This window comes from Actinokineospora spheciospongiae (genome assembly GCF_000564855.1).
In the GTDB taxonomy this organism is placed as follows: domain Bacteria; phylum Actinomycetota; class Actinomycetes; order Mycobacteriales; family Pseudonocardiaceae; genus Actinokineospora; species Actinokineospora spheciospongiae.
Window position 1 is genome coordinate 1 of sequence record NZ_AYXG01000231.1, and the last position, 57,671, is coordinate 57,671.

Genomic DNA, 57,671 nt, shown 5'->3' on the forward strand with positions numbered 1-57,671 from the left:
ACCCACCCGGGCGGTTGGCTCGCCGGGCCGGCGGTTCTCGGGGTGGCCAGCTAGGCAAGCGCATCCATCCACCCGGGCATTCGGTCGCCGGGCCGGGGGTTCTCGGGGTGGCTGATTGGGCCGCTGCGCCGGCGGGGTTCGCGGTGGCTGGTGGCTGGGCCAGCGGTTTCGAGGTGGTCGCCCAAGCAGCACCTCCACCCACTCGGGCATTCGCTCACCGGGCAGGCGGTTCTCGGGGGTGGCCGATTGGCCAAACACCTCCACCCACCCCGGCATTCGCTCGCCGGGCCGCCGGTTGCAGTGGTGGCTGGCGGCTGCGCCGGTGGGGGTCGGTGTGGCTGGCAGCCGGGCCGGTGGGGCGGTGTGGGGTGGCCTCGGGCGCGGTGGGCGTCGGCGGGGTGGGGCTCAGTGGCCGCCCGCGCGGAACTGGTCGAGGATGCGGCGTTCGCGCTTGGTCGGTCTGCCCGCGCCTCGGTCGCGGCGGGCCACCGGCACGGTGGTGTCCGGGGGTGGGGCGGGGGTGTGGTCGAGGAAGCAGGTCGCCGCGTCCGGGGGGCCCACTCGCTTCTGGATCACCCGCACGACCTCGATCACCCTGGTCCGGCCGTTGAGGTGGGCGCGGATCTCGTCGCCGGGGGCGACCGCCGTTGCGGGTTTGGCCGGGCGGTCGTTGACGCGCACGTGACCGCCTCGGCAGGCCGCGGCGGCGTCCGGGCGGGTCTTGGTCAGCCGGACCGCCCACAGCCAGCGGTCGACACGGGTGGACTCCACACCGACCGACCCTACTCGGCCGGGTACTCGTCGTGCCTGCGATTTCGGGTGTGCGGGTCGCCGGTCGGCCAGCCCGTGGGTGAGTCCTCCCAGCTCTCCTGCCTGCCGAACACCGTTCGGTCGAGGTAGCCCGCGAAACCGCTCAGCGGCTCCACCCCGCGCCCCTCGGTCACGTAGGTGAGGAACACGTCGTCGCCGGTGCGGACGTAGAAGCTCACCCCCGGGTACTCGCCGTCTTCGCGGGTCCAGCCCCAGTCGCGGTTGTAGGCGCTGTCGGCTGAGGAGACCCAGGGGGCCGACCAGCCCATGCGCCGGCGTCGTCGGGGGCACCCACTTTGCCCGCCGCGGCCCCACCCCGCACGACCGCGCCGGAGACCGGACCACCGATCCCGATGCCGCCACCGGGCCTCGTAGAGTCGGGCCCGCCAAGGGCTGCCGGGCAGCGGCGCGCCCGGTGAGCACCGAGGTCCACAGCTTTCTGGAGTCCATCATGCAGGTCCGCACCGCACTCCTGCTCTGCGCCGCGGTGGCGGCGCTCACGGCGTGCGCCCCGCCGCAGCCGTCGAGTCCCCCTCCGGGGACGAGCACCCCCCAGCCGCGGCCGGTCGCCCCGCCACCGGCCGGGGGCGGGGTCGACTACCAGTTGGCGCAGGGCTACCCGCCCGATCCCGGGGTGGAGATCGTCATCCGCGACCACGCCGCCTCGCCCGAATCGGGCCTCTACAACATCTGTTATGTCAACGCCTTCCAGGCCCAGCCCGGCGCTGAGACCGAGTGGGGGGACCTGGTGCTGCGCGATGCCACCGGGTCCGCGGTGATGGACGAGGACTGGGACGAGGCCCTGCTGGACTTGCGCACACCGGACAAGCGCGACCGGGTCGCGGCGAAGGTGAACGCCTGGATCGACGAGTGCGCCGCCAAGGGCTTCCAGGCGGTCGAGCCGGACAACTTCGACAGCTTCACCCGATCACGCGGACTGCTGTCCGCCGCCGACGCCCAGGACTTCATCCGCCTGCTCTCCGCGCACGCCCACGGCAGGGGGCTGGCCATCGGCCAGAAGAACACCTCCGAGCTCGCCCCCGACCGCGAACGCAACGGCCTGGACTTCGCCGTGGCCGAGGAGTGCGGCGAGCAGGGCAACTGCGACGAGTACACCGCCGCGTTCGACAACGGGGTGATCGTCATCGAGTACACCGACAGCGGCCTGACCGCCGCGTGCTCCCGCTGGGGGGACGCGCTGAGCATCGTCCGCCGCGACCGCGACGTGCTGCCCGTGGACGAGCCCGGTCACGTCCGCGAGACCTGCTGACGCCTCGCGGGTCAGACGATCATCGACGGCCAGGGCCAGCGGCGGACCCGGTAGGGCAGCCACCAGGCGAGGTCGTCCGCGGTGCCGACCAAGCCCTCCTCGACGAGGTGGGCGAGGACGTCCGGTGGCACCGAGTCGGACGGGGCACCGGGGATCAGGGTCTCCACGGCGGCGAGGTAGTGCGGGTCGTCGATGACGAAGCGGGACAGGTCGCCCGCCCTGCGGTCCCTGACCTCCAGGAACCCCGGGCCGTGGCGGTGGATGCACTTGCACAGGTAGTGGGTGTCGCGCCACCGGGTGAGGACGTCCTCGGCCTCGGGGTGGTCCGGCATGGCGCGCGGCGGGTGCAGGTGGTTCAGGCGCTGCCACACGTCCCGGTGCTTGCCCCACAGCACGGTCCAGTCGTAGGCGACGCTCCAGCTCGTCAGCTCGCGCAGGAAAACCATCAGCCACACCAGGGTCCCGGCGTCCATCCCGCCGGTGAGGTCCAGCGGGCTGCCCACGGAGACCTTGCGGACGCCCCTGGCGTACAGGTCGGCGGCCGTGGTCTGCGGGTCGCCCGCGGCGGGCTGTTCGCCCATCGCCATGTCCGGCAGGCCCAGGACGGCGTCGTCGTGGTCGCGCCAGAGCAGCAGCGGGACCGGGGCGGGGCGGAGGTCGAGGGTCGGGGTGCTCACGCGGGCACCTCCTCCAGGTCGGGGTGGGCGTGCTCCGGGTCGGCGTCGGGGCGGGGGAGCTTCATCAGGTCCTGGTTGCGGGAGATCGGTGCCACGTGGACGTAGGTGTCGCACTCGGTGAACAGCACGCCGAGCCGCAGCCACCGCGCCAGGGTGTCCGCGACCCGGCCGGGGTCCGCGTCGAGCCCGGCCGCGGCGAGCTTGCGGGACAGCGCGGCGGGGGCGTGCGGTTGGTCGAGCAGGCGGAACAGGGCGACCTCCCACGGGTCGTCCAGCAGCAGGCTCGTCCAGTCGAAACCCGTGCGGCGGCTGACGAGCAGGATGCGGTCGCCGAGGTCGGTGTGGGTGAGCCTGCTGGTGGGGAACTCGGCCTGCCAGCGGCGGGCGGCGGCGCGCAGCCGGTCCCCGGTGCGCTCGCCGACGCCGAGCGCGGCGGAGGTGAACAGGTAGGCCAGGTCCATCAGCTCGGTGCGCGGCAGGTCGTAGTTCATCGCGTACTGGGTGCCGGGGGCGAGTTCGGCGAACCCGAGTTCCGGGCGGTTGAAGTACGGGCTGAACCGCTCGATGACGATCCGGGCGACGCCCTCCACCGGGGGCAGGTGGTGCAGGGCGGGCATCTGCTCGATCACCGACCCGTAGTCGTCCTCCGCCTCGCCGGGGAACCCGTAGAGGTAGTTCCACGCGATGGACAGGCCCTCCGACGCGGCGTCGCGCAGCATCCGCACGTTGTGGCAGCCGGTCACGCCCTTGTCCATGATCTTGAGGACCCGGCTGTTGAGGTTCTCGATGCCCGGCTGCACGTTGACCAGCCCGGCCGCGGCGAGGGTGGTGAGCTGGGCGCGGTTCATGTTGGACTTGATCTCGTACTGCATCCGCAGGTCGTAGCCGGACTCGATGATCGCGGGCAGCAGGGTGCGCACGTAGCCCATGTCCAGGATGTTGTCCACGACGAACATGTCCAGCACCTGGTGCTCGCGCACCAGGTGCGCGATCTCGTCCCAGAAGACCTCCGGGCTCTTGCTGCGGAACTGCATGAACGAACCGTTGAGCCCGCAGAACGTGCAGTGGTGCTTCTCCCCCCACCAGCAGCCGCGGGCGCCCTCCACGACCAGCTTCGGGTCCACCCAGTCGCGCACCACCGACTCGTCGAGGCGCTCGAAGTAGCCGTCGTAGTTCGGCGCCACGATCTGCGCGGGCGCCAGCGGGGTGGTCGCCATCGGGTTGACCACCACCGTCCCGTCCCCGTCCCGCCAGCACAGGCCGGGCACCGCGCCCAGGCCGCCGCCGTCGCGCAGGGCCCGCACCAGGGCGGGGAAGGCGACCTCGCCCTCGCCGCGCAGCACGTGGTCGACGAACGGGAAGTTGCGGTGGATCGCCTCGCCCTGCACGCCGTCGCAGTTCGCCCCGCCCATCGCCACCCGGATGTGCGGGGCGATGCGCTTGAGCGCCCTGGCCACCGCCAGGGCGGGCACGTTCTGCTGGAAGGTGGAGGTGAACCCGACGAGGTCGGGGTTGCTCTCGGCGATGCGCCTGGCGGTCTCCTCGACGAACTCGGCCGCGGTCTCGTGCAGCTCCAGGGTCATCGCGCGCTGCTCGTCCGGCATCGGCACCAGCTCGGCCAGCTCGTCGACGCGCCAGTGCGGGTCGTCGTAGAGCGCGGAGGTGAAGACCCAGTCGCCGACGCCCTGGAAGTAGGTGTCGAGGGAGTAGAAGTGGTAGTCGCGGACGGTGAACGACCTGCGCTCGGCGATCCAGTCCACGTAGTCCAGGTTGGCCTGCACGACCTCGACCTCGGCGTCGGGCACCGCGCGGCGCACCGCCGTGCTCAGGATGCCCAGCGCCAGCGAGGGAACGTCTATCAGCGCCCACGGCATGTTGATCAGAACGATTCGCACTGCGGCCCGCTTTCGTCGTGCTCGGGTGTGTGGTTCCCGGGTCTGCCGTGGTGGGGAGGCGGGCGCCCGCCTCCCCACTGCCATCGGGTGCGGTGCCGTCAGAAACCCACGCTGACGGACACGCTCACCTCGACACTGCGGCTCTGGTCGCGGTTGCCGCTGATCGGGTCGTTCTTGATGACGCGCTTGCGCATGCGTTCACCTCCTTCCCGGGGTCTCGGCGGGGTGCCGGGTGCACCCGTTCACCCCGCCTTCGTCGGGGCGGACAGCGCCCGCCCTCCCAGCGCCGTGGCCACGAAGCGCACCACGGAGCTGATGACCTGGTGGTGGACCGCGCCGGTGTGGCCCTCGTGGCCGGACCGGGTCCACTGGAGTTCGTGCTCGACGCCGCGCGCGGACAGCGCCGCGACGTAGGCGGCCACCTGCTCCGGTGGGCAGCGGTCGTCGTCGGTGGCGGCCAGGACGAGCACCGGCGCGCGCACGGCGGCGACGTGGGTCATCGGGGAGGCGGCGGCGTAGGCGGCGGGTCGCCGGTCCGGGTCCCCGCCGAAGATGCGCCGGTCGAGGGCGCGCACCGCGGGGGTGGCGCCGCGGTACGCGGCGGCGTAGTCGGCGATCGGGTTGACGGCCGCGACCGACTGCCACAGCTCGGGCTGCACGCCCGCGGCGAGCAGGGCGAGGTAGCCGCCCCAGGACGTGCCCACCACCGCCGTCCGGTGCTCGTCGGCGACCCCGGCCCGGACCAGGTGCTCGCGCACGGCGGCGAGGTCGAGGAGCTGCGTGTGCCCGGGGCCGTCGGAGAAGTCGTTGCGCCAGGCCGCGCCGTAGCCGGTGGAGCCGCGGTAGTTCGGCCTGGCCACGGCGCAGCCGATGCCCGTGAACACCGAGACCAGGGCGTCGTAGGCGTCGTGGGCCGCCGCGTGCGGGCCGCCGTGCAGCAGGAACACGGTGGGGTGCGGTGGGGGTGAGCCCGGCACGGTGAGCAGCGTGTGCACGGGTCCGGCCGGGGTGTCGACCCACACCTCGCGCGGGGTGCCCGCCACGGCCGTGGTCCGGGGGCCGCCGAGCGGTCGCCGCCCGGAGGCGGTGCGCAGGTGCGGCGGGTGCGCGGTGTCGGTCCACACGTGGTGCAGGTCGCCGTCCGGCTGCACCTGGGCGGCCAGGATGGTCCCCCGCTGCGTCGGCAGGAGCGTGTCGGTCCGCCGGTCCAGGTCGAGTTCGCGCAGTTCGGAGCGGGCGTGCCGGTCCCGGCGCAGCAGGACCCGGCGGCCGTCGGGGTACCAGGACGGCGCGATCTCGGTTTCGGACTCGAACCAGGGCAGCTCGCGAACCCCGCCGCCCGGGGTCCACTCGGCCAGGCGGTAGGCGGTGTCGCTCGCGGTGGTCAGCAGTAGCCGTTCGTCGCCGGGCACGGGCGCGAACCCGGCCACCCACAGGCTCCGGCCCGGCAGGTGCAGGGGCAGGTGCCCACCCGTGGCCACGTCCAGCACCACCGCCGGGACCGGGTCCTCGGGGTCGCGGGCGAGCACGGCCAGGCGGCCGGAGTGCGACAGGTCGACGAGCGTGGCGTAGCCGTCGAACTCGCCGATGAGGTCGACCCGGCCGTCCGGGTGCCTGCGGTGGACCGAGAGCCCGTCGTGGCCGACGCCGACGGCGGCGGTGCCGTCCGCGGACATGGCGAGCCCGGCCGCGCGGCCGGGCGGCAACCCGGCGTCGACCGCGGCGCCGCCGCCGAACGGGGTGATCCGCCAGCGGCCCACCCCGGTGAGGTCGTCGTCGAACCACCACACCCAGGCGCCGGTCGGGTCGATGGCGCAGGTGACGGTGCCCTGCGGTCGGTCGGTGACCTGCCGGGCGCCCGCGCTGGTCCAGGCGAACACCTCGCAGCGGCCGTCCACGTCGCCGACGTACACCGCGCGGGTCGGCGCGAACTCGGCGAAGGCGGGCGGTTCCGGGAAGAACACCCGGACGTCGATCTCCACGGCGTTCACTCCCCTGCCTGTTCGGGAACGCGGTCCGGGTCGGGTGCCGCGGTCAGCGACGGCAGGACCGCGGTGGTGTGGAGGGCGATCGCGGTCAGGCCCAGCCCGAGCACCACCGCGACGAGAGCCGGGGCCAGCGCGGCGACGAGCGCGCCCGCCGCCAGCGGGGCCACCGCGCCCGTCCCCTCCCCCAGGGTGCGCAGGGCGGTCCCGACCCTGCCCTGCATCCCGTCCGGGGTGCGGGTGATCGCCTTGCTCTGGAACGCGATGCTCAGCGCGGGCGTGAGCGCCGACACCGCGGCCAGGAGGACCCCCATCACCGCCGGTGGCGGGGACGCCGTGAACGCGAACGCCACGAGGGCCATCGACCACGAGACGACCAGGACCAACCTGATCGGCGGGAAGCGGCGCAGCAGGGTGGGCGCGAACAGCGCCCCGCACAGGCCCGCGACGCCCGCGGCGGTGAGCATCAGGCCGATGGTGGCCGCGGAGGCGCCGTGCAGGCGAGCGACGAGGATGACGTGGAAGTACAGCGCGCCCAGCACCAGGTTGACGCCCGCGGCCCACACGGTCATGAACCGCAGGAACGGTTCGGCCCACAGGAACCGCACGCCGTCGGCGAAGTCCCTGGCGAAGGCGGGCCTGGTGGTCTCCACCCGCGCGGGCCGCAGGTCCGAGCCGAGGGCGCGGGCGCACAGGGCGGCGACGGCGTGGCAGGCCGCGTGGACGAGGAACGGTGCCCACGGGGCGAGTTGGTACAGGCCGCCGCCGACACCCGGTCCGGCGAGCTTGGCGGCCTTCTCCCTGGCCTGGAGGGCACCGAGGGCGCCTGCCGGGTCGTCCGGCGGGAGGATCGCCCGGATCGCGCCCGACGCGGCGGCGGCGTAGCAGGCGGTGGCCGCGCCCTCCACGACCGCGGCGGCGAACAGCACCGGCAGCGAGACCCGGCCCGTGAGCACCACCAGGGCGATCGCGCCCGCCGCGCAGGCGGCGACCAGGGCGGAGACCACCATCATCGGTCGGCGCGGCACCCGGTCGGCGCAGACGCCCGCCGCCGGGGAGATGAGCACCTCGGCCAACCCGACCGCGGTGCCCAGGACCCCCGCGGTCACCGGTGAGCCGCCGAGCAGGAGCACCAGCACCGGCAGCACCAGCGCCGAGGCGTGCGAACCGAGCAGGGTGGCCGCGCCACCGAGCCAGAACAGCCGGAAGTCCCGGTGTCCCCGCACGCCCGTCCCGACCGCCACCACCCGGTTCTCCCCCATTCTGCCGAAAGCAGTAATTGATTGCGAAGAATGAATGCAGCCGCATTCGACAACCCGCCGCCCGAATTGGCGCTTCAGCAGGATAGCGTCGCGATCCGACCGTTCACATCGGCCATTCAGACCATGTTAAAAATCTGTCCACAATGGACGAAAAGGGCAGGTCATTTCGGGTGCACAAGGCGTTCACAGCGTTCACAGTTGCCAGATTCCACAACCGCCACCGATGCCGAGGGGGATTCCATACAGGTTCCGCTGGGGCGCCGCCATGCGCCGGGTGGAGCAATTCGGAGGGACAGGCGAGCACGTCCGCGCACCGGCGTCCGCGCCTCTGGGAGACTCCGGTCATGAGTTCCCCCGGGACGGACGACCTCGATCCGCAAGACGTCATCAACCGCCACGTGAGCGTTGGCGGGGAGGACGGCCAGCGCTACATGAGGCTCATGGAAGCGAACCCCGCCGCGCTCGGCACACCGGAGGGAGCGGCTTTCCTGCGGTCGCTGGCCGAGGCGGCGGAGCGGATCACCGACCGCGAACTCGGTGTCCTGCTCGACGCCGACTGGCGGTGCAGGCTCGTCGCGGGCTGGTTGATCGGGGTGGACCGCCGCGAGCGGTTCCGCGCCCCCGTTGGCGCCCGACTGCTCGAAAGCCGGGTCGTCTTCGCCGGGCACGGTTACTGCTTCGCGCTCGCCAGGCTCGGCACCGCCGACGACGCCGACATCCTCACGGCCTACCTGGACAACTACCTCCGCGAGACGAAACTGCGGTACGACCAGGACTCCGCGTTCGGCGCCCTCCAGCACCTCGACGCGCGCCTGGGCACCCACCGCGCCGAGCGGTTCACCCAGCCGGGAGGGCTCTGGCAGCAGTGGGCCACCGCGAACCGGGCCGACACCACCGACCACAAGCAGCGGATCGACATCCTGTGCTTCCTCGTGCAGGAGGCCGTCGACGCCCACCGCGCGAGTCGCGGCACCGGAGACCCCGCCTGACGGGTGAGCCGTTCGGACGAACCAGCGGGAGTGGATCACTCGCCGGGCCGGGCGCGGCCGGTTCAGAAGGCGAACTGCTGCCCGTCGGCCGTGCGGGTCGGCGGCGCCGGGGAGGGGCCGATGGCGGAGAGGCGGTGGGTGAGCAGGGTGTTGCGGCGGCGGGGGCGGTTGTCGAGGGCGCGGAAGAGGGCGCCCCGGTGGCCGACGATCACCACGAGCTTCCTGGCGCGGGTGATCGCCGTGTAGAGCAGGTTCCGTTGCAGCAACAGGTGTGGGGTGTCGTTGGTCAGGGGGATGACGACGTACGGGTATTCGCTGCCCTGGGAGCGGTGGACGGTGATCGCGTAGGCGTGGGCCAGGGTTTCGAGTTCGTCGAAGTCGTAGGTGGCGGTCTGGCCGTCGTCGAGGGCTATTTCGATGTTCTGGTCGTCTTTGTTGATGGCGGTGATGGTGGCGGTGGCGCCGTTGAAGACGCCGTAGTCGCCCTTGGTGGGGTCGTTGCGGGTGGGCATGACCTTGTCGCCGACGCGGAAGGGGCGGTCGTCGGCCCAGTGTTCGGGGGTGGTGTCGCGGGCGGGGTTGCGGTGGTCCTGGGCGAGGCGGCTCAGGGAGGTGGCGCCGGTGGCCCTGGCCTTGCCGGGGCAGAGGATCTGGACGTCGGCGGGGGTGCAGCCCTGCTTGGCCGGGAGGCGGCGGGTGGCGATGTCGACCACCAGCTCCGCCACGTCGGCGGTCTTGTCCGCGTCGAGGTCGTGGAACCAGAACTGGGGGCCGTTGACCGGGGGCCTGCCGTGCACGACCCGGTTGGCGTTGCTGACGATCCCGCTGTCGGCGTCCTGCCGGTAGATCGTGTCCAGGCGGGTGGAGGGGATGTCGGCGACGCCCAGCAGGTCGTGCAGGACCGCGCCGGGGCCGACGCTGGGGAGCTGGTCGACGTCGCCGACCAGCAGCAGGTGGCTGCCCTCGGGGATGGCGCGCAGCAGGCGTTCGGCGATCAGGACGTCGAGCATGGACGCCTCGTCCACCACGACCAGGTCCGACGACAGCCCGTCGTTGGGGTCGAACAGGCCGCCGTCGTCGACCGGGTTGTCCCGGTGGTGCACCAGGCGGTGGACGGTGGTGGCGCGCAGGCCGGTCAGCTCCGAGAGCCGCTTGGCCGCGCGCCCGGTCGGGGCGGCGAGCGCGACGGTGGCACCGGCGGCCTTCGCCCGGCGCACCAGCGCGGCCACGGTGTGGCTCTTGCCGCTGCCGGGACCGCCGGTCAGGATCGACAGCGTCTCGGTGAGCGCCATCTCGACGGCCTCGGCCTGCCGCTCCCCCAGCGGCGGGTCCTCCTCGGCGACCGCCCCGGCCCGGCGCGGGAGCTGCGACGGCGCCGCCAGCAGCCGCCGCACGTTCTCGGCGAGCGTGCTCTCCCTGCGGTGCAGCCACGCGGGGAACACCAGCTCGTCGGCGAACAGCGCGGGCGTGCGCTCCACGACGACCGAGCCCATCTCCCGCAGCTCGTCCAGCCCGTCGCGGACCAGTTCCGGGTCCTGCCGGACCAGGGCCACCGCCGCCGCCAGCAGTTCCTCGCGCGGCAGGTAGCAGTGCCCGCCCTTGCCCCTGGCCTCGTCGAGGACGTGCAGCAGCGCCGCGCGCATCCTGGCGCCGCTGCGCTCCGGGATGCCCACCGCCACGGCGATCTTGTCGGCGATGCGGAAGCCGATCCCGTGCACCCGCTCGATGAGCTGGTACGGGTGCTGCTCCACGATCTGCCGGGCCTCGGCGCCCAGGTGCCGGTGGATGCGCACGGCCAGGCCCGGGGTGACGCCGACGCCTTGCAGGAAGACCATCACCTCGCGGATCTCGCGCTGCTCGGCCCAGCCCTCGACGATCGTCGCCAGCCGCTTGCGGCCGATCAGCGACACCCCGAGCAGCAGTTCCGGGGTGGTGTCGATGACGGTCAGCGTCTCGGCGCCGAAGCGGTCCACGATGGCCTGGGCGATGGTCGGGCCGATGCCCTTGATCATGCCGGAGCCCAGGTAGGCGCGGATGGCGTGCACGGTCGCGGGCAGCACCCGCTCGCAGGTCAGCACGCGCAGGGTGTCGGCGTGCCGGGCGGTGGACGGGCGGCGGCCGGTGACCCGCAGCGTCTCGCCGGGGCGTAGGCCCGCCAGCACGGTGCCCGCGACCTTCACCGGCTCGCCGGACTCCCCCGTGCTGAGCACGGCGACGGTGTGCCCGTCGGGTCCCACGTGGATGACCCGGTCGACCACGCCTTCCACGACCTCGTCGCTGCCCTCGGGCGCGCTGGACACGCCGGCCTCCCTCCGCACTCCTGCTGATCACGTAGGGTAGCGCCGTGCGGCGGACCAGGGTGACGGACAGCGCGGGGCGACCCCGGTGACCACCGTCTCCGCGATCGTCCAGCCGCCCCCGCCGTCCCGACGCGGCGGCCAAGGCCCCACCCGCGCGGTCCCCCTCGTCCGCGCCGCCGAGCGGCGGCTGCTGCACTGGTGCAAGACCACCGACCCGGCCCTGCGGCTCCCCGACCTGCCCGAGGGCACCGACGCGCGGGTCCTGCTACCCACCGGCGAGGCATTCGACGCCCTGCGCACCCGGCTCACCGACGCGGGGGTGGCGCACCGCTCGGTGCGGCACTGGATCGAGGACGAGGTGATCACCACGATCGGTGTGGACGCCCTCACCGTCACCACCGCCCTGACCGCCCGCGCCCGCCGCGACTGGGGCGGCCCGACCGCCGACGAGCGCGCCCACGACGCCCGCGACGCGTTCGAGGCCGTCTGGGACGCCCACGGCCCGGCCGACGTGCCCGAGGTCGAGCACGTCCCGGCCGCCGACCTGGTGCCCGCGCAGTGGCTGGAGTACCTGCCGTTCCCGACGCTGAACCCGGCGCAGGCGCACGCCGCCCCCGCCGTCCTGGGCTCCTCGGAACACCTGGTCATCACCGCGCCGACCGGGGCGGGCAAGACCGTGGTGGGGATGCTGGCCGCGCTGCGGGCGATCCTGGGCGAGCGGCGCAAGGCCGCCTGGCTGGTGCCGCAGCGGTCGCTGACCGACGAACTGGACCGCGAGCTGGCCACCTGGCGCGGCAAGGGGCTGCGGGTGGAGCGGCTGTCCGGGGAGTACCTGACCGACATCGAGCGGGTGCGCGCGGCGGACCTGTGGGTGGCGACCACGGAGAAGTTCGAGGCGATCTGCCGGGCCAGCTCGTTGCAGACCGCGCTGGCCGAGGTGGGCTGCCTGGTCGTCGACGAGATCCACCTGCTCGGCGCACCCGAGCGCGGCCCGCTGCTGGAGGCGCTGCTGGCCAGGGTGCGCGGCGCGGACTCCCCGGTGCGGATCGTCGGGCTGTCGGCGACGGTGTCCAACGCGGACGAGATCGCCTCCTGGTTGCAGGGTTCGCTGGTGTCGACCACCTGGCGGCCGACCCGGCTCACCTGGCAGCTCCCGCAGATCCCGGCCACCTCCGACCGCACCACCGACGGCCTGCTGCGGATGCGCACGGCCGTCGAGCTGACCCGGCGGGTCACCGGGGACGGCGGCAGCGTGCTGGTGTTCTGCGGCACCAAGCCCAACGTCCGCACCACCGCCCTGGCCATCGCGGGTTCGCGCGGGGCGGACACCTCCGGGGTGCACATCGACGACACCGACCGGCTGCACAAGGCGTGCGCGTCGGTCGGGGTGGGCCTGCACTACAAGGACTGGGACCACAAGCGCGAGGCCGAACAGCGCTTCCGCGACCGCGACTGGGACGTGCTGGTCGCCACCACCACGGTCGCCGCCGGGGTGAACCTGCCCGCGCGGGCGGTCGTCGTGCGCGACACCCGGGTCGGCCTGGACGACATCGACGTGGCCACGGTGCTCCAGATGTTCGGCCGGGCGGGCCGGGTCGGCGCGGGCGAGCGCGAGGGCTGGGCGTACCTGGTCACCTCGGAGCTGGAACGGGCCAACTGGCAGGCCGCCCTGGTCGACGGCTACACCGTGCACTCGCAGATCCACGACAGCCTGCCCGACCACGTGCTGGCCGAGGTCGTGCAGGGCCGGATCACCACGCTGCCCGAGGCGGAGCAGTGGTGGCTGCGCACCCTGAGCCACCACCAGGGCGACGAGGACACCGAACCGGTCACCGAGGCCGTCGACTTCCTGGTGCAGCACGGATACCTGGCGCTGGACGGCCCCAAGGTGGCCGTGACGGAACTGGGCCTGCTCACGGCGCGGCTCATGGTCGGCACCCGAGTCGGCGCGCAGCTACGGGCGGCGCTGAGCCGCGTCGAGGTCCCGACCGACCCGGACACCGCCGAGGACCTGTTGATCCACCTGGTGTCCCTGCTGGTCCCCGACCTCGCCCACGCCCCCGTCGCCGAACCGCAGCGCCCGGTCGTGGCCACCGTCCTCAAGGCGGGCGGCCACCGCGACCGCATCCGCCCCAGCACGGCGGTGTCCGGCCTCGGGTCGTCGGTCGCCTCCGCCCCCGGCGACCTGGCCCGGGCGGCGCTGCTGCTGGTCGCGCACTCCCCCGAGCTGTTCACCAGGCCGGGCCGGACGATCGTGGGCCTGCCCGCGAGCACCCTGTTCCCGGTCCTCGACCAAGCCCCGCGCCACCTGGCCTGGCTCGCGGCGCAGGGCTTCACCCGCACCGTGCACCCGTGGGTCGCCGTCATCGCCGCCGACCTGGCGCGGCGGGTCCGCTGGCGCAGGCTCGGCCCGACGCGCGGCGCCGGGCGGCTGCTGTGGATGTGCGAGCAGATGGCACCGCCCCCGCACACCGACGAGGACGTGCCCCGGCTGTGGCAGGCCGCCCGATCACGCGGGCTCACCGCACCGGACTGGCCGCAGGTCACTCCCCCGCGCGGCTGCCGCCTCGACCAGCCCGACTACGCCGCCCTGCTGCGCGACCGCACCACCGGCGCCGCCCTCACCCCCACGTCGGTCACCGGCCTGACCAGCGGTGTGCTCGTGGCCTGGTCGGACCACAAGACGATCGACACGACCGTGACCGAGCAGGTCACCGTCGACCACCCCACCGCCACCGACGCCGCTGTCTTCACCCGCCGTGGCGACTACCGGGCAACCGGCGTGCTGGCCGAGCACTACCACGTGCTGCGGGAGTGAGGTTCGCGCTAGGGCTGTGGTGGGTGAAGGCGGCCCAGAGGAGGTTGAGCGGGTGATCTGGGCTATGGCGGTGGCGTTCGCCGGGGCGGGCGAGGATGCCGGTGACGATCTCCATGGGTGGGGTGAGGTCGTCGGCGAGGGTGAGTTTGCGCAGGCCGGTGCCGGTGATGGCGGCGTCGGCGACGCGGTCGGTGGTGAGGATGGCACCGTGGAGGAGTTCGGCGGTGAGGAGGTTGAGGCCGTAGTTGAGTGAATCGATGGTGGCGATGACGTTGAGGGTGTGAGGGTAGTCGGGGCCGAACCACTGGCTGAGGAACTGGGCGAGGAGCCCGGCGCTGGGGGCGAGCAGCGGCAGGGTGGTGAGGCGGGTGGCGGTGACGGGGGTGTCGGGGAGTTCGCGTGGGGTGAGGTTGGTGAGCAGGGCGACGCCTTCGCGGTGCCATTCGAGGAAGTCGTAGTCGAGGTGGGGTTGTTGGCCGCGGTGGGTGGGGAGACTGCCGCAGACAATGTCGACCTGCTTGGCGTCCAGGCGTGCCCAGAGGTCGCGGGTACGAACGTGTTCGACCTTGAGGGTGACCTCGCGGCGTTGGAACTCCTCTACCGCGACCTGACCACCCGCCACGGCCTCACCGACCTCTACCGCCACCACCACCCCGACACCGTCGAACACTCCTGGGCACGACGCCCGGAACTGGGCTACCGCTACGACCACGCCCACTTCACCACCACACTCCTCCCCCACATCACCGACTGCCGCTACGACCACAGCACCCGCGAACACCACGCGGACGGGTCACGCCTGACCGACCACTCCGCCCTCACCGTCGCCACGACCCTCACCCCCACCCACCCGCTGCTACCGTCGGCCCCCGTCAACCCGGCCCAGCACAACGAGCCCACTCTCTTCTGACCCACCAACGGCTCGCCGGGCCCGCCCCACGACCGGCGAGGAACCACCGCACGTGCCCACCCCCACACCCCGGCACGGCGCCCGTGTCCTGCTCTTGGACCCCGGCGACCGCGTCCTGCTCATCCACGCCCGCGACCCCGACAACCCCACCCACCACTGGTGGGAACTCCCCGGCGGCGGCATCGACCCCGACGAAACCCCCGAACACGCCGCCCTGCGCGAACTCACCGAGGAAACAGGGCTCACCACCATCACCCTCGGCCGCCACCTCTACACCCGCGAGTCCCGATTCCACTACCGAGGCACCCACCACCACCGCATCGACCACGTCTACCTCGCCCACACCCGCACCACCACCCCCACACTCGCCCCCGAACACACCTCCAACGAAAAAGCCGGGCTCATCGAACAGCGCTGGTGGAACCCACACGACCTCATGGCCACCACCGACAAACTCCTGCCACCCACACTCCCCCAGCTCCTCGACGACCTCCTCCACGACCGCTTGGGCCCGCTCCCACTGAGCTTGACCAGTTGAAATCGGAAAGCCACCGCGCAGCAGTCACACCCTCCTGACCCGAGAGCCGATTGTGTCTACAGTGGATAGTCTGCTTCATGCGGTCCCAGCGGCCACCTAGACCCGATCGGGTGAAGCGTGGACTCAGTTGAGCCGTCGATGCGTTGCGGTGCAGTGGTTCCCCCTAGTCTGGCCGTGTTGCGTATGGTGTGCCCCCGGTGCTGAGTGTCTGCTGATGACCGCCCCGCCGGATGCGTCCCACACTGTAAAATCCCGGCATCGACACGCGCGTGCCTTTGCGGGGGTGGAAAGGAAGACGTGTCCGGACAGAGGAAGAACCCGCAGGCGCGCGACCGCACCATCGGCGCCCAGCTCAAGGCCCTCCGGCAGGAGCAGACGACCCTCAACCTGGAGGCCGCCGCCCGGGCGATCGGCTGGTCGACGGCGACGCTGAGCCGCATCGAGAACGGCAAGCGGCACATCACCAGCGAGGACGTGGCGATGGTCCTGACGACCTACGGCGTGCCCATGGCCCAGCGCGAGGAGTTGATCGAGAGCGCCCGAACGGGCGTACAAGCCGGGTGGTGGTCGCGCCCCCTGCCCGGGGTCCTGCCCGACGTGGGCACCCTGGCCAGCTACGAAGCCTCAGCCAGGGCGATCACCGACTGGTCGTTCAGCTTCATCCCCGGGCTGCTGCAAACAGAGCGCTACGCGGCAGGCTTGATGTCGGAGGACGGCGCCGAACCGCTGGAAGTCACAATGCGTTGGCGTGCCCGCTTGCAGCGGCAGCGGGTTTTGCCCACGATCGACTACACGGCATTCCTCCACGAGAGCGCGCTCCAACAGCCCTTCGGTGGTGTTGACGCACTCAGGGAACAACTGAGCCACCTCGTGCAGGCATCCACCCGGGGACTCGGCGTCCGCATCGTGCGCGGGCGAGTGCCACACCGGTTGCTGCTCCATCCGTGGCTGCTGCTGGACTTCCCCGACGCACCTCCGGTGCTCAACGTCGAGCTGAACGGAAGCAGTGTTTTCCTGCACGACGACGAGGTCCGCAGCTATGACAACATGCGCTCGATGCTCGATGGCATGGCTCTGTCAAGCGCGGAAAGCCGCAGTATGATCGGGCAACTACGAGAAAGGTTGTGATCATGGAGTGGCGCAAGTCATCCCGCTCGGGCAACACCGGTAACTGTGTCGAGCTGCGGCAGGACCTGGCAGCCGTGCGGGACAGCAAGCGACCCGGCGTCACCCTGCCGGCGAGCCGGACCGCCGTCCGCGAGCTGATCACCCGACTCAGCCGCTGAATCCTGGAGGGTGTGATCATGGAGTGGCGCAAGTCATCCCGTTCCGGCAACACCAGTGACTGTGTTGAGCTGCGGCAGGACCTCGCGGCCGTGCGGGACAGCAAGCGACCCGGCGTCACCCTGCCGGTGACCCGGACCGCCGTCCGCGAGCTGATCACCCGACTCAGCCGCTGAGCCACGCCGCGCGGGGTGGGTCACCACGGTGGCCCACCCCGCGCCGCGTTCAGCCGACCTGCCAGGTGGTGGCGCGCAGGTTGCTGATGCCCGCGCCCGGGAAGAACGAGACCGAGAACCAACTGGTGCCCACGGCAAGCCCGCCTGCGGAGATGGCCTTGACCTCCCCGCGCGGCAGCAGCATCAGCGTTCCGAGTTCGCTGAACGACGAGCCACGGGAAATGACGAACGGGCGCGGGTCGCCCGCCGCGTTCTGGGCGGAACCGACGACGTCGCCCCGGTCGTTCTGGTCGGTGATGCTCAGCGTGCGCCCGCCGGGCAGCGCCGTGGGCACCCCGGCCCGCCAGACGACGGCGGTGGCGTCGCTGTAGCCGACGATGTCCCCACGGGTGTTCACGGCGTGGCGGATGGTCGCGACGTTGGTCCAGGCATGGCCCGGGAGCGGGGGCAGGACGGTCACCTGACCGTTGGCGTCCCAGGCGACCGCCCGTGTGACACCCTCGACGATGATCGTGCCGACGACGGTGCCCGCGTCGTTGATCGCGTGGACGGCCACGAGTTCAGCGCCCGTGGGCATCGGGAGCGCGGTGCAGGTGCCCGCGAGGGTGCAGCGGAGGGCTTCGCGGGGTGCTTCGAAGTCGCCGCTGTCGGTCACGGCGATGACCTGGGCGCCGCCGTTCATCGCCACGGCCTGCACGGGGGTGTCGCCGTACCGCAGCGGGGTCAGCGCGCCCGCGTGCCAGATGGCGGCGCCGTTGCTGAACGGCCTGCCCTGGAAGGTGGTGACGAGCACGTCACCGCTGTCGTTGATGTCGACCGCCTCGGTGGTGGTGGCGTCCGGCAGGTTCGGGATAGTGGTGATGGCCCCGGTGGGCGACCAGGTCGCGGCGCGGTAGCTGACCCTGCCTGCGCTCGTGCCGGTGGCGTTGATGTCGTTGACCTGCACGTCGGCGGTGCTCCCCAGGCTCACCCGGCTCCCGCCCCGGAAGAGGGAGATGGTGCCCTGGTAGGTCCCGACCGCGATCCCCGAGTCGCTGACCAGGCGGAGGTGGGAGACATCGACCCAGAACGGGACCCCCGCGTCCCCCGGCCCGCTGACCGCGGCGGCGTCCTGCGCCCCGGCGACGACGAGCGCGGATGCCAGCACAACAGCGGCGGTGCGACGAACCACAGCGACCTCCAAACCAAGATAACACCCTTATTTGGGTAAGAGTGTCATCCAGAACCGTGGTTGTCACCTGTGATTTCCGGAGTGCCGGAGCCGGGCGCCCCACCCGACCGGGTGGGGCGCCCGGGGGTCACTTCAGGGCGGCCAGCGCCGAGTCGTAGTCGGGCTCGTCGGCGATCTCACCGACGAGCTGGGAGTGCACGACCACATTGGACTCGTCCAGCACGACCACCGCGCGGGCGGCGAGACCGGCCATCGGCCCATCCTGCAGCGCCACGCCGTAGTCGGTCAGGAACTCGGCGCCGCGCAGGGTGGACAGCGTGGTCACGTTCTCCAGGCCCTCCGCCGCGCAGAAGCGGGCCTGGGCGAACGGCAGGTCGGCGGACACGCACAGCACCACGGTGTTCTCCGCCTCGGCCGCGCGCTCGTTGAACGTGCGCACCGAGGTCGCGCAGGTCGGGGTGTCGACGCTGGGGAAGATGTTGAGCACCTTCCGCTTTCCGTCGAACGCGCTCAGGTCGACGTCGGCAAGGCCCTTGCCCACCAGGCTGAAGGGGGCCGCCGCCGCGCCGACCTCCGGGAAGGCGCCACCGACGGAAACCTGGTTCCCCTTGAGGGTCACAGTTGACACGTTGTCCTCCAAGATCTTCGATCCGACAACGGCGATGCTAGAGCCCGCGCCCACCGGGGCTGCCGCCCGTCCGCTGTGATCCCCGTCAGCCCCGCCCGATCGGCCGGGGCCGCCGACCCGAGCACCTCCCCCCGACAGCTCGACGGGGCACTAGAACACGTCGCGCAGGGTCTCCAGGAGGTGGGCGATGTTCGCCTCGTCGCGGCGGTAGTAGGTCCACTTGCCCCGCCGGGTGGCGACCACCAGCCCCGCTTGCCGCAGCATGGCGAGGTACTGCGAGGTGGTGGACTGCCCCAGGCCCGCCCGCCGCTGGATGTCGGTCACGCAGACACCGATCTCGACGTCGTCGGGCTCCTGGCCGGGGAACCCCATCGGCTCCTTGAGCCACACCAGCAGCTGACGGCGGGTCGGGTTGGACAGTGCCCGGAACACAGCCAGCAACTCCGCCTCAGAGAACACGCGGCGATCGTAACGCACAAACACATTGACAATTCGGGATATGACGTTCCAAGATCGTGGCATGTCGACTTCGATGCGCGTGGTGGAACTCGTCCGCTTCGGTGCCGCGGACACCGCGTTCGTCACCCGAGAGCTGCCAAGACCCGTTCCCGGCCCCGGCCAGGTGCTGGTGCGCGTGCTGGCCACGTCCGTGAACCCCCTCGACCTGCAAACCCGGCGCGGCGACTACCGCGACCAGGTGGCGCTGCCCGCGGTGATCGGCAACGACGTGTCCGGCGTGGTGGTCGAGACCGGCCCGGGGGCGGACGACTTCCGACCGGACGACGAGGTCTGGTACCTGGCGCCGGTGTTCACCGGGCAGGGGGCCTACGCCGAGTTCCACGTGGTCGACCAGGCCCTCGTAGCCCGCAAGCCCGCGGGGTTGTCGCACGTCGAGGCAGCCGGTCTCGTGGTCGTGGGCGTGACGGCGTGGGAGGCGCTGGTCGAACGCGCCGGGGTGCGGGCCGGGGAACGGGTCCTGGTGCACGGCGGGGCGGGCGGGGTCGGTTCGGCCGCCATCCAGGTCGCCCGCGCGCTGGGCGCCGAGGTGGTGACCACCGCGCGGGCGGGGGACCACGAGTTCGTCACCGGGCTGGGAGCCGACACCGCGATCGACTTCTCGGTCGGTGACCCCGTGCCGCAGGTCCGCGCACTGGGCGGGGTGGACGTCGTGCTGGACACGGTGGGCGGGGACACCCTCACCCGCAGCCCGGAGGTCCTCGCCGACCGAGGCCGCGTGGTGTCCATCGTGGACACCTCCGAACCCCAGAACCTGCTCGCCGCGTGGGGCGTGAACGCGACCTACCACTTCCTCTTCGCCAGCCCCGGCCGGGCGAAGCTCGACGCCCTCGGCCTGCTGGTCGAGCAGGGCAGGCTCCGGCCGGTGATCGGCGCCGTGCTCCCGCTGACCGACATCGCACAGGCGCACGCGCTGCTGGAAGGCGGCTCGGCCCGCGAGGGTCGCCGACGTCCACGCGGCAAGATCGCCATCGCCGTGCACCCCCTGGACGAGCATCCGCTGTGATCCCAGCCGAGGGCGACGACACCGAGCACCCGGTCGCAGGTCAGCCTGCCGCCGGGGTGCGGGACGACGACCTCGACCCAGGCGTGGGTGCCGTCCTGGCCGAGGAGGTGGCCGGAGACGCAGGGGGCGGGCAGGCCCCGCGCCCGGCATAGCGCGAGCACGAGGTGGGCCGAGTCCTGGCAGACGCCCCGGCCACCGGCCAGGGCGTCTGCGGCGGTGAGGGCCAGCAGCCGGGGGTCGCACAGGGCGGCGGCGGGGAGGCGGGTCGGACCATCGGACCTGGTGCGGTGGAGGACTGCGGTGAGGTGGAACTCCACCCGCCGTTCAACCCGGGGGCAAAACCTTCACGTTCGTGTTGCCTGCGGCGTCCGGGCCGGACCAACGGGGCACGATCCGGACTCCGAGCACCTCAGGGGCCCGCACCGACAGCCGGGCGGTTCCCGCCGGACTCCGCGCCTGCGCCGCCCAACCGGTGATCGGATACGCCGTTTGTCCGCTTGTCGGATTATCGCCGACAATCCAAGGTGGGGGGAGGACCTTCACGGGAGACGGGTGGCGGCGATGGGGAAACTCAGGCACGGCGTGGTGGCGGTGGTCGTCCTCGCTTCCGGGGTGGTCGCGGCGGGAGCGGCGCAGGCGGCGCCCGCCCGACCGGACGGCGTCGGGCGGATCACCGACCGGGTGGCGCACGCGTTGGCGGTGGAACTCGGCGAGTCCGGCGCCCGGCCCGCGCTGGGCACGGCGCCGGCCGACCCCCGGGTGCTGGACCGGCGCGGTCGGCTGGCCCCGACCCTGGCGGCGGCCAACGCCGACGTGCTGACCGCCAAGGGCCTGCCCGCCGGGTCTGCCGACCTGCTGCGGGTGCGCCTGGGTGACGCGGGCATGGCGGTCGCCCTGCGCGACGGGGTGGCCCCGCTGGTCGCGGCGGCGCCGAACGACGACGAAGCAACCCGGTTCACCGCCTACGAGCCCGGTGGGCGCGCGGTGACGCTGTCGACGGTGGAGGTCCCGTCCCGGCCGGTGTTCGTGGTCGACATCGACGTGCCCACCGCCACCCGCCTCGGCCTGGACGTCCTGCGCCGCGCGACCGGCACCCGATCCATCCAAAGTGGACCGATCAAGGCGGCGGGCGGCTACTGGGCCACCCAGGTCACCCGCGTCCGCGTCGGCGACAACCAGGAGCCGTGGCCCAAGGGTTCCTCGGAGATCTTCACCCTGGCGGGCGGCTTCGGCCCGGACGGCAAGGCCACCGTCGACCCGGTCCAGATGCCCTACCTCGACGACGAGAACCGCGACTACCACCCCAACCAGCTCCTGGTGCACTGGAACCACTACAGGTACAACGCCGCCGACGTCGTGATGATGGAGGACGACGGCGACACGAACTACTCCGCGCTGGCCACCGCCCTCGCGACCGCCCTCTTGACCATTGTGGACGGCGGCGCGTACACGCCGCTGGTGACGGCGATCCTCAACGCCATGCCCGCGAGCTGGTGGGTGGACGACCCGGACTACGTCGAGTCCTGGTACACCCTCACCACCCAGACCTCGGGCACCATCACCGGCGCGCGCGGCACCGGCGTCATGGACGTGCGGCCCTACTGGGTCGAAGAGCTCTGAGGCGGTCGGGCGGGTCGACGCGACCCCCGCCTGAACGATCGGTGGCCGACCGCGGTGGCGGTTATCCGCCTGCCGCGGAGTTGGGTGGGTGGCGGTCGTCGGAATTCGGTTAACTGTGTCCGTGTCGGGACGCAAGCAACTGGTGTTGTGGGCATTGATCGTCGCGGGCCTGCTGGTCGTCGGCTTCCGCGAAGACGCGGCGACGATCACCTGGGTGCTGGCGGTCGTGGTCAGCGCGGGGGGCGTGGTCAAGTTCCTGGTCCCGCTGCTGGAGGACCGGAACTCGAGCACCAGTACCGACGCCCAGGTCGACGACGCCGCGGCCGCACTGGCGAACAAGGTCAGGCAGCAGTGGGACAAGGAGCTGCGCGCACGGGCCCTGGTCGAGGACAAGCGGTTGCCGGTGCGGTACCGGCCGTTGCACGGCGGGCCGGAGACCGAGCGGACGTGCGACGAGTTGGTGACCGCGTACGTCGACAACCCCCGTCGGATGGTGGTCACCGGGGTGAGCGGCGCTGGCAAGACGGGCCTGCTGATCCTGCTTGCCGTGGCGGTGTTGCGGCGCCAGTCGGCGAAACCCGTTCCGGTCATCCTCTCCGTCGCGGGGTGGCACCCCCGGCAGAACTTCCAGGAGTGGTTGGTCAACGCGGTGCTCGGGGAGTACCCGTTCCTGGCGAACGAGAAGCGGTACGGACCGACCGCGGTGCTCGAACTGCTGCGCCGCGGTCGGCTGTTGCCGCTGCTGGACAACCTCGACCAGATGGGTGCCGAGCCGGACACGTCCGCGCTGCGGACCATCGAGCGCGACCTGGACAGCGGCAGGCCCCTCGTCCTGGCGTGCCAGAGCGGGTACTTCGCCGCGGCCAACGCGGCCGGGACGATCCCGGAGCCGGACGTGGTGGAGTTGCTGCCGTTCCGGCCCGACGAGGTGGTCGACCACCTGCGGTCGAGAATCCCGCAGGTCGCGGTGGACCGGTGGGAGCCGGTGCTGGAGGGGCTGCGGGAGAACGCCCAGCTCGGGGCGGCGCTGGAGACCCCGTTCATGCTGACCCTGGCGCAGGACGTCTACAGCGAGCGCGACTCCGAGCCCGCCGACCTGCTGGAGCTGGCCGACGCCGACGCCATGCGGGCGGCGCTGCTGCGGGACTTCCCACGCAGGGCGCTGGACGAGCGCCCCGGATCACCCACCGACCACGAGCCCGCCACCCGGGCGCCGGGCTGGGACCTGGACCGGCAGGTCGACTGGTTGACGTTCCTGGCCCGCGAGTACGGCGAGATCGCGTGGTGGGAGCTGTGCTCGAAGGTGCCGGGGTGGGTCGTCGTCGCCCGCGGAGTCCTGGTGGGCGGTGGGGTGTCGGCGGTGCTCGGGTTGCTGCTGCTGGGTCTGTTCGGGCGGCCCGTCCTCGGTCTCGTCGTGGGTTTCGCCCTCGGCGCCGCCGGTGGGGCGCTGCTCGCCCGCGTGCCCGCCGAGCCGCCTCGCCGCTTCGCGCCCAGGCGGCTGCGCGGCGTGGAGGTCGCGCGCGACCTGGTCTTCGCCGTGGTCGGCGCGGTCGCGGGCGCCGTGGCCGTCGGGCTCGTGTTCGGCGGGCTCCCCGGCGCGGTGACCGGGTTGCTGTTCGGCGTGCTGTTCGGGTTGGTGCGCAGGTTCACCGAGCCCACGGACCCCGCCGGGATCATCACCCCCACCTCCTCGCTGCACGACGACCGGAGGGCCGTGCTCATCGCGACGGGGTCCGGTGCCGCCCTGGGCGCCGTCGTCGGCGCGGTGCTGGGCGGCTTCGTCGGGGTCGCCGACCGGGGGCTGGTCGTGCCGGTCACCAACCCGTTCCTGGTCGGGGCGCTCGGTGCGGCGGTGGGCCTGGTCCTGGGCGCCGGGGGCATCGGCCTGGCGACCTACTCGACCAGTGCCTGCGGGCGCTACGACACGGCCCGGATCTGGCTGGCCCTCACCCGGCGCACGCCGCTGCGGCTCATGCGCTTCCTCGACCACGCCCACCAGCGGACCGTCCTGCGCCTGGTGGGTCCGACCTACCAGTTCCGGCACGAGCTGCTCCGGAAGCAGTTGGCGCGCCCAGGGTGACGACGGCGGAGCCACCGAGCTGCCAGAACGTGCGCAACGCCGAATCGTCCAACCGGTAGCGCGCCTCGGGGAAGCGGACACGCGGTTCCGCGCCCTCCACGGCGCGGAACTGGACCTCGCCGAGCGCGAACCCGACCCGTTCCAGGGCCGAGGGGGGATGGCTGAAATCGATCACGACCGGGGTCGCCGGGCGCTCGTCGGACAGGTGGAGCAGGCGCGCGGCGCGATCGGTGTCGGTCAGGTCGTAGAAGCGGTCGTCGGCGCTGAGGCGGACCACGGGGAACTCGCTGTCCCGCAGGTCCCGGCTGCACTCGCTCAACCACCGCTCCCCGAACCGGTCCTGGTTGCGCTCGAGGACCAGCAGGAAGACGAACCTGGCGAAGGCGTAGGCGACCACGCCCACCGCCACCAGTGCCACGGGTGTCGACCAGAGCAACCGGCTCAGCGCGAACACCACCACCGCGACCGCCGCCAGCACGACGTTCTGCCGGTGGGACCGCCCGAAGTCCGGCCTGCGCGGCCCCGCGAAGACGTGGGACAGCACCACCGGCGCCCGCACCAGGGGCACGGCGAGATCAGGGCGGGGCGGTGCGCTCCACCCCGGTGGCACCCCTCTGGTCACAGTCACACCTTCCCCCTGGCCGGACGCGGTGACAACCGGAGGTCGGGTGATGCCAGTGGCGCGGGGTGCAGCAACAGGGTGGACAGGGGGTGGCGGGCCACCGGGCTCCGACCACCGGGCCGGGGGAACCGCCTTCGGAGGTAGGACATCCACAACGCGGCGTAGACGATCGTGAACATCGGTCTCCGCCTGCCGAACCGGGCACCGAAACCGTCGGCGACCTCCCGCAACCCGGCGCAGATGCCGCCGAGGGAGATCCCACCGAGCGTGACCGCGGTCCGAACGCCCGCCGCCCTGTCCGGTTCCATGTCCTCATAGTCGTCCAGGAGCTGGAGGACGGAGCCCAGTTCGCGCACGAGGGCGGATTCCCTCCAGTGCAGCGGACCCGTCGCGACGCCGAAGAGCACGACCATCCCGTGGCCGCCCTTGCCCCGCGTGATGTCCAGGACCGAGGAGAACCCGACCGAGGGGTCGGTCTGCTCCCGCGACCTGACCTGGTACGCCTGCAACTCGAGGAGTTCGCCGAGCAGCAGCTCCAGGGCCGCCGGGTCCACGCGTTCGCGGACCGCCCGGTAGAGCCCCGCGAACACGGCCTCCACGTCGTTCGCGGCGGCGAAGTCCCCCGTGCGGAACAGGGAATCCAACCGGTTGTCGAGGTCGGGTCCGCCGAAGTGGTCGAACAGGTCGTCGTAGACGCGGGTGATGGCGCCGGTCAACACGGTCGGCTCGACGTCCAGCGGCAACCCGGCGGTCTCGGCGTACGCGGCGGCGAGGAACGTCAGCTTCACCCCGGGTCCCCGCAGCGCGTCGACGACCCGCTCGCGGACAACCGGGTCATCGACAGCGGCCGTGACAACGGGGACCACGACCCGCTCGAACACCGCGAGGTATTCCACGGCCCGGCGGCGAATCCCCGGAGTGGGGCGGGCCCAGCGCACGTGGCGGACGAGGGACCACAGGTCTCGGAGGGAGCCCTCTGTCCGACCCACTGGCCGCCACCCCCGATGAAGTCAGACATCCAGCGTAAGGGGTACGGCGCACGGATCGCCATAGGCGTGTCACTGACAGTTCGTGGCCATTCCGCCCGCCGGGGCCATCGGCGGTGTTCGGCTCAGCACCCGGTCAGCCGGTGCCCGTCAGCCGGTCGCGGGCCTCGGCGAGGTCGGTCAGGTGGGTGGCGAAGCCGCCGGTGCAGCGGGACGTGCGGCGGGCGCTGGTGACCACCGGGGCGGTGTCGGGGTGCACGACGCGGAACCCGGCTGCGCGCAGGTGCTCGACGAGGCGGACGTCCTCGTGCACCGGCAGCGCGGGGAAGCCGCCGACGGCGAGGTAGGCCTCGGCGGTGAAGGCCAGGTTGGCGCCGTGGACGTGGCCGCGCTCGCGGGAGTACCTGGCGCGGTAGAGGTGCGGCAGCCAGGCGGGCCAGGCCGTCCAGTCCAGGACGTCCACCTCGCCCGCCACCACGTCCGCGCGCTGGGCGAGCTGGTCGGTGAACCAGGTGCGGGGGACCCGGGTGTCGGCGTCGGTGGTGGCGAGCCAGCGGCCGGGGCGGGCGACCGTGGCGAAGCCCGCCGCCCTGGCCGCGCCGACGTTGCGGGCCGAGACGGTCACGACCGTGGCGCCCGCGGCCTCGGCCACGGCGGCGGTGTCGTCGCGGCAGGAGTCGGCGACGACGGTGACGTGGACCGGCAGCGGCGCGCGGGCGGCGGCGTCGGCGAGGGCGGCCAGGCAGTCCGGCAGGTGCTCGCGCTCGTCGTGGGCGGGGACCACGACCTCGATCCCGGTCAGCACAGGCCCTCCCGGGTGGCGACCGATCCCGGCTGCCGGGTCAGCACGTCGAGGCGGAAGTCCGGTTCGAGGTGCCCGACCTGCCGGTGCAGCGGGGAATCGGCCAGGAAGGCCCGGTGCACGGTGTCGCCGTCGGCCGGGTAGTCGGCGACCGGGTGGCGCCAGTGCACGAGGACCAGCTCCCCGTCCCTGGCCAGCGAGCCGACGGCGAGGTCGACCAGGCGCCGCAGGTCAGTCGCGTCGAGGTAGTAGCCGACCTCGGACAGCACCACCAGGTCGTGCTCGCCCGGCGGCCAGTCCCCCGGCACCTGACCGGCGTCGACCACGACGTTGTCCGGGGTGCCCGCGGCGGCCTGGGCGCGGGCGGTGGGGTCGAGGTCCCAGGCCAGCACCCGGTCGCAGCGCTGGGCCAGGGCGGCGGTCAGCACGCCGACCGAGCAGCCGGGTTCGAACGCCGACCGGTAGCGCGGGCGGGTCAGCGCGGCCAGGGTGAGCGCGTACTTGCGCTGCTCGTACCAGCGGGAGCGGAACCCCCACGGGTCCGGGTCGGCCGCGTACTGGGCGGTGAAGTAGTCGGGTCCGAGGCTCACCCGAACACCACTTCGAAGTCGCGGGTGAGCCTGCGCAGCACCGGGGGCGGCAGGATCGCCGGGTCGGGGCCGAGCGGGTTCACCTGGCTGGCGAACTCCGCGACCGCCGCCCGCTTGGCCGCGGCCACCTCCGGCGGCAGGTCGACCCGCAGCGCGGAGGACCAGGGCACGCGCTCGTCCCCCGGGGTGGACCAGTGCCACGTCCACACCGGGTACTCCAGCAACCGGGCCCCGGTGCGGGCGCACGCGCGGGCCGCGGCCCGGCCGACGGCCTCGTGGTCGGGGTGCCCGTCGCCGCGCCAGGTGGCCAGGCAGCGGGCGCCGGGGCGCAGCACCCGGGCGATCAGCGGCACGAGCGCGTCCTCGTCGATGTTCCCGTCGGGCATCCCGATCCGGTCGACCCGCGCGGCGACGCCGAGGGTGGCCAGGGCGGCGGCGGTCTCCTGGCGGCGGACGGCGGCGAGTTCGGGCTTGGTGTAAACGGTGGTGGTCGGGTGCGACGCCTCGCCGTCGGTGACCGCGATGAGGCGCACTCCGCGGGCGAGCCGGAGCAGGCCACCGACCCCCAGGACCTCGTCGTCCGGGTGCGGGGCGACCACCACGACCGGGCTCTCCGGGTTCGGCAGCGGGGGCAGGGCACCCAGCACGGGCCACGCCCGCCAAGTGCTCTCGTCGGTCCCCGTGCCCTCGATTTCGATCACGGTCGGGTTCCCAGTTCTCCGAGGCGGGCGAGGTCGCGTTCGGCGTGGCTCTGCCGCAGGTAGACGGTGAGGTCGGCGACGCGGCGGCCGTGCGCGGCGTCGGCGCAGAGCGGTCCGGCGCCGGTGGCCCGGCCGACGTGGTCGAGCACGCCGGTGGCCACCCGCTCGACCGCGGCGCGGACCCGCAGCGCCAGCCGCTCCGCGTCGGCCTTGGGCGCGGCGTCGACCGCGCGGGCCGCGTCGGCGAGGACGGCGTCCCCGGTGCTGAGCAGTTCGTCGACCGCGCCGAGGTGGGCGAGCTGGTGCGGGTCGTGGTCGGCCCGGTCGAACAGCGGTCGGGCCACCCCGCGGGCGCCGCCGAGCCACACCGCGGCGACACCGATGCCGCCGTGCCAGAAGCCGGGTCGGTCGAGGTAGGCGCCGGGGTCGCCGACCGGGCGGGCCGGGGTGGCGGCGAAGCGGACGGTGCCGCTGTCGCTGGCCGCCATGCCGGTCGCCGCCCAGGTGTCGGGCAGCGGCGCGGCGTCGGCGGTGCGGACGTGGAAGAGCGCCTGGCCACCGGGCGTCTGCGCGGTGACCAGGGCGTCGGTGAGCGTGTGCGCGCCGGAGCACCACGGCCGGTCGCCGCTGACGCGCCAACCGTTGTGGTCGTGGTCGGCGGTGAGCGAGCGGGGCGCGGCCGCCCAGACCCCCCAGTACTCCCCCGGCGCGGCCTGCTCACCGGTCAACTCGGCGAGGATGGCCGCCGCGTCGGCGTGCCCCTCGGCGAGCCGGGCGGCGGCCAGGTCGACCGCGCCGAACGCGGTCAACCCGGCCCACCGCTCGGCGGTGCCACCGCCACCGGGCAGCGGCAGGTCCGCGTGGCCCTCGTCGACCCACGCGCGGAACTGCTCGGCGGCGTCCACGTCAGCGCCGCTCGATGACCGCCTTGAACTCGGCGGCCGCGCGTTCGACCTTCTTCTGCGGGTCGGCGAACAGGGACGCGACGGCCTCGCCCAGCTTGCCCGCCGGGGGCTCGTACTCCAGGCTGATCTCCACCCCGGTGCGGCTGTTGCCCTTGTCGTCGAAGCGCACGACGCCGGAGTTCTTCACGTCCGGGTCGGAGCCCTCGACCGTCGCCCAAGCGATCTTGTGCGGCGCCTCGTCGTCGACGATGTCGGCTTCCCAGGTCAGCGTCTTGCCCAGCGGCCCGTCGACCGTCCACACGGTACGGTGGTCGGCCCCGTCCTTCGACTTCACCTCGCGCACGTCGGACATGATCTGCGGCAGCTTGGTCAGCGACCGCCACCAGTCGTAGCACGCCTGTGCGGGCGCTTCCACCTCGATGTAGTGCGCAACGGCTCCCATAACACCGGTCCTCTCACAAAGTTCGGGTCGTCGGACTGCGAATACCCGCCCCCACGCGGCGCAACCGTCGGACCGCCGACGGCCAACGTCACACACCACACCGGTTTGAGACCGGGCAGCGGGCGCAAACGCCCGGGCAATTCCTGTATGGACGCAAGAATTGTCCTTCCCGGCAGCCGAAGGCGCGCGAGCCTACACAGCGCCATTTCCCCGCGCAGGGTGAAAACCGGAGTGGGTGACCAGGCGAACACATTTGGTAACGGAATGATCTCGTCTCCCATCCGACCCATCCACCCCCGACCCGGGGCCGAATCACCAGTGTTCTCCCCCTCGGACACACCGAGGATCTGCTGGACGGGACCTCCCGCCCCAGCGGTGCCCTTCCTCAAGCAACGGAGTATGTACAGATGAAGCGCAGCATTCGCGTCGGCACCACGGTCAGCGGCCTGGCGATCACCGCCCTGCTGGCCTCGGCCTGCGGCAGCTCGGACACCGGTTCCTCGGCGACCACCACCACGCAGGCCCCGGCCGCCACCACCACCTCCGCCAGCGCTGCCGCGGACCCCGCCGGCAACCTGGTGGGCCCGGGCTGTGCCGACTACGCCAAGCAGGTCCCCTCCGGCGCGGGCTCGGTCTCCGGCATGGCCGCCGACCCGGTCGCCACCGCGGCGAGCAACAACCCGCTGCTCACGACCCTGGTCTCCGCCGTCTCCGGCAAGCTGAACCCGAAGGTCGACCTGGTCTCGACGCTGAACAGCGCCGAGTTCACCGTCTTCGCGCCGGTCGACTCGGCCTTCGCCAAGATCCCGGCGGCCACCATCGAGACGCTCAAGACCGATGACGCCCTGCTGACCAAGATCCTGACCTACCACGTGATCCCCGGCCAGATCTCCCCGGACAAGATCGCGGGCGAGCAGACCAGCGTCGAGAAGGGCAAGGTCACCGTGACCGGCTCGGGCGACTCGCTGAAGGTCAACGACGCCAACGTGATCTGCGGCGGCGTCAAGACCGCGAACGCCACGGTCTACCTGATCGACACCGTTCTGATGCCGACCTCCTGATCCCGGTCGACGGACCCGGCGCCCAGCGCGCTGAGCAACCCCACCCGGCTGTCGCTGACAGCTCCGGACTGCGGTAGCCGGGTTCACTCCGTTTCCCGGCGAACGCGGAAACTCGACGCCCGACCCACCACCCGGGTCGGGCGTCGAGCCCTTTCTCCACAGTGGACCTTCCCGCCCGGCGCGGAGGAGGTCCACCGCCGCGTCCACCGTACTTGCCGATACGGAAAGCACGGCCTACACTTTCCGACATGGAAAGTTCATGGACCCCGCAGCCGGACGAGGCCGCGACCGCGCTCGGCGACGCGCGGCGGTCGCAGGAGGGCCTGGCGGCCCGACTCCGCCTCCCGGGGCTGTTCTTCGGGTCGATCGCCGTGGCCGTCGCCACGCAGCTCGCCACCACCGCGGTCGGCCTCGCGGTCGGCACCACCTGGTCGCACCTGGTCCTGGCCGCGGGCCTGCTCGTCTTCTGCGCGGTGGCGGTCGCCCAGCTCACCCGGTTCCGCAACCTCAACGGGGTGTGGATCGCCGGGCTCGCCCACCGGGCCGTGCTCGGCACGGCCACCACCGCGTCCCTGTCCTACACCGCGGCCCTGGCGGGTGCCGTCTGGGCGGGCCACCTCGACCTGTGGTGGCTCACCGCCGTCTGCTCCGCCGCGGGCGGGATCGGCTACGCGCTGGGCGGACGGCGGTGGTTCAGCGCCTACCGCGGCGACCCGGTGGCGCACTCCCGCGCCCAGTCGCGGTGGCAGTTGCTCGCCTTCGCCACCCTCGCCGCCGCCGGTGTCGTCCTGCTCCTGGCGGCGGCCTGATGGCCGAGTTCGACCCCAACCTGCAATCCCTGCTCCGCTTCAAGCTGCTCAGCCTGCTCGCCGCCGTCACCGAACTGGAGTTCGCCGCCCTCCGTGACGAACTGCGCGTCAGCGACTCCGTGCTGTCCAAGCAGGTTTCGGCGCTGGCCGGGATCGACTACGTGCGCAGCAGGAAGGGGGTCCACGCGGGCCGCCGCACCACCTGGATCTCCCTCACCCGCACCGGCCGCCGCGCCCTCACCGAGCACATCACCGCCCTGCGCGACACCATCGCCAGGGTCGACCCCCACCTGCGCTGACGGGGCTACAGCAGGTCGTCGTCGCGGAGGCCGTGGCGGACGAGGAGGACGGCGAGGGGGCGGGCGGTGCCGCGGACCCGGTCGGCCACCCACTTCTCGAACTCGGCCGGGCTGGTCTCGTCCAGCCGGTCGTGCGGGACGCCGGTGCGGTCGTCGCCGTGGCGGTACTCGGTCCAGGTCGTGGTCAGCACCCGCCTGGCGTAGTCCTCCGGGCGGTGGCGGAAGCGGTGGCGGAACGCCTCGTCGCCGGGCTGGGCGGCCATGTCACCGTTGGCGAGCAGGTAGAAGCCCTCCGACAGGACCCAGCCGCGCCAGTTGCGGACCAGCAGCGAGAAGCGCACGACCGTGCCCAGGCCCGGTGAGCCCGCGGCCCTGAGCACGGCCCGGGTGTCGCGGATCGCCTCGACGAGCCGGTCCCGCCCCCGGTTCCAGGTGTCGAGGTTGGCCGCCCGCAGCGACTCGGCCCTGGCCCGCCGCAGGCTCGCCACGTCCCGTTCGACCGGCGCGACCCGGAACGTCTCCTCGGGACCGCCCGTGCGGAGCCAGTCGTCTGTCACAAGGCGCAGATCGGTGGGGTGCGGCAACCCGTTACGGGGATCAACGTCACGTCGGCGCCCACCCGGCGGGGTGGGCGGCGGGTGGCCAGGATGGGGGCATGGACAACACGCGACCGGTGGTGGTCGTCGGCGGTGGCCCCGGCGGCATGGTGCTGGGGTACCTGCTGGCGCGGGCGGGCGTGCGGACGACCGTCCTGGAATCGCACGGCGACTTCGCCCGCGAGTTCCGCGGCGACTCGCTGCACCCGTACACGCTGGAGCTGTTCGACCAGCTCGGCCTCGCCGACGACCTGCTGGCCCTCGCGCACCACCCGGCCCGCTCGTTCCGGTTCCACACCCCGCACGGCCCGCTGACCGTGGCCGACTACGCGAAGGTGCGCAGCCGGTTCCCGTACGTGGCGCTGATGCCGCAGTCGCGGTTCCTCACCTTCCTGGCCGAGCGGGCCGCCGAACTGCCCGCGTTCGACCTGCGCACGCACACCCGCGTCATCGACCTCCTCCGCGACGACGCGGGCGCGGTGACCGGCGTCCGACACCGGGGCGGCGAGGTCGAGGCCCGGCTCGTGGTCGCCACCGACGGCCGGTTCTCCGCGGTCCGCAAGCTCGCCGACCTCCCCGCCGCGAACCTCGGCGCCACCACGGACCTGCTGTGGTTCCGCCTGCCCCGGCTCCCCACCGACCCCCCGGACGCCGACGTCGACCTGTACTTCGGCCGCGACCACTACCTCGGCCTGCTCGGCGGCACCGACACCTGGCAGGTCGGCTACAGCCTCCCCAAGGGCGGTTACCAGGCCACCCGGGCGGCGGGCCTGGAACCGATCCGCGCCTCGGTCGCCCAGCAGATCCCCTGGCTGGCCGACCGCGTCCCGGCGCTGACCGACTTCGCCCAGACCACCCTGCTCTCGGTCGACATCAGCCGGGTCGACCGCTGGCACCGCCCCGGCCTGCTCCTCCTCGGCGACGCCGCGCACGTCATCTCCCCGGTGGGCGGCAACGGCATCCTGATGGCGGTGCAGGACGCCGTGGCCGCCGCGAACCGGCTCGTCCCCGCCCTGACCTCGGGCACCCTCGACGAAACCGTGCTGGCAACCATCCAGGCCGACCGCGAACCGGCGATCCGGCAGGTGCAGGCCCAACAGGTCCGCATCGAGCAGCGCACCGCCCGGGCCCGCGACCGCGGCAAGCCGATCACCCCGCCGCGCTTCCTGCGGGTCGTCACCGCGATCCCCGGGGTGCGCGCCCGCGCGGCCAGGGCCAACGCCTACGGCCCCAACCCACCCCGGCTCACGGTCTGACAGCAGGCGCGACGCGACCGGAGCCGATCGTCGGTGCCCGAGCGCTCCGCCGTGCGACCATGGGCGCCCACCGGAGGGGGTACGGGTGCGCGACGAGGAGCGACTGACCAACCGCGTGGACGGCGTCATCCACGGAAACTCCTTGCAAGCAGGCACAATCCACGGCGACGTGCACCTGCACGCGCGCGAGGCCGCTCCGCCGCCGCCCGAGGTGGCCGGAGCAGTGGAGAACTGGGCCGACCTACCGGAGCCACCGGCCGGCATCCGCTCGCTGCTCCGCGCGCAAGCACCGGAGGCGCAGGACTTCCCGTACCGCCTGCGCGGCGCACGGCGCCCGTCGCTGGCCGAGGTGTACGTGCGGCAGGACCTCGGCACCGGCATCGAGGAACCGGTCGACCAACCGCAGCCCGAACCGATCCTGGACGAGCGCGGCCAGGTCGTCGAGACGCACCGCGCCCCCGTCGCCAGGGTGGTCGTGCGCCCGCCGACGCGAACGGTGCGCGAAGCCCTCGACACCGCCGACCACGTGATCGTCACCGGCGGCCCCGGCCAGGGGAAGTCGACGCTGTCGCTGCGCCTGGCCGCCACGCTCACCACCAGGTGGCGCAACCACCCCGCCGAGTCGGACGAGCCACTGACCGAGCCGGTCGTACCGCTGCGGCTCACCGCCCGCGAACTGGCGACCAGGCTGGGCTCCCCCTTCCCCGAGGCACTGGCCGAGACGGCGCGCGCCGAGTACGGCGCCCTGCTGGACACCTCGTTCGACGCCCGGCTGCTCCGCGACCGGGTGGCGGGTTGCCGCTGGCTGCTGCTGGTCGACGGCCTCGACGAGGTCGCCGACGGCACCGAGCGGGACCGGCTCGTCACCGTGCTCGCCACCTGGGGCGCGGACGTGGGATCTCCCTACCGGGTGGTGCTGACAACCCGCCCGATCGACGGCGCCACCCTCGCCCCCCTGCAACGCGCGGGCGCGGGCCGCTACGAACTGCAACCGTTCGACGAGGCGGCCCTCCGCCACTTCGCCGAGAACTGGTTCGGCGACGAGGAACGCGCAGGGCGCCTGCTGCGCCAACTGCGGGCCGCCCACCTCGACGAACTGGTCCGGGTACCGCTGCTGGCCACGATCGCGGCAATCGTGTTCGAGCAGAACAGCGACCGCCCACTCCCGGACAACCGGTACCAGCTCTACGAGGCGTACCTCAAGTTCCTGCGCTCAGCCCACCCGGAGCCCGAAGGACCGTTCACGGCGGCGTACGACCCGCTGCTCGAACACCTCGGACGCATCCGGCTGGAAACCGACACCTCGCTCATCGCCGCCGCCCAGGACTGGGCGGAGCAACACCTCACCGGCCTGACCGGGGAGTGGCACGAGGAGCTGATCACCTACCTCGCCGCCGTCGGCCCACTGTCCCGCCGTGGCGACGACCTCCGCTTCCTGCACCACAGCTTCGCCGAACACCTGGCCGCCACCGCGAAGGCCCGCCTCCTCCCCGAGGAGTTCGACGCGGAGGACCCCGCTTTCGCCCACCTGCTGCACGGCGCCAACCCGCAGGAAGGCGGCAAGCACTCCCGTGCTGTCCTCCTGCACTACACCCGCCTGCACCCCGCTCAGGCCGACACGCTGATCACCTGGCTCCACCACGGCGACGGCACCCACAACCTCCTGGCAGCCCGCCTGCTCGCAACGCACGTCCCGGCGAGCGAGGACGTGGTCGACGCCTTCCTGGAGACAGTGGGCAAATGGGCGCTGACGACGCATTACCGAAGCAAAGACATCCTGTCCCAAGCGAGCCGCGCCGCCCACCACCCCGGTCTCGCCAACTGGCTCATCACCCTGGCGCATAACACGTCCGCACCCTGGGCCTCCAGGATCGAGGCTGCGGCGGCACTGGCCACCCGCCTGCGCGGAGCGGGGTGCAAGGCCGCGACGAGCCTCCTACGCACGGTCGTCGAAGATGCGTCGATCACCCTCTCCGACCGGCTCGCGGCCGCAGAAGCGCTGTCCGACTGCGGCAGCGCAGAACGCCACATGGTCAAGACTGCCTTGCGTTCGATTCTCGCAGAAAAATTCCTTTCGGGAGAGCACTGCCGGATGGCAGCGGTTCTACTGGCGACCTTCGCCGACCGAGAGCGCACCTACGCGATCGAATGCCTGGTGAAGGTCATGGCTGACCCGTGGTCCGCCGATGCGGACGCTGTGGCGGCGGCCACGGGCTTGACGGAGATCAGCGTTGACCACCACCCCCAGTGCGCCGAAGTCTTCAGCGATGTCCTGTCTCGACCGACGTCGCCATCCGTGCTGCAAAGAGCCGCCATTTTCGGCATGGCTTCCCTGGGTGGCGATTATGTGAGCAAAGCGGCAGATGCGCTCACCCGGCTTGCTCGAGATTCGCGAATTCGACTTTCAGAGCGAGGACACGCGGGACAACTTGTCGCCCAGTTGGGCCCGCAGCACCGCCCCATCGCCACGCATCTCCTACACGAGTTGACCGAGGAGTCGGCGTACGGACCCGACCAGCGTGGATTTTTGGGATCAATTCTGGCTGGCCACGGCCTCATGCAACTAGGATTGGAGTTGCTGCGATCGGCTATCAAGGACCGGACTTCGGGAACAAACGACCATTTTTGGGCTGTCCGCTGGCTGGCCGACCTGGGTCCGGAGTACCGCGATGAGGCTGCTCAAGCATTAACCCGACTGGCCGCAAATCCCACCATCTTGTCGTTCGAGCGAACGCGCGCCCTCGGGCGACTCGCGAACCTGGGCGAGCCTTATAAATCACCCGCGGTCGCCGAGCTTCGTACCATGCTCCAAGATCCAGCAGCAACCGCTGCCTCACAGGTGCTGGCAGCCAGCGAACTAGTTCTACTGGACCCGAGATTCCACCCGGCCGTTCTGAAGCATATCCAAACGATCATCAAACATTCGACAGATCCAGATGCACAGATGAACGCTCTGCGGTTGACGCGAGAGTTGAACTGCGAAAATGAATTATCAGTCGCAGAAGCGATGAGGAAACTGTGCAAACCATCCGGAATATCAGCTTGGGAAATGCACCGCGATCACTTCTACATTTATTCGGACAGCGATGTGGATGTACTGCCCGGCCAGGAGATTCTGGCCATTGCCCAAGATTTACGAGTGGCAGGAGCAATCCGCTTCGGCGCAACAATTAGCTTAGGAAATTATGGAAGGAAGTTTCGCCCCGCCGCTCTTGGCAGAGCCGTCGCACTATTGAACGATCCCACGATCATCCCTAGGTTGATCGAAGGTATCGCAACCAATTTTTACGAGTTCGGCCCCACTGCGCGCAGCCTTCTGCTTCACGCATTGCGAGACAGGCTCCACGAGTCAGAATTGAATGACAAAATGCTTTGCGGGGTTGCTCGCGCGATCGATCGCGTGGATCGGTCCCTGATCCCCGATGCAGTCGGCATGTTGCGAACTCGACTGGCGAGCAAGTCAAGTTCGACTCTCCGATGGGAGTTGGGCCGAACCTTGGCCAAACTGGCTCCTGACTGCGCCCCAGGGGTCGTGAACCTAATATTAGATGACGAAACGAGCACAAGACGGCAGTGGGAATTGCTGCTGACCGATTCGCCAGCATCGACTACCCTTTTGATCAACCGACTTCGCAAGCTGGTACGGGATCGAGACAAATCGCGTACTCAGCGCGAAGGAGCGGCAGCGCTCGTCGCACAGTTGGATGAGAACTCACGACCGTTGGCCGTAGCCGAATTGCGTTCGCAAGTCGACGACAGCAATCTGGACTTGCAGTGGCGGATCGATGCGTCCTGCGAGTTGGCGATGACTGTTGATGAGGAAGTCGACAGCAGTGTGACCTTTCATCGAGCTGTTTTCAGGGATCAGTCACAATCGATCCGCGACCGCTGCAAAGCCGGTAACAAGCTTGTCTGCCTGGATTCGTCCTTGGCTGGCGCGGTTCTCCGATCCATGCGTTCATGGTGCGAGGAGGGCCCGGTCACCGATCGCCACGCTGCCTTTGAATGGTTGATTTCGAAATCCACCCGTTCCCGCGAGGTCGAACAGTTGGCTGCCAACCTGGCGCGCGAGCCCAGCGCCGGGCCGCCCATCCTCGGCTCTCTGCTCGAATGGCTGAGCGCTGCTGATCGAGACGTGGTCGAGCGGCGGTTGCTCGCGGACCGGTGCGCGACACCGGCCGAACGAGTCACCGGCCAGAGCAGGTGGGAGCGCGTGGATCTCGCTGACGAGGCCGAAGCCGTCCTGCGGGAGGTCCTCGATGGGGAGGAAACCTCCCCATCGCAACGCGTCGAGGCCGCTATGGCTCTGGTTGAGCTGTCGCCCGCCAACACCGCCGAAGCCGTGGCTCGACTGAAGTCGTCGCTTGCCGATCCGAAGGTTGAGTACCAAGCGCATCGAGAGTTGGCGAAGCTGGATGCCACGATGCACGACACGTTCGTCGCCAGGGCGCGAGCCGTGCTCGCCGACGAGAACGAAGTCTGGGCTTCCCGGCGCCGGGCAGCGGGCTTGATCCTCGACTTGGTCCGCGGCCTGTCCGATGACCTGGCGAACTTCTTCCGGGAGGTCGCGGCCGACGACAGGCTGTCGGCGTCAGACAAAATCGACGTGCTCTGGTCGCTGCGCACCCGCGATGGGCTCGACCCGGTCCGCCGGGTCAGGGACGACCATCGGGAACACGTCGCCGCCCGGTGGATAGCGGCGAACCAGTTGCGCGATTACGCGGAGGAGGATCGGGAGGCGGGGGCGCGGGTGCTTGACGCCATTGCCACCGATACGGGCAATCGACCCACTCTGCGCTGGCGGGCCGCCGGCGACCTTATGGTGTTCGGTGAACGGGGGCGCGAGTTGGGGGCGGTCGCTCTGTCCGCACTCGTCCACGACGAGGGGATGCCATCCTCCGTGCGTTCCGGCGCCGCACTTCAACTGGGCGTCTCCCGGCCGGACTTGCGCTGGGAGATGCTTTCCATCCTCCGTGGACTTCTGACGACCGACCAACCGCCCGCACGCATCCAGGCCTGGGAGGCGATCGGGCGGTTCCAGGCCGCCGAGGCCGCGCTGGGGTTGCGTGGGATGGCCCGCGACCACGCGCTCTCACCCGGTGTCCGGCTGCGCGCCGCCTTGGCCATGATCACGTACAACCGGGACTTCCGGGAGACCGCAGCCGTCGTCGCGCGGGAGGTCGCGCACGATCCGGACTGTCCGCTGCACATCCGGTTCAAGGCTGCGCGGGCCGTGGCGCGGCTGAGTGACCTCTGCCTCGGTGAGGCCCGGGCTCTGCTGCGTGAGTTGAACGCCCAGTGGCCGCCGGCAGGCAGCGCCCTACAGCCACCCCTCAACTTGAGCTGACACGAAACCCACACGCGGTCACCGGGTGCGGATGGACCGAGTCCCCCTGGACACTCACGGACACACCCGCTGGAGTCGCACACTTCTCATTCGTGGCTCTTCACAGACCATCGACGAGGCTCAGTCGTCGGTGGACGCCCCTGGTCCGGTCGTGGCGTATCGGGCGGTGGTGGTTCGGACGGCCTCGTCGACCACCTGGGCGGCGCGTTCGGCGCTCACCTCCCAGCCCGGCACCAGGAGTGTCGGCCAGAAGACGTAGTTGGCGATCATGCCCAGGAACTGGGTGGCCGCGAGGTCCACGTCCTCGACCCGCACCGTTCCCGCCTCGTGCTCGGCCAGCAGGTAGCCGCGCACGGACTCGAAGTAGGGCAGCTTCCCGTGCGAGAACTGCGCATTGGCGAGTTCGGGGAATCGCGGCAGCTCGGCGATGACGATTCGGAACAGGTCGGTCATCCGGGGGTGGCTCAACAGCTCGGCGTAGCGGCGACCGATGGTGCTGAGCCCGTTGACGATGTCGCCTGCCTGCGGGGGATCTCCTTCGTCAGCGGTTGACCAGGACTCGGTGACCATGGCGTCGAACAGGGCGGCCTTGGTCGGGAACTGCTTGAACAAGGTGGCCCGCGAAACGCCCGAGCGCTCTGCGATCCGCGCCAGCGACGTCCGGTCGTAGCCCAGCTCCAGGAACAGCGCGGTCGCGGCCGCCAGGATCAGCGCGCGCTTCTCCTGGGCGATGCGCTGGTGGTACGTCGTCACGACCCTGCTCATGAGGCGAGCATACGAGGTGAGTGGCTTGACTCGCCTCTGCCCTCGACCTAGTGTCGGGGATGGTGAGTCGACTGGCTCACCATCGACCGCCGTTCATCACCGATGACCCCGGTCATTCACCCGCACACCGGAGGAATACCTGATGCACCGCTTCGACAACCAGACCGTGCTCGTGACCGGTGGGGCCGGTGGCCAGGGGTCGAGCCACGTGCGCGCCTTCCACGCGGAGGGGGCGAACGTGGTGATCGGTGGCATTGACGCCGAACGCGGCGCCGCTCTCGCCGATGAGCTCGGGACCCGCGCTCGCTTCACCCACCTCGATGTCACCGAGGAGAGCTCGTGGTCCGCCGCTGTGCTGGCCACCGAGAGCGCCTTCGGCGCCCTGAACGTGCTCGTCAACAACGCGGGCGTGCAGAACCCGCCCGCGACGATCGAAAACACGGATCAGGCCACGTGGTCGCGCATCCTCGACGTCAACCTCACCGGGACCTTCCTCGGCATCAAGGCCGCCGCCCCCGCTCTGCGCCGCGCGGCAGGGGGAACCATCGTCAATATCGCCTCGACCATGGGCCTGGGCGGCACGGCCCACTACGCGCCGTACGTCGCAGGCAAGTGGGCCGTGCGAGGCCTCACGCGAACGGCAGCGCTCGAACTCGGCCGGGACCACATCCGCGTGAACACCATCCACCCCGGCGTGATCGCGACCTCCTTCATCCACGAACCAGCAGCGGGTGCCACCGCGGCAATCGCCGATTCCTACTCACCCGAGCCGTTCGCCATCCCCCGACTCGGAGAACCGGTCGACGTCACCCGGCTGCTCCTGTTCCTCACGTCATCGGACGCGTCGTTCATCACGGGGTCGGAGTACGTCATCGACGGCGGACTCCTCCTCGGCCCCGCCCTCCAGGCCGCGACCGCATGAGCACTCCAGGCGCGACCGGGTCGAACGACTCCGCAGGGGATGCGTCTTCGTCCCACCTGCCCAACCGCATCCGACGAGCCATCGAGATCTTCTTCCACCGAGCACCATCCGGCCGACTCGGCTCGAAGGATGGGCTGGCAGTCGGCTGACAGGTTGGGGCGGGTGCTGACCTCCCCGCTGTTGCCCGACGACTACTTCGCCCTGCTGCGGCCACGCTGGTCCGCCCGCGAGACCACCGGCACGGTGGTGCGGCTGCGGCGCCGGCGCGGGGACGCGGTGACCGTGGTCATCCAGCCCGACTTCGCCTGGCCGGGGCACGTGCCGGGGCAGTACCTGCGGATCGGGTTGGAGATCGACGGCATCCGGCACTGGCGGGCGTACACGATCACCTCCGACCCGGACCACCCCGGTGGGGTCGTCTCGATCACCGTCAAGCGCACCGAGGGTGGGCGGATGTCGCCGGTGTTCGCCGGGCAGGTGCAGCCGGGGCGGCGGGTGTTCCTCGGGGAGGTGGAGGGTGAGTTCACGCTGCCGGAACCGTTGCCGGGCAAGGTGTTGTTCCTGTCGGCGGGCAGTGGGGTGACTCCGATCATGAGCATGGTGCGGGAGTTGCAGCGGCGGGACGCCCTCGACGACGTGGTGCACGTGCACAGCGCCCGGACCGAGAACGACATGATCTTCGGGACCATGTTGCGCCGCACCGCCGAGCGGGCGCCGGGTTACCGGCTGGTCGAGGTGCACACCGCCGAGGTGCCCCGGTTCTCCCCCGACGACCTCGACCGGCACTGCCCGGACTGGCGGGAGCGGCAGGCGTTCCTGTCCGGGCCCCGGGCGATGATCGACGCCGTGGTGGCGCGGTTCGACGCCGAGGGGCTGGCTGAGCGGTTGCACGTGGAGCGGTTCCAGCCGGTCATCGGGATCGGCGGTGGGGACGGGGCGGGCGGCCGGGTGCGGTTCCGGGTGTCCGACGCCGAGGCCGCGTGCGGGACGGGGGTGTCCATCCTGGTCGGTGGCGAGCGGGCGGGCGTGAAGCTGCCCTTCGGCTGCCGGATGGGCATCTGCCGCACCTGCGTCGGCAGGCTGCGTGACGGCGCCGTACGCGACCTGCGCACCGGGGCGGTGGAGACCGCCGACGGTCAGATGGTGCGCACCTGCATCAGCGCCCCCGAGGGCGACGTCGAAATCGACCTGTAGGACCGAGCGGAGAGGAGACGGGATGCCCGCACGACCGGCGACCCCGTACGACCCGGCGAACCCCCTGTACGCGTTGGGCGAGGAGCAACTGGCGGGCATCGCCCGCGAGTTCGACGCGCTGCACGACGAGGTGTTCGGCGACCTCGGCGAGGTGGACGCCCGCTACATCCGCAACATGATCACCTTCCACCGGCGGTTGGCGCTGCTGTCCCGCGCGGTGCTGCTGTTCTCCCGGTACAAACCGGCCTGGGTGCTGGGGGCGGCCGGGCTCGGGGTCGCCAAGGTCCTGGAGAACATGGAGATCGGCCACAACGTCATGCACGGCCAGTGGGACTGGATGAACGACCCCACCATCCACTCGTCCACCTGGGACTGGGACACCGCCTCCCCGGCGGCGGCGTGGAAGCACTCGCACAACTACGTGCACCACACCTACACCAACGTCATCGGCAAGGACAACGACGTCGGTTACGAGATCATGCGGATCGACGCGCGGCAGCCGTGGAAGCCCGCCTACCTGCTGCAACCGTTCTACAACCTGCTGCTGACCGCCTTCTTCGAGTGGGGCGTTGCGGTGCACGACCTGGACTTCGAGAAGATCCGCACCGGTCGCAAGCCCAAGAAGCAGGTGTGGGACGAGGTCAAGGCGATCGGGGTGAAAGCCCGCCGCCAGGTCGTCAAGGACTACCTGGTGTACGCGGTACGGGCTGCCGTACAACACCGGGCCGCTGCGCAAGCAGTGGGGTTCGGTGCAGCGCACGATCCTGCGGCTGGCATTCCCCGGCGGTGCCCCGCGGCCCAAGCCCGGCCCGTACGTGGAGCCGGAAGAGGTCAAGGCGGAGAAGCGGCGGCAGCGCGAGGCGGTGCCCGCGTTCCCGTGAACCCGGCCCGATGTCCTGCGACCAGTGGAGGCGACCATCGCCTGCCGCGCCCATCCGGGCCGCGCCGGAGGTGGGAACGGGACGGCCCCGCGTTGCCCGTGGTCCGCGTGCCGGTGAACGGGGAACCCGTTGCCGCCGCCGGGCCGCCGGGCGCAGGGTTGGGGCGGACAGCTCCTTCCGGGAAGAGGTGCGTGATGCGTTCCACGATCATGTGTTCGTTCGGCGTCGCAGTGCGATTCGCGGTGGTGGCCTTCGCTGCCGGGGTGCTGGTCGGGTCGGCGGCCGGAACCGACGTCCCCGATCGCGCCCATGCCTGCGTCTCCGACAGCTCTCCGCGTTGCCCGGGGTCCCCCACCCCCGACGTCTGGACCTCCTGACCGTCGCGGGAGGCCGGTGAAGTGCTCGGCGCGTGCCCTCGCGGGGTGCTCCCGCGAGGGCACGCGCCGGTTCAGGGCACGTCCACCTCGGTGAGCCCGCCCTCGGCCAAGCGCAGACCGCGGTCCACGCCGACGTCGGCCAGGAACCGTTCGTCGTGGCTGACCAGCACGAACGCGCCCCGGTAGGCGTTGAGCGCGGCCGTGAGCTGTTCGACGCCGAGCAGGTCGAGGTTGTTGGTGGGTTCGTCGAGCAGCAGCAGGTGCGGTGCCGGTTCGGCGCACAGCACGCACACCAGGGTCGCCCGCAGCCGCTCGCCGCCGGACAGCGCGCCCACCGGGAGGTGGGCCCGGGGGCCGCGGAAGAGGAACCTGGCCAGCAGGTTCATCCGGTCCGGTTCCGGCATCCCCGGGGTGACCGCCCGCAGGCTCTCCGCCGTGCTCAGCGCGGGGTCGAGCAGGTCGAGGCGCTGCGACAGGTACGCCACCCGCCCCTCGGCCCGGGTCAGCAGCCCCGCGTCCGGGGTGAGCGCGCCCGAGACGACCCGCAGCAGGGTCGACTTGCCCACGCCGTTCGCCCCCAGCAGCGCGATCCGCTCGGGACCGCGGACGACCAGGTCGAGGCCGTCGCCGAACAGGTCGCGGACCCGCAGGCGCTCGCCGTGGAAGACGGTGCGACCTGCGGGGACCTCCGTGTCGGGCAGCGACAGGGCCATCGCCTCGTCCTCGCGCAGCGACCGCTCCGCCGCGTCCAGCCGGGCGCGCGCCGCGTCGACCCGGTTGCCGTGGGTGTCGTCGGCCTTGGCCGCGGACTCCTGGGCGCGCCGCTTCAGGCCGCCCTGGATGATGCGGGGGATGTCGGTGTTGGTCCGGGCGGCGTTGCCCGACCGGCGCGCGGCCCGTTCCCTGGCCTGCTGCATCTCCCGCTTCTCCCGCTTGAGCTGCTGCTCGGCGTTGCGGATGTTCTTCTCCGCCACCTCGCGGGAGGCCTGCCGGGCGGCTTCCCACGAGGTGAAGTTCCCGCCGTGGACCTGCACCCGCCCCTGGTCCAGCTCGGCTATGCGGTCCATCCGGTCGAGCAGCGCCCGGTCGTGGCTGACCAGCAGCAGGCACCCCTTCCACTCGCGCACGACGGCGTCGAGCCGGGCCCGGCCGTCGCGGTCGAGGTTGTTGGTCGGCTCGTCGAGCACCAGCACGTCGGGGTCGGCGAGCAGTTGCGCGGCCAGCCCGAGGGTGACGACCTGGCCGCCGCTGAGGGTGTCCAGCCGCCGGTCGAGGGCGACCCCGGCCAGGCCGAGCCGGTCGAGCTGCACCCGGGCCCGGTCCTCGACGTCCCAGTCGGTGCCGACCACGGCGAAGTGCTCCTCGTCGGTGTCCCCGGCCTCGATGGCGGCCAGGGCCCGCACGACCGGGGCGATCCCCAGCACCTCGGCCACGGTGGGTTCCCCGGTCAGGGGCAGGGTCTGCGGCAGGTAGCCGAGCACCCCGTCGACGGTCACCGACCCCTCGGTCGGGGTGTGCTCCCCCGCGATCAGCTTGAGCAGGGTGCTCTTGCCCGCGCCGTTCGGCGCGACCAGGCCGGTCCGGCCGGGGCCTGCGGTGAAGCTCAGGTCCGCGAAGACGGGGGTGCCGTCGGACCAGGAGAAGGACAGGGCGGAACAGATGATGGAAGACACGCGGAAGTCCTCATGCGCGAAGCCGGGCGGCAGCGGCCGTCCGGGGAGGGTGGGAGGAAAGGAGCGCACGACCGGTAGCGGTGCCGCTATGCGGACACCGCTGGTCAGACGGCCGGTCTACCCGGAAACGTCGTCCTCGGCCACCATCGGTGGATCACTCCCCGTGCTCGGTCTTCACCGCCACCGTACCAGCGGGCGCCCCGGTCAGCCTCCCGCGCGCCGCAGGATGCCGTTGGCGCGGAGCAGGACCGGCCGGTCGACCATCTGTCCGTTGTAGACGGTGACGGACCCGCTCGCCCCCGCCGCCAGCACCCCGCGCGCCCACGCCACCTCGTCCGCGCCGGGCGCCATCGCCGCGTGCGCGGGCGCCACCTGGCCGGGGTGGATGCACAGCTTGCCGGTGAAACCGAGCCCCAGGGCGTGCGCCAGGTCCGAGCGCAGCGCGTCGTGGTCCCCGAAGGCGGTGGTGACCCCGTCGACCGGCCCCGCCCGCCCCGACGCGGCCGACGCGACCACCAGCGCCGACCGGCTCAGCAGCAGCGCCTCCCGCGAATCCGGGGCGACGCCCAGTTCGGCGGCGAGGTCGATGTGCCCCAGCGCGACCCGCACCACCCCGGGGACCGCGCACAGCGCCCGCACGTCGAGCACGCCGGTGGCCGTCTCGACCAGCGGGACCACCGGCCCGGGGATGGCGGCCAGGTCGTCGGGCCGCTCGGCCTTGGCCACCATGACCGCCGAGGCCCGCCCGGCCACGGCGCGGACGTCGTCCTCGTGCCAGGGCGTCCCCGCCGCGTTCACCCGCACCACGGCCGCGTTGCCCTGGTCCAGCCACGCCACCACCTCGGCCCTGGCGGCGGCCTTGTCCTCGGCGGCGACCGCGTCCTCCAGGTCGAGCACCACGGCGTCGGCACCTGAGGCGGCGGCCTTGGCGAAGCGCTCGGGCCGGGTGCCGGGGACGAACAGCAGCGTGCGGGCGGTGGCGATGTCGGTCACCGGACCATCCCAGCACAACCCCGCCGCACCGGTGGACGCGCGCCCGCGCCACTTCGCCCGACCCGGTCTGCGATTCCCCCACCGGCCCGCCACGTGGTGGCCGATTCCGGTGGGAGAACCGTTGCGCCACCTGGGTTATCGTTCGACGTTCAGCGGACGACGAGCCTGGGGGCTGCTGTGGCGGACGACATCTTCGACCACCCCGACCTGCGGGGGCCGGAGTGGGACCGGCTGGCGCGGGAGACCGCGCGGCGGGTGCGGCCGCCCAAGCGGCCCCGGCGACGGTCGGCGTTCTGGGCCGCGCACCGGCGCAAGGTCGTCGCCGGGGCGGCCGTGCTCGGGGTGGCCGTGGCGGGCAGCCTGATGCTGGACTCGGTCGACCGGGGAGCGACCAGGCCGGGCTTGGCGGTCCCGACGAGCACGACGCGGGTGGAGGTGCGGCGGGTCGACCTGGCGCAGCCGTTCGCGGGCACGCCCGCCGCCGGGTGGGCGGACGGGGCCGCCGGGGTAGTGGTGCCCGCGGCGACCCCGGTGGGCGGGTTCACCGCCGAGCAGGTGTCCGCCGCGACCGGGTTGGTGCACCGGGCCGTGGTCGCGGCGCACCTCGACGGGGAGGTGACGCACGGCCGCGGCCTCGACGGGTACCTGGCGATGTTCGCCCCGAAGGGGCGCGAGTACCTGCTGGCCAGCGGCGGGCTGCGCACCAACCTGTCCCCGGAGCACCGCCTGCTCGACGTGCCGCCGAAGGTCACCGGGACCATGACCGTGGCGGCGGGCGCGCTCGGTGAGCTGACGGTGCACACGAGGTACGCCTTCGCCTACGCGTTCGCCCCGGACGACCCCCGGACGATCACCGGGCCGATGGACCTCGTCACCGTCCTGCGCGTCGACGCCGACTACGTGGTGCGCGACGCGGCCCACTTCAGCACCGGCTTCACCGGTCTCTGGGCGCAGGGGTGGAACAGGTACGCGTACTCGATCAACTGCTTCGCCTTCGACCGGGGGGTGCTCGCCCCCGCGTTCGGCGAGCGCTCGACCGCCGCGGGCGTCGCGGAGGAGGTCAGGGCGGCGGCCTTCGACCCCACGGCGCCGATGCCCACCGCGTCGGGCTGCCCGGCGTCCTGATCGGTCCGGAGTGGACTGATCAGGCGTAGGTGTAGGAGTCCAGCGGGAAGTTCGCCGCCTCGTGCAGGCCGTTGCGGGTGGAGGTGGGGCGCAGCAGGGCCGCCTCGCCGTGGTGGTTGAAGTAGTAGCTGCGGGCGGGGGCGCAGTTGCCGACGTAGAAGACCGAGTCCTGGAGCTTGTCGGTCATCCGGGCCAGGAAGGCGTCGTTGGCCGCGTCGGTGACCTCGAAGGTCGTGGCGCCGCGCCGCTTCATCTCGGTGAACAGGCGGTTCATGTGCTTCATCTGGGCCTCGATGGTCCAGAAGTAGGACAGGCCGTTGTAGGAATAGGGGCTGTTGAGGCTGATCAGGTTCGGGAAGCGGGGCACGGTGACGCCGCAGTAGGCCTGGAACCGGGTCTCGCGCCACCACGCGCCCAGGTCGCGGCCCTCGCGGCCGATCACCTCGATGGCCGGGAAGTTGGCGTCCCACAGGTCGAAGCCGGTCGCCAGGACCAGGGTGTCGACGTCGGTCTTGCGGCCGTCGGCGGTGATGATGCCGTCGGCGGCGATGTGGTCGATCGGGGTCGTCTCCAGGTGGACGTTCGGCCGGTTGAACGTCGGGTAGTAGTCGTTGGAGAACGTGGGGCGCTTGCAGCCGAAGGAGTAGTTCGGGGTCAGCGCGGCGCGGGTCTTCGGGTCGCGCACCTGGCGGCGCAGGTGGCCCAGGGCGAGCAGTTCGGCGCCCTTGTTGGCCAGGCGGGCGCGGCGGTAGTTGAGCACGCCGACGACCATGATCAGTTCGAGGACCGCGGAGTTGACCGCCCGGACCGCGCGCTGGGTGGCCGGGAAGCGGGCGAACAGGCGCTGCACCGACCCGGGGATGCGGCCGTCGAGCTTGGGCGTGACCCAGATCGGGGTGCGCTGGTAGACGGTCAGGTCCGCCGCCGCGCGGGCGAGCTTCGGGATGAGCTGCACGGCGGTCGCCCCGGTGCCGATGACGGCGACGCGGCGGCCGGTGAGGTCGACACCGTCGTCCCAGGCCGCGCTGTGCACGACGGTGCCCGCGAAGTCGTCCACGCCGGGGATGTCGGGCTTCTTCGGCTGGGACAGGAACCCGGTCGCGGTCAGCAGGTAGCGGGCGTGCACGGTCTCACCGCCGGTGAAGCGGACCGCCCAGTGCTTCGCGGTGTCGTCCCACTCCGCGCCCTCGACCGACGTGCGGAACCGCAGGTGCCTGCGCAGGTCGAAGGTGTCGGCGACGTGCTCGGCGTAGCGCTTCAACTCCGCGCCCCTGGCGAACACGTGCGACCAGTACGGGTTGGGGGCGAAGGAGTACGAGTAGGTCACCGAGGCGATGTCGACGGCCAGGCCCGGGTAGCGGTTGACGTGCCAGGTGCCGCCCAGGTCGTCCTCGCGGTCGACGACCAGGATGTCGTCGTAGCCGAGCCGCTTGAGTTCGATCGCGGCGCCCAGCCCACCGAACCCGGCGCCCACGACGAGCGCGTCGTACCTGCGCATGGGTCGTCCTCCTCGTCGAGGTGCAGAAACCTACTGGCCGGTAGGCTACTGCCGGACCGCCGTTCGGGGCAATGACCCGCGCGCCCCTGGGGGCTTCCACCCGGAAGCGGACCCGGGTTCACCGCTTTGGCGGGATGATCTCGGCCCGGGGGCACGCGATGATGTCCCGTCTCGGAGCGGGGAGGTCGCTGTGGGTCGCAGCGCGGAGTACGACGAGTTCGTGGTGGGGATCGCCAAGGCGGTGGTGGCCGACCTGGCACCGGACGAGTCGGTCGTGGTGGACGTCGTGGGGCAGGAGTTCCTGCGCGACCCGGAACGGGTCCTGGCCGAGGACGGGCCACGGGCACCCGTGTTGGGATCGGGCATCGGCACCGTGGTGACCATGGTGACCCCGGTGGCGCTGGCGGTCGGCGCCTCGGTGTACCAGCACCTGCTGGACAAGGCGGGCGAATCCCTGGTCAAGGGCGGCGGCAAGCTGATCCGCAAGGTCTTCCGCCGAGGCGACGACTCCGATGCGGTCCGCCGGGTGGTCGAGGCCCGGGCCCTGGAACTGGGCCGCTCCCCGGAGGAAGCGACGAGAATCGCCGACGCGGTGATCGCCGAACTGAGCCGTGGCCCCGACCCCGCCTGACCCGCCCGGGGACCGCCCCCACCTCGACACGGGCGGCCCCGCCCCGGAATCCACCGGCACGGCACCTGCCGCAGGCGCGGCACCTGCCGCAGGCGCGGGCAGCAGCCCGGCGGGCGCGGTGCCCGCCGGTACCGCGTTCCGGTTCGTGACGCTGATCGGCATCGCCCTGGCGATCACCCTGTTCGTCGCGGATTCCTTCTCCGAGACCGCGTTCGCGGGGCGCGGGTTGGCCAGGGCCCGCTGTCTGGTGTTGCACGACCTCTACCCCGCCACCTCGGGGGCACTGGATCTGGACGGGCGCAAGTGGCGGGGCTACTACGACTGCCTGAACGCCCTGCGCGGCGGGCAACTGCTGTGGCTGGCGGGTGGCCTGTTGCTGCTCGCCCTCGTCACCTGGCTGATCTACCAGGCGCAGCCGTGGTGGCGAATCCGGCGCGGGAGGCTGGTGGAGTTGCGGGCGGTGCCCGCCTTGTGGGCGCGGGTGGAGCCGTTGCTGGTGGAGCTGACCCGCCGGGCCGGGTTGCCCGCGATGCCGGAGTTCCGGCTCGACCCGGGCAGCCCGAGGGCGGGTGGGGTCGCGTTCGGCACCCACCGGCGGCCGGTCGTGGCCCTGGACGTGGGGTTGGTGCTGCTGCACGGGCGGGACCGGCCCGCGTTCGACGCGGTGGTGCTGCACGAACTCGCCCACCTGCGGCACCGCGACGTGCCGATGACCTACGCGACCATCGCCGTGTGGCGGGCCGTGCTGGTGGTGGCGGTCCTGCCGTACCTGTGGGGCGTGGCCAGGGCGGTGTACGGCGGGCTGGGGTGGGACACGTCCACCGTGACGTTGCTGCTGTGGTTCCCGGTGCTGCTGGCGCTCGCCTACGCGGCCCGGACCTCGGTGCTGCGCGCCCGCGAGTTCCACGCCGACGCGCTGGTGGTGCGCTGGACCGGGGACGCCGACCCGTACCGGGCGCTGCCGGAGGTGCGGGCGCCGCGGTTGACCGCCCACCCGACCCGCGCGGCCCGGCTCGCCGCGACCAACGACCCGCGGGTGCTGCTGCTGCCGGGGTTCTGGGCGTTCTTCCTGGGCGCGGTGACCTGGCAGGTGCTGACGGGCACCGCCGAGTTCGGCCTGTCCGGGCTGTGGGTGCGCTCGGACACGGCCGGGCCGCACGTCGTGCGGGTGTGCTGGTCGGTGGGGGTGGCGGTGCTCGTCTGCCTGGCCGCGTGGCGCGGTGCGGCGTACCGGCGGGCGGGCGGGGACCGGTCCGGGGTGTTCCTGCGCCCGGCGGCGGGTCTCGGCCTCGGGCTGGCGCTGGGCACGCTGCTGGTGCCGACCGTCGTGCTGGACGAGCGGGGCCTGCGGTTGTCCCCGCTCACCTGGGGGCTGCTGGCGGTGGGCGCGGCGGTGGCGGCCCTGGTGTGCGGGTGGGCCGGGTGGTGCGCGGTGCTGCTGGGCGATCGGCTGCGCGGTGGGCGGGGTGTGGCGGTGGCGGCGGCCGTGCTGGTCGTGTGCTGGAGCTGCCTGGGGTGGCTGCTCACCGCGCACGGGTACGCGGGGGCCTGGAGCACCGTGTTCTCCCCCGCGCTCGACCGGCTCGACGCGCTGGCGGGTGGCGGTGCGGATTCGGTCGTGGTGCGGTTGGTGTTCCTGGCGTACACCGGGCCCGGTGACCGGTTCTCGGCGACCGCCGCGCTGACGCTGGTGTGGCTGGTCCCGGCGCTGCTGGCCCGGCCGCCCCGGGCCGCCTTCACCACGGGGGCGGTCGGGGCGGTCGGGGCTGTGGTCGCGGTCGTCCTCGCCGGGCTGGGGGGCGCAGGCACGCCGGAGGGTGCGCTGGTGCGGACCGCGTGGCAGGTCGTGGCCGTGGTGGCGGTGCAGGTGGTGGTGGCCTGCGCGGCTCGGCGGGCCGGGGTGGTCGCGGCGCTGGTGGCGGCGTGGTTGACCGGGGTGGCCGGGGGCGCGGCGATCTGGGTGGCGCACTGGTCCGGGGGTGGCGTGGACGCGGTCGTGGCCAGGCAGCCGTGGCACGTGCTGCCGTTCACCGCCGTCGTCGCGGCGGTGCTCGCGGCGGCGCTCGTGCGGCGGCGGGTGCCTGCCCGGCAGGCGGAGCCGGTGCGGCGCGGGGTGTCCGACCGATCGGTGGCGCGGGTCGCGCTGGTGCCCGTGGTGGTGGTGACGGTGGCGGTGTTGGTGCCGTACCCGCCCGCGCCGTCAGCGGTGGCGCTGCTGCCGACCGAACCCCCGGCCGCCCGGCAGCTCGACCCGGTCGCCGCGATGCGCGTGTGGGCGCAGGGCGGTGGCCAGGTTCTGCTGGACGACGTCGTGCAGGCCCAGGGCCGGGCGTTCTTCGGGATGGCGGCGGGTGACCGGCCCGCCCAGGTGGCGCGGTGCGCCGAGGTGGTCGACCGGATCGCCGACGCCCGGCGGTTCCCCGGGCCGCCGGTGCCGGTGGCGCGGGCGCACTGGGACATCGGGCTCGACGCCTCCCTGCGGGGTGCTCAGGAGTGTGCGCGCGTCTTCGCGGCGCCCTCAGGCAACCCCAGCCCGGTCACCGAGCAGTTCACCGCCGCCAACACCGAATTCCTGGCGCTGCTGCGGCTCCTGCCGTTCGGGGAGGCCGCGGTGCGGGCCGCCACGCCGAGCACCCCGCCCGCCCCGACGACGACGAAACCCCCGGTGGACCTGGCGACGCTGCTGCTCACCGCCGCGGACCTGCCCCCGGGCTTCACCGTGGCGCCGCCCTCACCGCAGGACGAGCTGACCTCGGACCGGCCGGAGTGCAGCCAGGACAACGCCGACGTCGGCCCCCAGCAGCCCGTGGCCCGGGCCGAGGTGCAGTTCAGCGGCCCGGGCAACACCACGATCAGCCAGTGGGTCTTCCGCTACCCGGCAGCGGCCGACCGGTCGTTGGCCGCCATCACCGACCTCTACGCCCGCTGCGCCCGCTACTCGGTCTCCTCCGGGGACATCACCCTGGACATCGGGGTCCGGGTCGTCGGTGGCACCCCGTGGGTGGCCGAGGTGACCTACGGCGGCCCCTACCTGACCCTGTACTCCCGCGAGGTCTTCGTGGTGCGCGGGGACGTCCTCACCACCCTGTCGTTCCACGGCAGGCGCCCCACCACCGCCGCGGACACCGATCGCCTCGTCGCGGCCGTGGTGGCGAAGTCGGGCGGCTGATCAGGGGGCCAGCTTGCGGTCGACCCACTTGCCGACCGGCAGCGCGACGATCACCCCGGCCAGGGCCAGGTGGACGACCATGAAGACCACCGCCGTCGGCACGCTGGGCGGGCCGCCGGTGAAGACGATCATGTGGGAGGCCCAGTGCAGCGCCTCGGGCTTCTCCCCCGCCGCCCAGACGTCGTTGGCCGCCCAGAAGGTGAGGTCGTTGAGGCCGGAGATGACGACCAGGATGGCCGCCAGGCCCGTCTTGAGCACGTTCGCCGTGCGGGCGCCGCCGAGCCGGTAGGCCATGAGCGCGAACAGGACGATGAACGTGGTGATGAACAGCTCGAACTGGTAGATGGGGGCGAAGGTGCCCTCGTCGGTCAGCGCCGTGCGGCCGTACTCCTGGATGCGCAGCACCAGTTCCGTGTCCAGGTACCCCATGTAGACGAACACGGCGAGCAGGAGCAGCCAGGGGGCGACCCTCCAGCGCGGCATCAGCGCCACCGCCGCCACCGCGCAGCCGAACGGGACCAGCTTGAGCGCGAACTCTCCCAGGTTGTCCAGGGTCTGGTCCGGCGGCAGGACGGCCATCACCAGCAGCGCGACCACGGCGGCGGGCACCACCGGGACCACCCACAGCCAGCGCCTGCGCTCGTACAGCGCGCGCACCCAGTTGAGCCGGGTCGCGGGTGGGGATTCGGGTCGGACGGCGGTCACTCGGTCTCCATGCGCTGCTTCTCCACCCAGAACGGGCCCAGCGCCAGCGCGTCCACATCGGTCTTGAGGTAGCAGGCGATCGCGTCGGCGGGGCTGGCGACGATGGGTTCGTTGTTGTCGTTGAACGAGGTGTTGACGACCATGGGGACGCCGGTGAGCTTCTCGAACTCGCTGATCATGCGCCAATACAGCGGGTTGTCGGTTTCGCTGACCGTCTGCACCCGGGCGGTGCCGTCCACGTGGGTGATGGCCGGGACGGCGGCGCGCTGGTGCTCCAGCACGTCGAAGACCAGCAGCATCACCGGGGAAGGATAGCCGCTGGCGAACCACTCCCCCGCCTTCTCCGCCAGGCAGCTCGGGGCGAAGGGGCGGAACGGCTCGCGGTGCTTGACCTTCTCGTTCATCCGCTCCTTGGACTCCGCCAGGCGCGGGTCGGCGACCAGGGAGCGGTTGCCCAGGGCGCGCGGGCCGCACTCCATCCGGCCCTGGACCCAGCCGACGATCATGCCGTCGGCGATGCGGGCGGCGGTGTGCGCGGCGATGTCGTCGACCCGGGTGTACTCCACGCCCGCGTCCTGCAGCGCCAGCTCCATTTCGGCCTCGGTGTAGTCCGGGCCGGTGTAGGTGTAGCCGGTGCGGGGGCGGGGCAGGCGGTGCTTGCCGACGGTGACCTCCAGGGCCGCGCCGACCGCGCAGCCGTCGTCGGCGGCGGCGGGCTGGGCGAAGAACTCCTCGAAGTCGGTCTCCAGCAGCAGGCGGCCGTTCATGACGCTGTTGAGGGCAACACCGCCCGCGACGCACAGGCGCTTGGAGCCGGTTTCGCGTTGCAACCAGCGGGCGATGTGCAGGCCCGCCTCCTCCAGGGTGACCTGGAGGGCGTAGGCGATGTCCATGTAGTGCTGCGGCACCGGGTTGGCCGCGGAGACCTTGGTGCGCTCGCGGGCGGGGCCGAAGGTGTCGGTGAACTTCTGCGACATCAGGTGCTTGCCGGTGGTGTGGTGGCGGAACCACTCCAGGTTCAGCTCGAACCCGCCGTCGGGGTCGAGGTGCACCAGGTCCTTGAACTGCTCCACGTACGTGTCGCGGCCGAAGGGTGCCAGGCCCATGACCTTGCCCTCGTCCATGGTGGGGTAGAAGCCCAGGTAGCCGGTGACGCCCGCGTACATCGCGCCGAGGGAGTGCGGGAACTTGATCCGGCGCAGGTCGACCATGCGGTCGCCGCGGCCGTGGGCGAACAGGGTGCTGGTGCCGTCGCTGCCGATGCCGTCGAAGGTGAGCACGGCCGACTCGTCGAACGGGCTGATGTAGTAGGCGCTGGCCGCGTGCGAGCGGTGGTGGTCGATCAGGTGGACCTTGAACTTGGTCTCACCGGTGAAGCCCAAGGCTTCGCGGACGTCGCGGCCGAGGGTGTAGGAGCGCTTGACGTGGGCCAGGACGGCGCCGCCCACGTGGTAGTCGTCGGGGCCCTTGCCGCCGCCGGTGCGCAGGGTGTCGACCATGCTCGCGGCCTTGTGCGCGTCGCCGGTCTCGTTGCGGAAGACGGCCAGGGTGCCGGGGAAGTAGCGGGCGAAGACCTTGGCGGCGTGGATGGGTTCCTTCCAGCGCTGCCAGTAGTAGGCGACGTGGTCGACGTCGGCGAGGGTGATGCCCGCGCGGTCCAGGCAGAACCGGATCGCCTCGGTGGGGAAGCCGCCGTCGTGCTTGACGCGGGTGAAGCGCTCCTCCTCGGCGAAGGCGGTGATCTCGCCGTCGCGGACGAGCGCCGCCGCCGAGTCGTGCACCCGGCTGATGCCCAGGACGTACATGCCTTGCTCCAAGCGGGAAGTGTGGGTCACGGAAGGGGGACGGCCATGTCGGGGGCGTCGAGGACGAAGCGCAGACCGGCCCGCGCCGCGCCCTCGGCCCGCCACAGCTCCCAGGGGGTGTCGGCGCTGAGCACCAGGTAGCCGAGCTTGTACCCGGCCTGCTCGTAGGCGTGCACGTGCGTGCCCTCCTCGGCGAACAGGTAGAGCCGCACGACCTCGGGCATCTCGGCGACGGCGGTGACGCCCTCGACGCGGACGAGGTGGCCGGCGCGGTCGGAGGCCAGCATGTGCACCAGGCTGGGGCGGATCGGGCCCGGGGTGAGCACCGGGGTGCCGCCGGTGGCCAGGTCGATCATCGCGCCGACCAGGTCGACCCCGGTGGCGGCCTGGACCAGTTCGGACAGCCCGTTGCCGCCGAGGCGGGCGGCCATCTCGATCAGGTACAGCTCGCCGTCGCGGCCCAGGACGGCGTCGAGGGTCAGCGGGCCGTGGGTGTAGCCGAGTTCGGCGCTGATCCGGGTGAGCATCCGCACCAGGTGCGCGTCGGTGTGCTCGGGCAGGTCGGCGGGCATCACGTGCGCGGTGGTGACGAAGAACGGCGGCGGCGTCACGGTGCGCGAGGTCACGGCGTGGAAGGCGATCTGCCCGTCGACGACCAGCGCCTCGACGGTCAGGTGGGTGCCGTCGAGGAATTCCTCCACGACCACCCGCCCGGACGGGGAGAACGCGATGGCCTCGGTGAACGCCTCGGCGAGCCGACCGGGGGTGGCGCAGGCGACGACGCCGCGGCTGCCCGAGGAGTCGACCGGCTTGACCAGGGCCGGGAACCGCAGCCTGCGGGCGGCGGCGACCAGGTCGGGTCCGGGGGCGCCCGCCACGCTGGCGTAGCTGGGCAGGTCGAGGGAGTCGCAGAGGAAGCGGAAGACCGACTTGTCCATCGACGCGGACACCGCGGCGTCGGGTAATCGGCGGGCCAGGTCCCAGTGCTCGATCAGCGCCGCCTGGGTGGCCAGGCCGACGTCGCTGGCCGGGCACAGCACGCCGACGATGTCCCCGCGCCCGGCCAGGGCGGCCGCGATCTGCTCCGGGGCGCGCACGCTGACCTGCACGAACTCGTCGGCGACGGCGACGGCGGGCGCGGCGGCGCGGAAGTCCACGCAGATCGTGCGGTAGCCCAGCTCGCGGGCGCGGTGGTAGGTGCCGACAGCGCCGTCGGCGCCGCCCAGGATCACCAGGGACTTCATCGGGTGGCCTCCAGTGCGGGGTCGGACCGCGGTTGCGCCCTGGTCGAGGGCGGCACCGCGGGCGGGGCGCAGAGCAGCTCGGCGGGGTCGACCGCCAGGCTGGACTCGCGGACGTAGTACAGGCGCGGGCGCGGCTGGGCCGCGCCGATCACACCGAGGTAGCGCACGACCAGGGCGAGCACCGGCAGCGCGCAGGCCATGAGGGCGGTTAGGCCCGCCAGCGCGCCGGAGCCGGGGACCGCACCGGCGAGGACAGCGACGGTGAGCGCCACCGCGGCGATCCCGCCGAGCACGGCCGCGGTGGCGGCGATGGTCAGCAGCCTGCGGGTGTGCCCGACGAACAGTTCGATGGCGTGCCCGGTGAGGAAACCGAGGTTCACCTTGGACACCCCGCGCACCCGGGCGCGGTGTTCGACCTGGACCACGGTGTAGCGGTCGGTCAGCCGGGGCACCGTGGCGAAGAAGTGCGGGGTGCCCAGCCGGAGGTCGACGACGGTGCGGGCGAGGTCGGCGCGCACCAGCCGGAAAGCGGTCGCCCCCCGGGGCAGTTCCATCCGCAGCACGCGCCTGCCCAGGAAGTGGAACAGGGCGGTACCCCAACGCCGGACCAGCGGGTCCTGCCGATTCGTCCGAATGCCGAACACGGCGTCATTGCCCGCTTCGGCGGCCGAGATCAGTTTTCGCGCCTCGGCCGCCGGAAACTGCTGATCGGCGTCGATGTGCAGCACCCAGGGCTTGCCCGCGTACCGGTAACCGGCCGAGAAGGCGGCCTCGAACCCGAAATTCCGGGTGAACGACAGGTAGCCCACCCTGGGGTCGGCCTCGGCCAGGGCGCGCACCCGCTCCAGCGTGGCGTCGGTGCTGCCGTCGTCGACGAAGAGGAGTTCGAGGTCGTGTTCGCCCAGTTCAGCGATGATCTCCCGGTAGCAGGGGTCGACGTTGTCCGCCTCGTTGAAACAGGGGATGACCACGCTGAGGGCGGCGACGACCGAGGGTGCAGGCATCTCGTTCCTTGGACGGGGACGACGCCCCGGTGAACGCGGGCGAAACTCGTTGGCGGAGCGGTGTGGATATAAGCCGCAAGTCCCGGACGGGGGTAGTCCTTTGCGGAGAAAGCCGCCATTCAGCTCATCGGCGTTACGACGATCGCCTTGCTCCGGGGGCGGGTTTGAAAACCGGCATCGGTCGGGATAGCTTGCGCGGCATGGTCAAAACCGGTGTCGACGCGCTGTGGCGTACAGCATACCGGCGAGTGGTGCGGTCGGCTTTCGCCACGGTCCCGTTCTACCGGGAGCGCTGGGCGCTGGGTGGTCGCACCGAACCGCGACTGGGCAGCGGGTCGGCCGAGGGCGCGGTGTCCACCGAGGACCTGGTGCGCGCAGCGGTCGACCTGGCCCCGCTCGCCGGTGGGCCGACCGGGTTCGACCCGGTGCGCGGGCTCGGCGGGCTGCTGCCACTGGCCCGGCCGACTGCGGGCGACGGCCTCCTGGTCGCGCTGGAGCACCCCGGCGCCCGCCCGGTCTGGGACCTGCCGCGCGGCTGGCGCGGCTGCCTGGTCGACGCCGAGGTGGACGACCCGGCGCTGCCGGAGGTCGGCGCGGCGCTCGGCGCCGGGCGCCCGGTGGTCGCCGTCGGACCGGACAAGGCGCTCGACGGGTTCACCGACCGCGTGCCGGGCGGTGACCGGGTCCACCGGGTGCCCCGGCGCACGCTCGACCGGCTCGACAGCGGCCCGTACGGCGTCCTGCACGACCCCGTGCTGGGCTACCTGGGCGTGCTGCGCGACTGCGGCCTGTGGCACCTGGACTGGACCCGCGTGTACGCCCGACGCACCCGGGCGGGCTTGGCGTTCACCCTGCTCCGGCAGCGGTCGCCCCGACTGGTGGACGCCCTGGTCGGCGGCGGTGTGCCCGGCCGCGTCGAGTGGTGCCCCCGGCACGCGACCCCGGTGGTTCGGACGGTCGCGGGGTGACCACCGTCGAGGTGCACGACCCGCGGTCGGACCCGGAGCCGACCGGGTGGCGGCGGTTCCAGAAGAAGGCGCGGCTGCTGCCGGTGTGGGACTACCGGCTGCTGGGCATCGAGGCGTGGGTGGCGCGCAACCCGCCGGTCCTGGCCGTGGCGCGCCAGGGTGAGGAAGCCGTCGGCGCGTTCGTGGCCATGGTGTGCCGGACCGTGCGCGAACGCGCCTACGCCCCACCGCCCGACACCCCGCGCCGCGGGTTGGCCCCGCGCTGGGTGGAGGTCTACCTGCCCGCCCTGAGCGGCCACTCCGCCTGCGTGTTCCTGCCCGGTGTGGACGACGACCGCAAGCGGGCGGCGGTGCTGGCGTTCGAGC

General features: G+C 72.1%; 52 protein-coding genes and 1 pseudogene (1 of these 53 running past the window's edge). 25 read left to right on the forward strand and 28 right to left on the reverse strand.

What is annotated here, in order from left to right; all coding sequences use genetic code 11:
- Window positions 1–405: 405 nt before the first annotated feature.
- Together UO65_RS29605 and UO65_RS29610 are read right to left on the reverse strand one after the other, a co-directional pair.
- Window positions 406–771 carry an RNA-binding S4 domain-containing protein gene (locus UO65_RS29605; protein WP_035289153.1) on the reverse strand — a complete coding sequence of 122 codons (366 nt, stop codon included), beginning with the start codon at window positions 769–771 and terminating at the stop codon, window positions 406–408.
- Between the two features lie 11 nt (window positions 772–782).
- Window positions 783–1,079: a DUF899 family protein gene (locus UO65_RS29610; protein WP_052021972.1), complete on the reverse strand. Its 297-nt coding sequence runs from the start codon at window positions 1,077–1,079 to the stop codon at window positions 783–785.
- Between the two features lie 146 nt (window positions 1,080–1,225).
- On the opposite strand from UO65_RS29610, the gene UO65_RS29615 reads away from it, so the two are divergent.
- Window positions 1,226–2,080: an endo alpha-1,4 polygalactosaminidase gene (locus UO65_RS29615; protein ID WP_233427892.1), complete on the forward strand. Its 855-nt coding sequence runs from the start codon at window positions 1,226–1,228 to the stop codon at window positions 2,078–2,080.
- 11 nt (window positions 2,081–2,091) lie between these two features.
- Here the strand turns inward: UO65_RS29615 and UO65_RS29620 are convergent, their stop codons facing one another.
- From UO65_RS29620 to UO65_RS29635, 4 genes are all read right to left on the reverse strand, one after another.
- Window positions 2,092–2,757, reverse strand: coding sequence for a DUF5825 family protein (locus UO65_RS29620; protein ID WP_035289156.1), 666 nt, complete (start codon window positions 2,755–2,757; stop codon window positions 2,092–2,094).
- Window positions 2,754–4,652, reverse strand: a complete 1,899-nt coding sequence (locus tag UO65_RS29625; protein ID WP_052021973.1) for a RiPP maturation radical SAM C-methyltransferase — start codon at window positions 4,650–4,652, stop codon at window positions 2,754–2,756. The genes UO65_RS29620 and UO65_RS29625 overlap by 4 nt, the downstream gene beginning before the upstream one ends.
- Window positions 4,653–4,894: 242 nt before the next feature.
- Window positions 4,895–6,634 carry a S9 family peptidase gene (locus UO65_RS29630; RefSeq protein ID WP_063936043.1) on the reverse strand — a complete coding sequence of 580 codons (1,740 nt, stop codon included), beginning with the start codon at window positions 6,632–6,634 and terminating at the stop codon, window positions 4,895–4,897.
- Window positions 6,635–6,639: 5 nt separating this feature from the next.
- Window positions 6,640–7,881, reverse strand: a complete 1,242-nt coding sequence (locus UO65_RS29635) for an MFS transporter (protein WP_161784538.1) — start codon at window positions 7,879–7,881, stop codon at window positions 6,640–6,642.
- Window positions 7,882–8,243: 362 nt separating this feature from the next.
- Between UO65_RS29635 and UO65_RS29640 the strand changes: the two genes are divergently transcribed.
- A complete protein-coding gene (locus UO65_RS29640) occupies window positions 8,244–8,888 on the forward strand; it encodes a DUF6000 family protein (protein WP_052021978.1) in 645 nt (214 codons plus the stop codon).
- Window positions 8,889–8,950: 62 nt separating this feature from the next.
- On the opposite strand, the gene recD2 is transcribed toward UO65_RS29640, so the two are convergent.
- Window positions 8,951–11,188 (reverse strand): SF1B family DNA helicase RecD2, encoded by a 2,238-nt coding sequence (gene recD2, locus UO65_RS29645; protein ID WP_052021979.1) that lies wholly within the window; start codon window positions 11,186–11,188, stop codon window positions 8,951–8,953.
- Between the two features lie 85 nt (window positions 11,189–11,273).
- On the opposite strand from recD2, the gene UO65_RS29650 reads away from it, so the two are divergent.
- Window positions 11,274–14,006: a DEAD/DEAH box helicase gene (locus UO65_RS29650; RefSeq protein WP_084176377.1), complete on the forward strand. Its 2,733-nt coding sequence runs from the start codon at window positions 11,274–11,276 to the stop codon at window positions 14,004–14,006.
- Here UO65_RS29650 and UO65_RS36375 read toward each other — a convergent pair.
- Entirely contained in the window at window positions 13,939–14,628 is a 690-nt protein-coding gene (locus UO65_RS36375) for a hypothetical protein (RefSeq protein WP_152552340.1), read from the reverse strand. The genes UO65_RS29650 and UO65_RS36375 overlap by 68 nt on opposite strands.
- Between UO65_RS36375 and UO65_RS37675 the strand changes: the two genes are divergently transcribed.
- From UO65_RS37675 to UO65_RS35210, 5 genes are all read left to right on the forward strand, one after another.
- On the forward strand, window positions 14,593–14,916 hold the full coding sequence (locus UO65_RS37675) for an exonuclease/endonuclease/phosphatase family protein (protein WP_200873502.1): 324 nt from the start codon (window positions 14,593–14,595) through the stop codon (window positions 14,914–14,916). The two genes, UO65_RS36375 and UO65_RS37675, sit on opposite strands and share 36 nt — an antisense overlap.
- 52 nt (window positions 14,917–14,968) lie before the next feature.
- On the forward strand, window positions 14,969–15,454 hold the full coding sequence (locus UO65_RS29665) for an NUDIX hydrolase (RefSeq protein ID WP_035289162.1): 486 nt from the start codon (window positions 14,969–14,971) through the stop codon (window positions 15,452–15,454).
- Between the two features lie 297 nt (window positions 15,455–15,751).
- Window positions 15,752–16,582 (forward strand): helix-turn-helix domain-containing protein, encoded by an 831-nt coding sequence (locus tag UO65_RS33825; protein WP_052021982.1) that lies wholly within the window; start codon window positions 15,752–15,754, stop codon window positions 16,580–16,582.
- Window positions 16,583–16,584: 2 nt separating this feature from the next.
- Window positions 16,585–16,740: a DUF397 domain-containing protein gene (locus tag UO65_RS35205; RefSeq protein WP_084176379.1), complete on the forward strand. Its 156-nt coding sequence runs from the start codon at window positions 16,585–16,587 to the stop codon at window positions 16,738–16,740.
- 18 nt (window positions 16,741–16,758) lie between these two features.
- Window positions 16,759–16,914 carry a DUF397 domain-containing protein gene (locus UO65_RS35210; RefSeq protein ID WP_110078788.1) on the forward strand — a complete coding sequence of 52 codons (156 nt, stop codon included), beginning with the start codon at window positions 16,759–16,761 and terminating at the stop codon, window positions 16,912–16,914.
- A gap of 49 nt (window positions 16,915–16,963) precedes the next feature.
- Here the strand turns inward: UO65_RS35210 and UO65_RS29675 are convergent, their stop codons facing one another.
- The 3 genes from UO65_RS29675 to UO65_RS29685 form a co-directional block, all read right to left on the reverse strand.
- Window positions 16,964–18,085 carry a hypothetical protein gene (locus UO65_RS29675; RefSeq protein ID WP_152552341.1) on the reverse strand — a complete coding sequence of 374 codons (1,122 nt, stop codon included), beginning with the start codon at window positions 18,083–18,085 and terminating at the stop codon, window positions 16,964–16,966.
- Window positions 18,086–18,212: 127 nt separating this feature from the next.
- The gene (gene tpx, locus UO65_RS29680) at window positions 18,213–18,713 is read right to left on the reverse strand and encodes a thiol peroxidase (protein WP_035289168.1); all 501 of its coding nucleotides are present in this window, start codon (window positions 18,711–18,713) and stop codon (window positions 18,213–18,215) included.
- A 150-nt stretch (window positions 18,714–18,863) separates the two neighbouring features.
- Complete coding sequence (locus tag UO65_RS29685; RefSeq protein WP_035289171.1) at window positions 18,864–19,172, reverse strand: ArsR/SmtB family transcription factor; 309 nt, start codon at window positions 19,170–19,172, stop codon at window positions 18,864–18,866.
- Between the two features lie 61 nt (window positions 19,173–19,233).
- Between UO65_RS29685 and UO65_RS29690 the strand changes: the two genes are divergently transcribed.
- Both UO65_RS29690 and UO65_RS38875 read left to right on the forward strand, forming a co-directional pair.
- Window positions 19,234–20,235: a zinc-binding dehydrogenase gene (locus UO65_RS29690; RefSeq protein ID WP_035289176.1), complete on the forward strand. Its 1,002-nt coding sequence runs from the start codon at window positions 19,234–19,236 to the stop codon at window positions 20,233–20,235.
- Window positions 20,232–20,387 carry a hypothetical protein gene (locus tag UO65_RS38875; RefSeq protein WP_200873504.1) on the forward strand — a complete coding sequence of 52 codons (156 nt, stop codon included), beginning with the start codon at window positions 20,232–20,234 and terminating at the stop codon, window positions 20,385–20,387. The genes UO65_RS29690 and UO65_RS38875 overlap by 4 nt, the downstream gene beginning before the upstream one ends.
- Here UO65_RS38875 and UO65_RS38880 read toward each other — a convergent pair.
- Window positions 20,355–20,552, reverse strand: a pseudogene (locus UO65_RS38880) (transglutaminase domain-containing protein); the annotation flags it as partial. The gene UO65_RS38875 and the pseudogene UO65_RS38880 sit on opposite strands and share 33 nt — an antisense overlap.
- Window positions 20,553–20,796: 244 nt before the next feature.
- Between UO65_RS38880 and UO65_RS29695 the strand changes: the two are divergent.
- Complete coding sequence (locus UO65_RS29695; RefSeq protein WP_035289280.1) at window positions 20,797–21,855, forward strand: DUF3103 family protein; 1,059 nt, start codon at window positions 20,797–20,799, stop codon at window positions 21,853–21,855.
- 121 nt (window positions 21,856–21,976) lie between these two features.
- Window positions 21,977–23,935 (forward strand): glycine zipper family protein, encoded by a 1,959-nt coding sequence (locus tag UO65_RS29700; protein ID WP_152552342.1) that lies wholly within the window; start codon window positions 21,977–21,979, stop codon window positions 23,933–23,935.
- Here UO65_RS29700 and UO65_RS29705 read toward each other — a convergent pair.
- The 7 genes from UO65_RS29705 to UO65_RS29735 all read right to left on the reverse strand — a co-directional run bounded on the left by UO65_RS29705 (window position 23,826) and on the right by UO65_RS29735 (window position 28,983).
- Window positions 23,826–24,557: a hypothetical protein gene (locus UO65_RS29705; protein WP_152552343.1), complete on the reverse strand. Its 732-nt coding sequence runs from the start codon at window positions 24,555–24,557 to the stop codon at window positions 23,826–23,828. The two genes, UO65_RS29700 and UO65_RS29705, sit on opposite strands and share 110 nt — an antisense overlap.
- A gap of 2 nt (window positions 24,558–24,559) precedes the next feature.
- Complete coding sequence (locus UO65_RS29710; RefSeq protein WP_146241000.1) at window positions 24,560–25,546, reverse strand: class 1 isoprenoid biosynthesis enzyme; 987 nt, start codon at window positions 25,544–25,546, stop codon at window positions 24,560–24,562.
- 133 nt (window positions 25,547–25,679) lie between these two features.
- Complete coding sequence (locus UO65_RS29715) at window positions 25,680–26,348, reverse strand: glycosyltransferase (protein ID WP_035289187.1); 669 nt, start codon at window positions 26,346–26,348, stop codon at window positions 25,680–25,682.
- Window positions 26,342–26,935, reverse strand: a complete 594-nt coding sequence (locus UO65_RS29720; RefSeq protein WP_035289190.1) for an SAM-dependent methyltransferase — start codon at window positions 26,933–26,935, stop codon at window positions 26,342–26,344. Before UO65_RS29720 ends, UO65_RS29715 begins: the two co-directional genes overlap by 7 nt.
- A complete protein-coding gene (locus tag UO65_RS29725; protein ID WP_035289193.1) occupies window positions 26,932–27,636 on the reverse strand; it encodes a PIG-L deacetylase family protein in 705 nt (234 codons plus the stop codon). Before UO65_RS29725 ends, UO65_RS29720 begins: the two co-directional genes overlap by 4 nt.
- Window positions 27,633–28,541 carry an acyl-CoA dehydrogenase gene (locus tag UO65_RS29730; RefSeq protein WP_035289196.1) on the reverse strand — a complete coding sequence of 303 codons (909 nt, stop codon included), beginning with the start codon at window positions 28,539–28,541 and terminating at the stop codon, window positions 27,633–27,635. Before UO65_RS29730 ends, UO65_RS29725 begins: the two co-directional genes overlap by 4 nt.
- 1 nt (window position 28,542) lies before the next feature.
- The gene (locus tag UO65_RS29735) at window positions 28,543–28,983 is read right to left on the reverse strand and encodes an SRPBCC family protein (RefSeq protein WP_035289198.1); all 441 of its coding nucleotides are present in this window, start codon (window positions 28,981–28,983) and stop codon (window positions 28,543–28,545) included.
- Between the two features lie 407 nt (window positions 28,984–29,390).
- On the opposite strand from UO65_RS29735, the gene UO65_RS29740 reads away from it, so the two are divergent.
- The 3 genes from UO65_RS29740 to UO65_RS29750 all read left to right on the forward strand — a co-directional run bounded on the left by UO65_RS29740 (window position 29,391) and on the right by UO65_RS29750 (window position 31,152).
- Window positions 29,391–30,044 (forward strand): fasciclin domain-containing protein, encoded by a 654-nt coding sequence (locus tag UO65_RS29740; RefSeq protein WP_035289199.1) that lies wholly within the window; start codon window positions 29,391–29,393, stop codon window positions 30,042–30,044.
- Between the two features lie 248 nt (window positions 30,045–30,292).
- Window positions 30,293–30,853 (forward strand): hypothetical protein, encoded by a 561-nt coding sequence (locus UO65_RS29745; protein ID WP_035289201.1) that lies wholly within the window; start codon window positions 30,293–30,295, stop codon window positions 30,851–30,853.
- On the forward strand, window positions 30,853–31,152 hold the full coding sequence (locus tag UO65_RS29750; RefSeq protein WP_035289203.1) for a transcriptional regulator: 300 nt from the start codon (window positions 30,853–30,855) through the stop codon (window positions 31,150–31,152). Before UO65_RS29745 ends, UO65_RS29750 begins: the two co-directional genes overlap by 1 nt.
- 5 nt (window positions 31,153–31,157) lie before the next feature.
- Here UO65_RS29750 and UO65_RS29755 read toward each other — a convergent pair whose 3' ends face one another.
- Window positions 31,158–31,709 (reverse strand): hypothetical protein, encoded by a 552-nt coding sequence (locus tag UO65_RS29755; protein WP_035289205.1) that lies wholly within the window; start codon window positions 31,707–31,709, stop codon window positions 31,158–31,160.
- A gap of 98 nt (window positions 31,710–31,807) precedes the next feature.
- On the opposite strand from UO65_RS29755, the gene UO65_RS29760 reads away from it, so the two are divergent.
- Both UO65_RS29760 and UO65_RS29765 read left to right on the forward strand, forming a co-directional pair.
- Window positions 31,808–33,004, forward strand: coding sequence for an FAD-dependent oxidoreductase (locus UO65_RS29760; protein ID WP_035289207.1), 1,197 nt, complete (start codon window positions 31,808–31,810; stop codon window positions 33,002–33,004).
- An 85-nt stretch (window positions 33,005–33,089) separates the two neighbouring features.
- Window positions 33,090–38,351, forward strand: a complete 5,262-nt coding sequence (locus UO65_RS29765; RefSeq protein ID WP_035289210.1) for an NACHT domain-containing protein — start codon at window positions 33,090–33,092, stop codon at window positions 38,349–38,351.
- Between the two features lie 120 nt (window positions 38,352–38,471).
- Here the strand turns inward: UO65_RS29765 and UO65_RS29770 are convergent, their stop codons facing one another.
- Window positions 38,472–39,116 (reverse strand): TetR/AcrR family transcriptional regulator, encoded by a 645-nt coding sequence (locus UO65_RS29770; RefSeq protein WP_035289211.1) that lies wholly within the window; start codon window positions 39,114–39,116, stop codon window positions 38,472–38,474.
- Window positions 39,117–39,258: 142 nt separating this feature from the next.
- Between UO65_RS29770 and UO65_RS29775 the strand changes: the two genes are divergently transcribed.
- From UO65_RS29775 to UO65_RS37685, 3 genes are all read left to right on the forward strand, one after another.
- Window positions 39,259–40,038 (forward strand): SDR family oxidoreductase, encoded by a 780-nt coding sequence (locus tag UO65_RS29775; RefSeq protein WP_035289213.1) that lies wholly within the window; start codon window positions 39,259–39,261, stop codon window positions 40,036–40,038.
- Window positions 40,039–40,167: 129 nt separating this feature from the next.
- Entirely contained in the window at window positions 40,168–41,232 is a 1,065-nt protein-coding gene (locus UO65_RS29780; protein WP_035289215.1) for a ferredoxin reductase, read from the forward strand.
- Window positions 41,233–41,254: 22 nt separating this feature from the next.
- A complete protein-coding gene (locus UO65_RS37685; protein WP_052021985.1) occupies window positions 41,255–42,490 on the forward strand; it encodes a fatty acid desaturase family protein in 1,236 nt (411 codons plus the stop codon).
- Window positions 42,491–42,561: 71 nt separating this feature from the next.
- Here the strand turns inward: UO65_RS37685 and UO65_RS29790 are convergent, their stop codons facing one another.
- Complete coding sequence (locus tag UO65_RS29790; protein WP_035289218.1) at window positions 42,562–44,163, reverse strand: ABC-F family ATP-binding cassette domain-containing protein; 1,602 nt, start codon at window positions 44,161–44,163, stop codon at window positions 42,562–42,564.
- A 204-nt stretch (window positions 44,164–44,367) separates the two neighbouring features.
- Complete coding sequence (locus tag UO65_RS29795) at window positions 44,368–45,156, reverse strand: HpcH/HpaI aldolase/citrate lyase family protein (RefSeq protein WP_084176381.1); 789 nt, start codon at window positions 45,154–45,156, stop codon at window positions 44,368–44,370.
- A 177-nt stretch (window positions 45,157–45,333) separates the two neighbouring features.
- Between UO65_RS29795 and UO65_RS29800 the strand changes: the two genes are divergently transcribed.
- Window positions 45,334–46,281, forward strand: coding sequence for a hypothetical protein (locus tag UO65_RS29800; RefSeq protein WP_052021986.1), 948 nt, complete (start codon window positions 45,334–45,336; stop codon window positions 46,279–46,281).
- A gap of 19 nt (window positions 46,282–46,300) precedes the next feature.
- Here UO65_RS29800 and UO65_RS29805 read toward each other — a convergent pair whose 3' ends face one another.
- Window positions 46,301–47,779, reverse strand: coding sequence for a flavin-containing monooxygenase (locus UO65_RS29805; RefSeq protein ID WP_035289227.1), 1,479 nt, complete (start codon window positions 47,777–47,779; stop codon window positions 46,301–46,303).
- 190 nt (window positions 47,780–47,969) lie between these two features.
- Between UO65_RS29805 and UO65_RS37085 the strand changes: the two genes are divergently transcribed.
- Together UO65_RS37085 and UO65_RS29815 are read left to right on the forward strand one after the other, a co-directional pair.
- Window positions 47,970–48,410, forward strand: coding sequence for a hypothetical protein (locus UO65_RS37085; protein ID WP_035289229.1), 441 nt, complete (start codon window positions 47,970–47,972; stop codon window positions 48,408–48,410).
- Between the two features lie 118 nt (window positions 48,411–48,528).
- The gene (locus tag UO65_RS29815) at window positions 48,529–51,579 is read left to right on the forward strand and encodes a M48 family metalloprotease (RefSeq protein WP_161784539.1); all 3,051 of its coding nucleotides are present in this window, start codon (window positions 48,529–48,531) and stop codon (window positions 51,577–51,579) included.
- Here UO65_RS29815 and UO65_RS29820 read toward each other — a convergent pair whose 3' ends face one another.
- From UO65_RS29820 to UO65_RS29835, 4 genes are read right to left on the reverse strand one after another with little or no spacing between them, the layout of a single operon-like run.
- Window positions 51,580–52,284 (reverse strand): hypothetical protein, encoded by a 705-nt coding sequence (locus tag UO65_RS29820; protein ID WP_035289233.1) that lies wholly within the window; start codon window positions 52,282–52,284, stop codon window positions 51,580–51,582.
- Window positions 52,281–54,089, reverse strand: a complete 1,809-nt coding sequence (locus UO65_RS29825) for a carbamoyltransferase family protein (RefSeq protein ID WP_035289237.1) — start codon at window positions 54,087–54,089, stop codon at window positions 52,281–52,283. The genes UO65_RS29820 and UO65_RS29825 overlap by 4 nt, the downstream gene beginning before the upstream one ends.
- A gap of 26 nt (window positions 54,090–54,115) precedes the next feature.
- Window positions 54,116–55,333: an ATP-grasp domain-containing protein gene (locus UO65_RS29830; RefSeq protein WP_035289241.1), complete on the reverse strand. Its 1,218-nt coding sequence runs from the start codon at window positions 55,331–55,333 to the stop codon at window positions 54,116–54,118.
- Entirely contained in the window at window positions 55,330–56,337 is a 1,008-nt protein-coding gene (locus UO65_RS29835) for a glycosyltransferase family 2 protein (RefSeq protein WP_052021987.1), read from the reverse strand. The genes UO65_RS29830 and UO65_RS29835 overlap by 4 nt, the downstream gene beginning before the upstream one ends.
- A 200-nt stretch (window positions 56,338–56,537) precedes the next feature.
- Between UO65_RS29835 and UO65_RS29840 the strand changes: the two genes are divergently transcribed.
- Together UO65_RS29840 and UO65_RS29845 are read left to right on the forward strand one after the other, a co-directional pair.
- Window positions 56,538–57,305 (forward strand): hypothetical protein, encoded by a 768-nt coding sequence (locus UO65_RS29840; RefSeq protein WP_233427893.1) that lies wholly within the window; start codon window positions 56,538–56,540, stop codon window positions 57,303–57,305.
- Window positions 57,302–57,671, forward strand: partial view of a hypothetical protein gene (locus UO65_RS29845; RefSeq protein ID WP_035289290.1) — the 5' end (the start) only. 689 nt of this gene lie beyond the right edge of the window; 370 of the gene's 1,059 nt are visible here — the first part of the coding sequence; the start codon lies at window positions 57,302–57,304; its stop codon lies beyond the right edge, outside the window. Before UO65_RS29840 ends, UO65_RS29845 begins: the two co-directional genes overlap by 4 nt.

What these genes read in the sequence shown, in the direction of transcription:
- UO65_RS29770 (WP_035289211.1), bottom strand. Translation starts at nt 39,116, where the DNA reads ATGAGCAGGGTCGTGACGACGTACCACCAGCGCATCGCCCAGGAGAAG.
- UO65_RS29750 (WP_035289203.1), top strand. Translation starts at nt 30,853, where the DNA reads ATGGCCGAGTTCGACCCCAACCTGCAATCCCTGCTCCGCTTCAAGCTG.
- UO65_RS29735 (WP_035289198.1), bottom strand. Translation starts at nt 28,983, where the DNA reads ATGGGAGCCGTTGCGCACTACATCGAGGTGGAAGCGCCCGCACAGGCG.
- UO65_RS37685 (WP_052021985.1), top strand. Translation starts at nt 41,255, where the DNA reads ATGCCCGCACGACCGGCGACCCCGTACGACCCGGCGAACCCCCTGTAC.
- UO65_RS29780 (WP_035289215.1), top strand. Translation starts at nt 40,168, where the DNA reads ATGGGCTGGCAGTCGGCTGACAGGTTGGGGCGGGTGCTGACCTCCCCG.
- UO65_RS29640 (WP_052021978.1), top strand. Translation starts at nt 8,244, where the DNA reads ATGAGTTCCCCCGGGACGGACGACCTCGATCCGCAAGACGTCATCAAC.
- UO65_RS29805 (WP_035289227.1), bottom strand. Translation starts at nt 47,779, where the DNA reads ATGCGCAGGTACGACGCGCTCGTCGTGGGCGCCGGGTTCGGTGGGCTG.
- UO65_RS29610 (WP_052021972.1), bottom strand. Translation starts at nt 1,079, where the DNA reads ATGGGCTGGTCGGCCCCCTGGGTCTCCTCAGCCGACAGCGCCTACAAC.
- UO65_RS35210 (WP_110078788.1), top strand. Translation starts at nt 16,759, where the DNA reads ATGGAGTGGCGCAAGTCATCCCGTTCCGGCAACACCAGTGACTGTGTT.
- UO65_RS29830 (WP_035289241.1), bottom strand. Translation starts at nt 55,333, where the DNA reads ATGAAGTCCCTGGTGATCCTGGGCGGCGCCGACGGCGCTGTCGGCACC.
- UO65_RS29690 (WP_035289176.1), top strand. Translation starts at nt 19,234, where the DNA reads ATGTCGACTTCGATGCGCGTGGTGGAACTCGTCCGCTTCGGTGCCGCG.
- UO65_RS35205 (WP_084176379.1), top strand. Translation starts at nt 16,585, where the DNA reads ATGGAGTGGCGCAAGTCATCCCGCTCGGGCAACACCGGTAACTGTGTC.
- UO65_RS29695 (WP_035289280.1), top strand. Translation starts at nt 20,797, where the DNA reads ATGGGGAAACTCAGGCACGGCGTGGTGGCGGTGGTCGTCCTCGCTTCC.
- UO65_RS29760 (WP_035289207.1), top strand. Translation starts at nt 31,808, where the DNA reads ATGGACAACACGCGACCGGTGGTGGTCGTCGGCGGTGGCCCCGGCGGC.
- UO65_RS29775 (WP_035289213.1), top strand. Translation starts at nt 39,259, where the DNA reads ATGCACCGCTTCGACAACCAGACCGTGCTCGTGACCGGTGGGGCCGGT.
- UO65_RS29835 (WP_052021987.1), bottom strand. Translation starts at nt 56,337, where the DNA reads ATGCCTGCACCCTCGGTCGTCGCCGCCCTCAGCGTGGTCATCCCCTGT.
- UO65_RS29745 (WP_035289201.1), top strand. Translation starts at nt 30,293, where the DNA reads ATGGAAAGTTCATGGACCCCGCAGCCGGACGAGGCCGCGACCGCGCTC.
- UO65_RS29840 (WP_233427893.1), top strand. Translation starts at nt 56,538, where the DNA reads ATGGTCAAAACCGGTGTCGACGCGCTGTGGCGTACAGCATACCGGCGA.
- UO65_RS29740 (WP_035289199.1), top strand. Translation starts at nt 29,391, where the DNA reads ATGAAGCGCAGCATTCGCGTCGGCACCACGGTCAGCGGCCTGGCGATC.
- UO65_RS29825 (WP_035289237.1), bottom strand. Translation starts at nt 54,089, where the DNA reads ATGTACGTCCTGGGCATCAGCCGGGTGCACGACTCGGCGGCGGCGCTC.